The sequence below is a fragment of the Archangium violaceum Cb vi76 genome (assembly GCF_000733295.1).
Lineage (GTDB): Bacteria > Myxococcota > Myxococcia > Myxococcales > Myxococcaceae > Archangium > Archangium violaceum.
In genome coordinates, this window is the sequence record NZ_JPMI01000031.1 from 1 (window position 1) to 56,884 (window position 56,884).

General features: G+C 70.3%; 46 protein-coding genes and 1 other RNA gene (1 of these 47 cut by a window edge). 21 read left to right on the plus strand and 26 right to left on the minus strand.

What is annotated here, in order from left to right; all coding sequences use genetic code 11:
• Positions 1–57 precede the first annotated feature (57 nt).
• The 3 genes from thrS to Q664_RS05615 form a co-directional block, all read right to left on the minus strand.
• Positions 58–1,254: a threonine--tRNA ligase gene (gene thrS / locus Q664_RS05605; protein WP_052517706.1), complete on the minus strand. Its 1,197-nt coding sequence runs from the start codon at positions 1,252–1,254 to the stop codon at positions 58–60.
• 304 nt (positions 1,255–1,558) lie between these two features.
• Entirely contained in the window at positions 1,559–2,098 is a 540-nt protein-coding gene (locus tag Q664_RS05610) for an ankyrin repeat domain-containing protein (RefSeq protein WP_052517707.1), read from the minus strand.
• A gap of 38 nt (positions 2,099–2,136) precedes the next feature.
• The gene (locus Q664_RS05615) at positions 2,137–3,609 is read right to left on the minus strand and encodes a catalase (RefSeq protein WP_043390655.1); all 1,473 of its coding nucleotides are present in this window, start codon (positions 3,607–3,609) and stop codon (positions 2,137–2,139) included.
• 128 nt (positions 3,610–3,737) lie between these two features.
• Between Q664_RS05615 and Q664_RS05620 the strand changes: the two genes are divergently transcribed.
• Positions 3,738–4,664 (plus strand): LysR substrate-binding domain-containing protein, encoded by a 927-nt coding sequence (locus Q664_RS05620; protein ID WP_152621932.1) that lies wholly within the window; start codon positions 3,738–3,740, stop codon positions 4,662–4,664.
• A 210-nt stretch (positions 4,665–4,874) separates the two neighbouring features.
• Here Q664_RS05620 and gspC read toward each other — a convergent pair whose 3' ends face one another.
• From gspC to Q664_RS51605, 3 genes are all read right to left on the minus strand, one after another.
• On the minus strand, positions 4,875–5,765 hold the full coding sequence (gene gspC, locus Q664_RS05625; protein ID WP_043390658.1) for a type II secretion system protein GspC: 891 nt from the start codon (positions 5,763–5,765) through the stop codon (positions 4,875–4,877).
• A 248-nt stretch (positions 5,766–6,013) separates the two neighbouring features.
• A complete protein-coding gene (locus Q664_RS51600; protein WP_052517708.1) occupies positions 6,014–6,469 on the minus strand; it encodes a hypothetical protein in 456 nt (151 codons plus the stop codon).
• Positions 6,470–6,598: 129 nt separating this feature from the next.
• On the minus strand, positions 6,599–7,045 hold the full coding sequence (locus tag Q664_RS51605; protein ID WP_052517709.1) for a hypothetical protein: 447 nt from the start codon (positions 7,043–7,045) through the stop codon (positions 6,599–6,601).
• 364 nt (positions 7,046–7,409) lie between these two features.
• Between Q664_RS51605 and Q664_RS05640 the strand changes: the two genes are divergently transcribed.
• From Q664_RS05640 to Q664_RS05655, 4 genes are read left to right on the plus strand one after another with little or no spacing between them, the layout of a single operon-like run.
• The gene (locus Q664_RS05640) at positions 7,410–8,381 is read left to right on the plus strand and encodes an isopenicillin N synthase family oxygenase (RefSeq protein WP_043390660.1); all 972 of its coding nucleotides are present in this window, start codon (positions 7,410–7,412) and stop codon (positions 8,379–8,381) included.
• Complete coding sequence (locus Q664_RS05645) at positions 8,374–9,081, plus strand: PIG-L deacetylase family protein (RefSeq protein WP_043390662.1); 708 nt, start codon at positions 8,374–8,376, stop codon at positions 9,079–9,081. Before Q664_RS05640 ends, Q664_RS05645 begins: the two co-directional genes overlap by 8 nt.
• Positions 9,078–10,946, plus strand: a complete 1,869-nt coding sequence (locus tag Q664_RS05650) for a glycosyltransferase family protein (RefSeq protein ID WP_043390664.1) — start codon at positions 9,078–9,080, stop codon at positions 10,944–10,946. The genes Q664_RS05645 and Q664_RS05650 overlap by 4 nt, the downstream gene beginning before the upstream one ends.
• 1 nt (position 10,947) lies before the next feature.
• Positions 10,948–12,045, plus strand: a complete 1,098-nt coding sequence (locus tag Q664_RS05655; RefSeq protein ID WP_043390666.1) for a class I SAM-dependent methyltransferase — start codon at positions 10,948–10,950, stop codon at positions 12,043–12,045.
• A 21-nt stretch (positions 12,046–12,066) separates the two neighbouring features.
• Here Q664_RS05655 and Q664_RS51610 read toward each other — a convergent pair whose 3' ends face one another.
• The gene (locus Q664_RS51610) at positions 12,067–12,942 is read right to left on the minus strand and encodes a LysR family transcriptional regulator (protein ID WP_052517710.1); all 876 of its coding nucleotides are present in this window, start codon (positions 12,940–12,942) and stop codon (positions 12,067–12,069) included.
• Between the two features lie 94 nt (positions 12,943–13,036).
• On the opposite strand from Q664_RS51610, the gene Q664_RS05665 reads away from it, so the two are divergent.
• A complete protein-coding gene (locus Q664_RS05665) occupies positions 13,037–13,873 on the plus strand; it encodes an MBL fold metallo-hydrolase (protein ID WP_052517711.1) in 837 nt (278 codons plus the stop codon).
• A 17-nt stretch (positions 13,874–13,890) separates the two neighbouring features.
• On the opposite strand, the gene Q664_RS05670 is transcribed toward Q664_RS05665, so the two are convergent.
• From Q664_RS05670 to Q664_RS05690, 5 genes are all read right to left on the minus strand, one after another.
• Complete coding sequence (locus Q664_RS05670; protein WP_043390668.1) at positions 13,891–14,361, minus strand: OsmC family protein; 471 nt, start codon at positions 14,359–14,361, stop codon at positions 13,891–13,893.
• 402 nt (positions 14,362–14,763) lie between these two features.
• Positions 14,764–15,999, minus strand: a complete 1,236-nt coding sequence (locus tag Q664_RS05675; RefSeq protein WP_160174346.1) for a sulfotransferase family protein — start codon at positions 15,997–15,999, stop codon at positions 14,764–14,766.
• 13 nt (positions 16,000–16,012) lie between these two features.
• Positions 16,013–18,631 carry a MupA/Atu3671 family FMN-dependent luciferase-like monooxygenase gene (locus Q664_RS51615; protein ID WP_052517713.1) on the minus strand — a complete coding sequence of 873 codons (2,619 nt, stop codon included), beginning with the start codon at positions 18,629–18,631 and terminating at the stop codon, positions 16,013–16,015.
• On the minus strand, positions 18,628–22,602 hold the full coding sequence (locus Q664_RS05685; RefSeq protein ID WP_043390669.1) for a non-ribosomal peptide synthetase: 3,975 nt from the start codon (positions 22,600–22,602) through the stop codon (positions 18,628–18,630). Before Q664_RS05685 ends, Q664_RS51615 begins: the two co-directional genes overlap by 4 nt.
• A gap of 24 nt (positions 22,603–22,626) precedes the next feature.
• A complete protein-coding gene (locus Q664_RS05690; protein ID WP_052517714.1) occupies positions 22,627–29,298 on the minus strand; it encodes a type I polyketide synthase in 6,672 nt (2,223 codons plus the stop codon).
• A 125-nt stretch (positions 29,299–29,423) separates the two neighbouring features.
• Here Q664_RS05690 and Q664_RS05695 point away from each other — a divergent pair, with 125 nt between their 5' ends.
• The 4 genes from Q664_RS05695 (at position 29,424) to Q664_RS05710 (ending at position 34,651) form a co-directional block, all read left to right on the plus strand.
• Positions 29,424–30,794, plus strand: a complete 1,371-nt coding sequence (locus Q664_RS05695) for a cytochrome P450 (RefSeq protein ID WP_043390672.1) — start codon at positions 29,424–29,426, stop codon at positions 30,792–30,794.
• Between the two features lie 9 nt (positions 30,795–30,803).
• A complete protein-coding gene (locus Q664_RS05700) occupies positions 30,804–31,652 on the plus strand; it encodes an MBL fold metallo-hydrolase (RefSeq protein ID WP_043390674.1) in 849 nt (282 codons plus the stop codon).
• Positions 31,653–31,913: 261 nt separating this feature from the next.
• A complete protein-coding gene (locus tag Q664_RS05705; protein ID WP_043390676.1) occupies positions 31,914–32,903 on the plus strand; it encodes a D-alanine--D-alanine ligase in 990 nt (329 codons plus the stop codon).
• Positions 32,904–33,133: 230 nt separating this feature from the next.
• Positions 33,134–34,651, plus strand: coding sequence for a cellulose synthase family protein (locus tag Q664_RS05710; protein WP_043390678.1), 1,518 nt, complete (start codon positions 33,134–33,136; stop codon positions 34,649–34,651).
• 58 nt (positions 34,652–34,709) lie between these two features.
• Here Q664_RS05710 and Q664_RS05715 read toward each other — a convergent pair whose 3' ends face one another.
• The gene (locus Q664_RS05715; RefSeq protein ID WP_043390680.1) at positions 34,710–35,279 is read right to left on the minus strand and encodes a hypothetical protein; all 570 of its coding nucleotides are present in this window, start codon (positions 35,277–35,279) and stop codon (positions 34,710–34,712) included.
• A gap of 84 nt (positions 35,280–35,363) precedes the next feature.
• Here Q664_RS05715 and Q664_RS05720 point away from each other — a divergent pair, with 84 nt between their 5' ends.
• Complete coding sequence (locus Q664_RS05720) at positions 35,364–36,362, plus strand: PEGA domain-containing protein (protein WP_043390682.1); 999 nt, start codon at positions 35,364–35,366, stop codon at positions 36,360–36,362.
• 3 nt (positions 36,363–36,365) lie between these two features.
• Here Q664_RS05720 and Q664_RS05725 read toward each other — a convergent pair whose 3' ends face one another.
• Both Q664_RS05725 and Q664_RS05730 read right to left on the minus strand, forming a co-directional pair.
• On the minus strand, positions 36,366–36,650 hold the full coding sequence (locus Q664_RS05725; protein WP_052517715.1) for a DUF4180 domain-containing protein: 285 nt from the start codon (positions 36,648–36,650) through the stop codon (positions 36,366–36,368).
• 89 nt (positions 36,651–36,739) lie between these two features.
• Entirely contained in the window at positions 36,740–37,147 is a 408-nt protein-coding gene (locus Q664_RS05730; protein ID WP_043390684.1) for a hypothetical protein, read from the minus strand.
• Between the two features lie 458 nt (positions 37,148–37,605).
• Here Q664_RS05730 and Q664_RS05735 point away from each other — a divergent pair, with 458 nt between their 5' ends.
• Entirely contained in the window at positions 37,606–39,378 is a 1,773-nt protein-coding gene (locus Q664_RS05735; RefSeq protein WP_043390685.1) for a M1 family aminopeptidase, read from the plus strand.
• A 3-nt stretch (positions 39,379–39,381) separates the two neighbouring features.
• On the opposite strand, the gene ftsY is transcribed toward Q664_RS05735, so the two are convergent.
• Positions 39,382–40,962 carry a signal recognition particle-docking protein FtsY gene (ftsY, locus tag Q664_RS05740; protein WP_043390687.1) on the minus strand — a complete coding sequence of 527 codons (1,581 nt, stop codon included), beginning with the start codon at positions 40,960–40,962 and terminating at the stop codon, positions 39,382–39,384.
• Positions 40,963–41,092: 130 nt separating this feature from the next.
• On the opposite strand from ftsY, the gene Q664_RS05745 reads away from it, so the two are divergent.
• Positions 41,093–41,650 (plus strand): hypothetical protein, encoded by a 558-nt coding sequence (locus Q664_RS05745; RefSeq protein WP_043390689.1) that lies wholly within the window; start codon positions 41,093–41,095, stop codon positions 41,648–41,650.
• A 13-nt stretch (positions 41,651–41,663) separates the two neighbouring features.
• Here the strand turns inward: Q664_RS05745 and rnpB are convergent.
• From rnpB to Q664_RS05755, 3 genes are all read right to left on the minus strand, one after another.
• Positions 41,664–42,055, minus strand: an RNA gene (rnpB, locus tag Q664_RS51640) — RNase P RNA component class A.
• A gap of 59 nt (positions 42,056–42,114) precedes the next feature.
• Entirely contained in the window at positions 42,115–42,750 is a 636-nt protein-coding gene (locus tag Q664_RS51620) for a ribonuclease HI family protein (RefSeq protein WP_052517716.1), read from the minus strand.
• 9 nt (positions 42,751–42,759) lie between these two features.
• Positions 42,760–43,485, minus strand: coding sequence for a zinc ribbon domain-containing protein (locus Q664_RS05755; protein WP_043390691.1), 726 nt, complete (start codon positions 43,483–43,485; stop codon positions 42,760–42,762).
• Between the two features lie 288 nt (positions 43,486–43,773).
• Between Q664_RS05755 and Q664_RS57370 the strand changes: the two genes are divergently transcribed.
• Positions 43,774–43,953 carry a hypothetical protein gene (locus tag Q664_RS57370; RefSeq protein WP_152621934.1) on the plus strand — a complete coding sequence of 60 codons (180 nt, stop codon included), beginning with the start codon at positions 43,774–43,776 and terminating at the stop codon, positions 43,951–43,953.
• Positions 43,954–44,008: 55 nt separating this feature from the next.
• On the opposite strand, the gene Q664_RS05760 is transcribed toward Q664_RS57370, so the two are convergent.
• Complete coding sequence (locus Q664_RS05760; protein ID WP_043390692.1) at positions 44,009–44,299, minus strand: TIGR02300 family protein; 291 nt, start codon at positions 44,297–44,299, stop codon at positions 44,009–44,011.
• Positions 44,300–44,443: 144 nt separating this feature from the next.
• Between Q664_RS05760 and Q664_RS05765 the strand changes: the two genes are divergently transcribed.
• The 3 genes from Q664_RS05765 to Q664_RS51625 all read left to right on the plus strand — a co-directional run bounded on the left by Q664_RS05765 (position 44,444) and on the right by Q664_RS51625 (position 47,449).
• Positions 44,444–46,141, plus strand: coding sequence for an AgmX/PglI C-terminal domain-containing protein (locus tag Q664_RS05765; RefSeq protein WP_043390694.1), 1,698 nt, complete (start codon positions 44,444–44,446; stop codon positions 46,139–46,141).
• 5 nt (positions 46,142–46,146) lie between these two features.
• The gene (locus Q664_RS05770) at positions 46,147–46,722 is read left to right on the plus strand and encodes an MFS transporter (RefSeq protein ID WP_052517717.1); all 576 of its coding nucleotides are present in this window, start codon (positions 46,147–46,149) and stop codon (positions 46,720–46,722) included.
• Between the two features lie 97 nt (positions 46,723–46,819).
• Positions 46,820–47,449: a hypothetical protein gene (locus Q664_RS51625; RefSeq protein WP_052517718.1), complete on the plus strand. Its 630-nt coding sequence runs from the start codon at positions 46,820–46,822 to the stop codon at positions 47,447–47,449.
• 30 nt (positions 47,450–47,479) lie between these two features.
• On the opposite strand, the gene Q664_RS05780 is transcribed toward Q664_RS51625, so the two are convergent.
• Positions 47,480–47,755 carry a DUF3006 domain-containing protein gene (locus tag Q664_RS05780; protein ID WP_052517719.1) on the minus strand — a complete coding sequence of 92 codons (276 nt, stop codon included), beginning with the start codon at positions 47,753–47,755 and terminating at the stop codon, positions 47,480–47,482.
• Positions 47,752–48,939, minus strand: a complete 1,188-nt coding sequence (locus Q664_RS05785; RefSeq protein WP_043390696.1) for a ComEC/Rec2 family competence protein — start codon at positions 48,937–48,939, stop codon at positions 47,752–47,754. The genes Q664_RS05780 and Q664_RS05785 overlap by 4 nt, the downstream gene beginning before the upstream one ends.
• 104 nt (positions 48,940–49,043) lie before the next feature.
• On the opposite strand from Q664_RS05785, the gene deoC reads away from it, so the two are divergent.
• From deoC to Q664_RS05805, 4 genes are all read left to right on the plus strand, one after another.
• Positions 49,044–49,853, plus strand: coding sequence for a deoxyribose-phosphate aldolase (gene deoC / locus Q664_RS05790; protein ID WP_043390698.1), 810 nt, complete (start codon positions 49,044–49,046; stop codon positions 49,851–49,853).
• Positions 49,854–49,874: 21 nt separating this feature from the next.
• Positions 49,875–50,267, plus strand: coding sequence for a TraR/DksA family transcriptional regulator (locus Q664_RS05795; protein ID WP_043390700.1), 393 nt, complete (start codon positions 49,875–49,877; stop codon positions 50,265–50,267).
• 89 nt (positions 50,268–50,356) lie between these two features.
• A complete protein-coding gene (locus Q664_RS05800) occupies positions 50,357–52,093 on the plus strand; it encodes a phospho-sugar mutase (protein ID WP_043390702.1) in 1,737 nt (578 codons plus the stop codon).
• Entirely contained in the window at positions 52,090–52,767 is a 678-nt protein-coding gene (locus Q664_RS05805; protein ID WP_043390704.1) for a hypothetical protein, read from the plus strand. The genes Q664_RS05800 and Q664_RS05805 overlap by 4 nt, the downstream gene beginning before the upstream one ends.
• A 27-nt stretch (positions 52,768–52,794) precedes the next feature.
• Here the strand turns inward: Q664_RS05805 and Q664_RS51630 are convergent, their stop codons facing one another.
• From Q664_RS51630 to Q664_RS05825, 4 genes are all read right to left on the minus strand, one after another.
• A complete protein-coding gene (locus Q664_RS51630; RefSeq protein ID WP_152621935.1) occupies positions 52,795–53,364 on the minus strand; it encodes a histidine kinase in 570 nt (189 codons plus the stop codon).
• Positions 53,365–53,706: 342 nt separating this feature from the next.
• Entirely contained in the window at positions 53,707–54,636 is a 930-nt protein-coding gene (locus Q664_RS05815) for an ABC transporter permease (RefSeq protein WP_043390706.1), read from the minus strand.
• The gene (locus Q664_RS05820) at positions 54,629–55,765 is read right to left on the minus strand and encodes an ABC transporter permease (protein ID WP_043390707.1); all 1,137 of its coding nucleotides are present in this window, start codon (positions 55,763–55,765) and stop codon (positions 54,629–54,631) included. The genes Q664_RS05815 and Q664_RS05820 overlap by 8 nt, the downstream gene beginning before the upstream one ends.
• Positions 55,758–56,884: the 3' portion of an ABC transporter ATP-binding protein gene (locus Q664_RS05825; protein ID WP_075207354.1), read on the minus strand. 340 nt of this gene lie beyond the right edge of the window; only the last 1,127 of its 1,467 coding nucleotides appear in the window; the start codon falls outside the window, past its right edge; its stop codon occupies positions 55,758–55,760. The genes Q664_RS05820 and Q664_RS05825 overlap by 8 nt, the downstream gene beginning before the upstream one ends.

Sequence of the window (56,884 nt, forward strand, 5' to 3'; positions counted from 1 at the left end):
GTAGACCCTCCACCCCGACCCTCCTCCCAGAGGGAGAGGGGGCCCACGGCGCTCACTTCACGCGGGCCGGCACTCGGCGACGAGCGCCGCCACCGCCTCGTTCCACGGCAGGTCGAGTTGCTTGCCGTTGCGCTGCCGCAGCCGGACCGAGTTCCACTCCATCTCCCGGTTGCCCACCACGGCGAGCCACGGCACTCCCGCCTGGTGCGCGTCGACGATCTTCTTGGACAGCGACTCGCCCCGGACATCCACGCTCGCGCGGCAGCCCACCTCCCGCAGCTTCGCGGCGAAGCGCTCGGCGTAACCGGCGGCCGCCTCGCTCACCGCCGCCACCACCACCTGCTCCGGCGCGAGCCACGCGGGCAGCGAGCCCTCGTGGTGCTCCAGCAGGATGCCGAGGAAGCGCTCCAGGCTCCCGAGCATCGCCCGGTGGAGCATCATCGGCCGGCGCTTCTGTCCCGAGGCGTCCACGTAGCTCAGGTCGAACCGCTCCGGCAGCACCAGGTCCAACTGGATGGTGCCGCACTGCCAGGCGCGGCCGAGCCGATCCTTCAGCACGAACTCCAGCTTGGGCCCGTAGAAGGCGCCCTGGCCGGGTTGCATGTGGCACTGGAGGCCTACCTGTTTCGCCGCGTCGAGCAGCAGCGACTCGGCCAGATCCCACACCTCGTCACTGCCCGCGCGCTGGGCGGGACGGCTGGAGAAGGCCACCTCCACGTGCTCGAAGCCGAAGTCCGCGTAGAAGGCCTGGAGCGAGCGGCAGAAGCGGAAGACCTCCTCCCGCATCTGCTCCTCGGAACAGAAGATGTGGCCATCGTCCTGGGTGAACTGGCGCAGGCGGAACAGGCCGTGGAGCGCTCCACCGGGCTCGTTGCGGTGCACCAGCCCGAACTCGCCCAGCCGCACGGGCAGGTCCCGGTAGCTGGGCGCCATGCGGTGCACCAGTTGGATGTGGCCGGGGCAGTTCACCGGCTTCACCGCGAGGTGCCGCTCGCCCTCGTCGGCGAGCTGGAACATGTTCTCGCGGAAGTTGTCCCAATGGCCGCTGCGCTCCCAGATGGGCTGGGCCAGGATTTGAGGGGTTCTCACCTCGCTGTAGCCCTCGCGTTGCATCTGCTGCCGGACGCGGCTCTCGATGAGCCGGTAGAGCAGGTAGCCGCGGGGGTGCCAGAAGACCATGCCGGGCGCCTCTTCCTGCAGGTGGAAGAGGTCCAGGCGCTGGCCGAGGGAACGATGGTCGTGTGCGTCGAGCATGGCGTACTCCGATTCGGGGAAAGAAGCCTTCCGGTCGGAGCACTGAGCGCTTGCACGGACGCCCCGGCCGGTGAAGGCGGGGCAGGGAACCGTGCGTTCGTCAGCTCACTTCACGCACGAGTCCACTCCCGCCGTTTGAGTGGCGGTGGTGGTCGTCGTGGTCGTGGCGCTGAAGAAGCTCACGCGACGCAAAGTGCGCGCGGCTTCATTTTTTGTCAAGCCGGGTCGCCGTGACTGTCCGGCCGCCGTGCACGGGGCGCGGCGGCCGGGAGGACGTGTTGTCAGGCACGGTGCCGCGCGTGCGTCACTCGCGGACCGCGAGCCACTCCGTGAGCAGTTCGGGCGTGCGGCGGGCCCCCATGGCGCGGGCGTAGTCGAGCGCCGTGCGGCCCTCGGCATCCTTGCGCTCCGGCGAGGCGCCGCGCGCGAGCAACAGCTCGAGCACGTCCGCCTGATCGAACATCGCCGCGAACATGAGAGGCGTCTTGCCGTCCGGTCCCGAGCCATCCACCCGGGCGCCGTAGTCCAGCAGCAGCCGGGCCATGGAGGTGCTCCCCTTGAAGGCGACCCCGGCCAGCGGTGTCTGGCCGCGGTCGTTGGTGCGCTCGGGGTCGGCCCCCCGCTCCAGGAGGGCCCGGGCGGCGCCTTCCTGGCCGAGGTAGCTCGCGAGCATCAGCAGGGTGTCCCCCTTCTCGTTGCCGAGGTTGACGGGCAGCCCCGCGTCGATGAGCCACGCCAGGTTGGCCGTCTCTCCCGCCCTCGCGTGCTGGAATGCCGTCCGCGCCAGGGCCATCACCTCGTCGTCCGTCACCGTCGTCTGCGAATCAGGAGTCTGGTTCTTCATGGGAGCGCCTCGAGAAGGGGGAAGGGGGAGAGGAGTGCTCAGCGCGAGCGGCGCTTGTCGTGGACGGCCTTGGCCACGCGCGCGCCGTACTCCTCGTCGGCGTTGCGGAAGTGGGCGATGGCGCGCGTGATGACGTCCTCGCGGCTCACCTGCGACAGGCTGCCCGCGATGTTCTCCACGAGGCGCTGGCGCTCCGGCTCGCTCATCACCCGGTAGAGGTTGCCGGCCTGGACGAAGTCGTTGTCCTCGGCGTGCCGCACCGGGACGTAGGTGCCCGTGAGGCCGGTGACGGAGACGCCGAGTCCGGTGGCGTCGCCCGACTGCGCGGGGCCGTTGTCGCTGTTCGGCTCGTAGTTCTTGTGGCGCCCGCCGTTGCCGTCGAAGGCCATGGCGCCGTCACGGCCGTAGTTGCGCGCGCCGCCCTGGACACCCCTGGGCGAGTTCACCGGCAGCCGGGTGTGGTTGATGCCGAGCCGGTAGCGCTGCGCATCGCCGTAGGCGAAGAGGCGCGCCTGGAGCATGCGGTCCGGTGAGGGGCCGATGCCGGGCACGAAGTTGCTCGGGTCGAGCGCGGCCTGCTCCACGTCCGCGAAGTAGTTGTCCGGGGCCCGGTCGAGCACCAGCTTGCCCACCTCGATGAGGGGGTAGTCCTTGTACGGCCACACCTTGGTGAGGTCGAACGGGTTGAAGCGGTACGTGGGCGCGTCCGCCTCGGGCATCACCTGCACCTTGAGCGTCCACGAGGGGAGCTCACCGCGCTCCAGCGCCGCGTAGAGGTCACGCTGGTGGTGCTGCGGATCCCTTCCGCCAATGGCCGCCGCCTCCTCGCTGGAGAGCGTGCGGATGCCCTGGTCGGTCTTGAAGTGGAACTTCACCCAGAAGCGCTCACCCTTCGCGTTCACCCACTGGAAGGTGTGCGAGCCAAAGCCATCCATGTGCCGCAGCGTGGCGGGGATGCCCCGGTCACCGAAGAGCCAGGTGAACTGGTGCGTGGCCTCGGGTGAGTGGGAGAAGAAATCCCACTGGTTGTCGGGCTCCTGGCAGTTGGTGAACGGGTCGTACTTCTGCGAGTGGATGAAGTCCGGGAACTTGATGCCATCGCGCAGGAAGAAGACGGGGGTGTTGTTGCCCACCACGTCCCAGTTGCCGTCCTCGGTGTAGAAGCGGACCGCGAAGCCACGCGGGTCACGCGCGGTGTCGGGAGCGCCCTTGGAGCCGGCCACGGTGGAGAAGCGCAGGAAGACCTCGGTGCGCTTGCCCTTCGTGTCGAAGAGCTTCATGAGCGTGTAGTTGGAGATGTTCGGGTGGGTGACCTCGAAGTAGCCGTAGGCGCCCGAACCCACCGCGTGCACCACTCGCTCCGGGATGCGCTCACGGTTGAAGCGGGCGAGCTTCTCCAGCAGGTGGTGGTCCTGCAGCAGCACCGGGCCCGCGGCGCCGGCGGTCTGGGAGTGCTGGTTGTCGGCGACCGGAGCTCCGGCCTCGGTGGTCAAGCGGGGACGATGGGACACGCGATTTCTCCTGCGAGTGGCGTCAGTGCGTTTGTGACGTGACGGAAAGTAGAGAGTTCGCGCTGAGTTGCCCAAGACATCGTTCCGATGGGATTGATAGGGTGGGGCTATCAGTTGTTCCAGCGCCCATGCCTTCCCTGAACGACATCTCCCTGAGGCAGTTGGAGTATCTCGTCGCCGTCGCGGACCTGCTCGGCTTCCGGAGAGCGGCCGAGCGGTGCCACGTCTCCCAGCCGGCCTTGAGCGCGCAGATTCAACAGCTCGAGGACGTGTTGGGGGCGAAGCTCTTCGAGCGGGACAAGCGCCGGGTGTTGCTGACGCCCGCCGGAGCGGAACTGGTGGCGCGGGCGCGAAAAGTGCTCACCGAGGCCGGGGACATTCTGTCCGCCGCGTCGCGGTTGTCGGATCCGTTCGCGGGGCCGCTGAACCTGGGGGTCATCCCCACCATCGCGCCCTACGTGCTGCCCGAGGTCATCCCCGCCCTGGTGAAGCAGTACCCCCGGCTCCAGATCCGCCTGCGCGAGGACAAGACGGAGGTGCTCGTGCGCGACCTGGAGGAGGGACGGCTGGACGCGGCCCTGCTGGCGCTCGTGCCCGAGGTGGGGGACGTGGAGCACGCCATCATCTCGGAGGATGCTTTCGTCGTGGCGGCCCCCCCGGGACACCCGCTGGAGAAGAAGAAGCAGGTGCAGTTCCGGGACCTGGACGAGGAGAACGTGCTGCTGCTGGAGGACGGCCACTGCTTCCGGGGACAGGCGCTCGCGCTGTGTACGCGCATCGGAGCGCGCGAGGTGGACTTCCGGGCGACGAGCCTCACCACCCTGGCGCAGATGGTGATGTCGGGCGCGGGGGGCGTCACGCTGCTGCCCGCGCTCTCGGTGCCCATCGAGAACCGGCTGGGCCAGCTCGTGGTGCGGCCCTTCGCGGACCCGTCACCGAGCCGCACCATCGCCCTGGTGTGGCGCCCGGGTTTTCCCCGGGCCGATGCGCTCCGGGCACTCGCGGGCACGCTCCGCTCCGTGTGGCCCGGCAACAAGGCGGCCACGAAGCGCTGATACACCCTCCGAACACCTTCCAGTACACCCTCCGAACACCCTCCAGTACTCCCTCTCCCCCCGGGAGAGGGTTGGGGTGAGGGTGTCCGGACCCGTTCTCCAACCCATGGCCCACAGTGGAGACAGGGGGTTCAACCCGGGTTCACCCGATACCCTCACCCCGTCCCTCTCCCGAGGGGAGAGGGGAAATGGGCTCGAGGGGAAATGGGCTCAGCGCACCGAGTACGTCATGCGCATCGGCTGGCCGTTGCGCTCCACCTCGAGCTCGATGTGCGGAGACTCCCGCAGCTTCTGGAAGGCCTCGAGTCCCCGCTCCGCGCTGGTGATGGAGAGCCCGTTGATGCGCTGCAGGATGTCCCCGTTCTGGAGGCCAATCCGGCCGTAGAGCGAGCCTTGCCGGATGGAGAACAGCTTGAAGCCCTGCGGCTCCCCGTTGCGCATCGCGGGGATGACGCGCGCCTGCATGAGCAGCTCGCTGGGGTTGGCGAGCGCCACGTCCAGATCCTTGCGCGAGACCTCGTAGCTCTGCGGACCCACCTGGCGGACCTCGACGCCGGACTTCGGTTCCGTCGCGGCGGGCGCCGACGCGGCACGCGGCTCCACGGGCGGGGGAAGCGCGTCCGTCGCCGTGGCGCTGACGTACTCCAGCCGCCCCGAGTTCATCAGCAGCACCCGCGTGCGCTCGATGGCCACCACCTCGGCACCCAGGATGTCACCGCCCATCCACACCGAGCGCGTGCGGCGCGTGGTGCCCTCGTACACGGAAGCGAAGGTGTTGGAGGGATTCGCCCCCACCATCGTGCCCAGCAGCTTCAGGCCCAGCGTGTTGGGCATCGCCTCGTCGTTGTCGTCCTCCGGTGCGCGGATGACCTCCTCACGCAGCTTGTCCGGCAGGCCCAGGATGCGGGCGAGTGGTCCCAGCGAGAGCGGGGTCGGCAGCTCCTGCTTCGCGCGGACCTTCTTCGGCGGCTCCTCGAGGGAGGGGCGCGGCTGGAGCCAGGCGTCCACCACCGAGTTCACGCCATGCGCCGCCACCAGGCATGTGCATGCGGCGCAGAGCAGGGTGAGTGCGTGGAACGCGGGACGGACGAGCGTGGACATCGGTGGCCTCCAGAAGGGGAGCGTGGATGCACTCCCCCAAAGCAAGGCCGGGACCAACGGCTCCGTGACGTGCAACTCCAGAGGGCAGAGGGGGCTCTTCCCCGGGTGCCGCACACCCCGCGCGCGACAACCTGTCAGCGGTGGCTCGCGGGGGGGTGACAGCCCGTCCAGCCGCGCACCGGGAGAAAAGGAAAAGGGGCACACGCCCGAGAGCGTGTACCCCTTGGATGCAGCGGATGCGGGCCGAATCAGGCGGCGCGGAGCAGGCTGGCGGCCTTGAACGCCGCGAACTGCGCCAGGTTGTACTTGTCGCCCTGGGCGGCGGGGGTCTCGTTGCCCTTGCGCGAGCTCATCAGGCCCTTGACCAGGTCCAGCACGCCGCCGGTGCTGTTGGCCTGCGAGCCCAGGCCGATGGCGGCGCCGAGGCCCGTCTTGCTCAGCAGCGAGCCGGCCTTACCCAGCAGACCGCCACCGAGGTTGCCCACGAGGCCACCGATGATGCCCTTGAGGCCGCCACCGTTGAGGATGCCGTCGGCCATGCCGACGATCTTCCGGGCGCCCGCGATGAAGGGACCCACGCCCGGGATGAACGAGGCGATCTGCCCCAGGGGACCATTCAGGAGCTTGTTGGCGAAACCAACCGCCTTCTTGGCGAAGTCACCGATCTTGCTGAAAGCCTTGCCGATACCCTTGATGAAACCCATGGCGAAACCTCGTGTTTGGAAGAAGTGGGCGCTGCGTTGAAAGGATTATCGGAGGGGGGGGTTGGAAGTTGCGTGGGCGATTTTCGGGGCGATTTTTTCAAGCCCCCCACACCGGAAAGCTCAATGAAATCAGGGCTTTGACGGGGTGCGGCCCTTCTTGATCGCGTCCTCGAGGTCCGGATCAGCCTTGATTTTCACGGCCTCGCCGCCCTGGGCGGACAGATCCACGCCCTTCTTGCGCGCATCGTCGAAGCCGCTCGGGGACTGGCCGGCCTTGAAGGCCTCGACGCTGGCGCGCACGCTGGCCTCGATGGCCTCGGCGGTGGGCGGCTCGACGCCCATCTTCCGCAGGTTCTCGTCGCTGACGACGAGGAACGCGGGCTCCACGCCCGGGTTGTTCATGTAGTACCCGACGGTGTTGACGAACTCGTCGAGGTCCATCTCGAGCTCCGCGGCCATCTTGGCGATGTTCGGGTCCGCGAGGATCTTCGCGCGCAGCTCGGCGGAAATGGGCGGGGGGGCGTCGAGTTGCTCGATGTCGGTTCCAGCTCCAGCGGCTCCAGCTCCATTGCTCATATGAACCTCGTGGGTAGGGGTTATTGGACTTTCGGCGGGGCAGCTTACGAGGAAAGCCGGATTCCCGTCGAGGGCACCAGGGCTGTCTCCCTCCTTCAACAGCCTGCTACATCCCGCGGACGTTGAATCGCCCGGGGAGGCCCGGAAGCAGAGCCCGGGGTAGCCAGGGCAGGTGCGCCATACCGGCGGCCCTGGCTGGGAAGATGCGGAGCATACAAGACGGAGGTGATGTCTGGCTTTCGCCACACGGCCAGTCGGGGTGACAGGCATTGAGAGGGGGGCCGGGCGTGTCAGATGCGGGCTGTATCTTGTGTTCATCAAGCCTGGTCATGCCATGACACCACGACATCGCACGTCCATCTCCATGCAAAACATTTCTCGCTCCCCGGCGCCCCCGCTGCTTTCCGCGGCCGGGCGTGATGGGCTCATCCGCCGGGAGACTCCCCTTTTCGAGGACATCGAGCCCCTGGAACTGGAGGACTTCCTCACGGGCTCTCCCTCCCGGCGCAAGGGCTTCGCGGAGCGGCTCATCACGCACCTGAACGAGCGCGGGTTCTTCTACCTGGAGCGGCCCTCCTCGCTGCTGGAGCGGCACGGCCTGGCGGGGGACTTCGAGCGCTACGAGGCCATCTACCAACATGCCCTGCTGGCACATCCATACCTGAACGATTTGATGCGCGCGCCCACCGTCTTCCAGACGGGCTACAACTTCACGTGGTTCCCGGAGTCCACCGTGGTGCGGCAGGCCATCGAGGCCTTCATGGCCAAACCCGCCACGTGGAGGAGCTTCCGCAAGCAGTGCGTGCCCGCGCCGGTGCGCGAGCTGCTGGAGGCCTCGGAGGAAGTCTACCGGGCCTGCTACGCCGTCGCGCTCGTGCTGCTGGAGGCGATGGAGCTGGGCTACGGCCTGCGCGAGGGCGGGCTGCTGCGCCTGTTCCGCAAGCACACGGAGGGCGCCGTCCGCTTCGTGAAATACCACGCGCCCAACGCCACACGGCTGCGCCGGCAGCTCATCACGCATGCCTCCGAGCCCCACTCGGACAAGAGCTTCTTCACCTTCAACCTGGGCGAGTCCCGGCCAGGCCTGGTCTGGCTGGGCGGAGACAGGCCATGCCTGCTGCCCAACGGGCAGGGCCACTGGCTCATCACCTCGGGCCGCTACTCCGAGGGGCTGACGCGGCTGTTGAGCCGGCCCGTGAGCCCGTTCCCCCATACCGTGCACAACGATGGGGAGCGTGTCGTCATCCTTGGTTTCGTGACGCCGGAGGGGATGCTGCACGACCTTCCAGTCGAGGAGTGGCCCATGCCCCGGCTCGCATCCTCGTCCCATGGCTGAGCTCTTCTTCTCGCCACACCCGGATGACATCGCGCTGTCGGCCTTCGCGAGCATGCTCCGGGTGCCCCCGGGCGTGCCCCGGGCGGTGATCAGCGTGTTCACCCAGAGCTGTTGGGAGTTCGTCTTCCCGGTGGACCGGACACGGGCGCTCGCGGTGACGTCGCGGCGGCTGGAGGAGGACCTGCGCTTCGCCCGCGCCCGGGGGGCGAGCCTGGTGCACCTGGGCTTTCGCGACACGAGCCTCCGGATGTCTCCGGGCGTGGAGGATCGGCGTCCGTCTTCCTCGGATCCGCTCTTTCCCGCTGTCGAGGCCGCGCTGCGGGACGTGCTGGAGAACGAGGCGCCGGACGTGGTGTGCCACGTGCCGCTGGGCATCTCCGGGCATGTGGACCATCTCATGGTCCGGGACTCCATCCTGGCGCTCCGTGGGGGCGCGCGGGGCGTCGTGTTCTATGAGGACCTGCCGTACTGCGAGCAGCACACGGAAGAGGAGATAGCGGCCTTCGTGCGCGCGCTGGGGCTGGGGCTCGCTCCGCACCTGATGGAGCTGGGAGCGGAATGGCCCGCGAAGGTGGAGGCGATGCGCCTGTACGAGAGCCAGCTCGAGGCGAAGACGATTCCCACCATCGAACGCTACGCCCGCAGGCTCGGGGCGGGGCGGGGGATGGCCGAGCGGGTGTGGAAGGTGGATTCGAGATGAGGACGCGTGACCCGGAATGGGAAGGACCGCTGCTGGTGCATGTCTCCTACGAGGCGACGCGCACGCTGGGAGGCGTGGGCGTGGTCCTGTCTCAATTGCTTGCATCGCCCGCGTTCCGCGAGGGCTGCCGGCGCACGCTGCTGGTCAGTCCGCTGGTGCGGCCCTGCGGCCTGGGCAGCTACGCGCTGAGCGAGTCGCTCGAACGGGACCTGGAGGCCAGCGGGGAGGTGCTCTACAGCGGCCTGCGGCGGCACAACCCGCCGGAGCTGGCGCGGCGTCTGCGGCCCGTGGAGGAGCGGTACGACGTGTCGTTCGTCTATGGGAGGAGGGAGGCGCCGGGGGGCCCCGTGGAGGTGTTGTTGGTGGACCTGACGGACGTGTTGCGCGGCCATCGGGTGCGCCTGGGCACCATGCCGTCGTTCCTGCGGCGCATGCGCACGCGGCTGGGGATCGACATCCAGCTCGACTGCCGGGGGGCGCGCTCGCCGCCCTGGCGGCTGGCGTCCAGGGCCTTGCGGAGCCTCTTCGGTGAGCGGCTGGGCGGCTCCGAACTCGTGAATGGGCTCCACCGGAAAGCGGTGCACCATGGCTTGCGGCACGCCCCGCCGCTGGACCACGACGCGATGATGGGCCTGGTGATGGCCGAGCCCGTCTTCGACGCGGTGGAGGCGCTGAGACCGGAGGATGGTTCGGGCGCCGTCATCCTCGCGCAGGAGCACCTGTCGTTGCCCCTGGCGTACAAGGCCCGGCTGGACGGCGGCGGGTGGTGCCGGACGGTGTTCTACGCGGGCGAGGTGCGCACGCCGCGGGTGGTCGTCGAGTACGGCGCGCGGCCGGGGCAGGTGGCCTCGGACAACCGCTATTACCAGGTGCAGCGCATGGCGCTCGCACAGGGGCGGACGATGGACGAGGTGTTCCCGGTGGGCTCCTGGACCAGCTTCCAGGTCCTCCGGGGCGGCCACCAGTGTGATGCCGTGGGGGCCGTCAGCGAGTCCGTGGCGGACGAGCTGCGCTTCCTGGACCGGGGCTTCCGGGCGCGGCCTCTCACCGTCATTCCCCATGGCCACCGCGCCGTGGAGACGAGCTGGGAGGCGCGCGATGACAGCCGGGTGAAGGTGCTCCGGCACGTGAAGGAGCACTGGGGGATGGACTGCCAGCTCCTCCTCACGCGCATTTCACGCGACGAGGTGTGCAAGGGTTTGTCGCGGGACGTCACCGTCTGCGAATACCTGGCGGAGTTGCTGCCGAAGGAGCGGCTGCCGGCGGTGCTGCTCCTGGTGACGGAGTGGTGGGAGAAAGATCTCTCGCCGAACATCCGTGCGCTGATGGCGCGCGTGGAGGCGTTCAACGCGCGGCGGACGGGCATCCACATCGCGCTCATCAACCAGCCCACCTGGCCCGCCGGGCTGGACTTCACGCGCGATGACCTGCTCCGGGCGACGGACGTGTCGCTGGGGCAGTCGATGTATGAGTCCTTCGGCCTCGCGCAGCTCGAGGCGCTGAGCGGCGGGGCCATCTGCGTCATCTCGGGCGTGAGCGGGGCGCGCCCGACGGTGCGCGCGCTGTGCGAGCGGCTCGGGACTCCCGAGGCGGCGTATCCCAACCTCGTGGTGGCGGACTACGCCGCGGAGGAGACGCGGGTGCCGCCGCGCACCCTCGAGGAGTGGATGGCGCTGTCCGGAGAGGAGCTCCACGCGCTGGAGCGGCGGACGGCGGAGTCCGTGGCGCGGCGGGTAGTGGAGCGGCTTCCCCGTGACGAGCGGGCCGCTCGTGAGTTGTTGGAGACGGGCCGGCGGCTCGCCGGGCAGATGCAGTGGGACCCGCTCATCCGTGAGCAGTTGATTCCCTTCATCACTGGAACCTGACATGAATCCGAATGCACCGGTGGCCACGCTCATCGTGGCCGCTCATCCCGAGGACGTGGCGCGTCTTTTCAGCACGGTCTGCGCCGGGGCGGATGTGGCCGTCGTCGCGGAGGAGGACGGCCTGGGCCGCGAACTGGAGACGGTGGGTCTGGTACTCGGGGCGCGCAGCACGCGAGCGCTGGCGCCCGCTGGACTGGAATCCTGGTGCCGCGAGCATGCCACCCGAGGCGGCGTGCGGGTCTTCACCCACAGCCCCCAGGAGGATGCGCCACGCCACCGCGACGTCTGCCTCGCGGTGAGCCGCGTGTTCGATCGGCTCCAGGTTCCCGCGCTCGGAGCGAGGCCCACCGCGTACCAGGTGCTGGACGACGCGGCCTTCCAGCGCAAGCTGGAGCTGCTGAACGCGCTCTACCGCGAGCGGCCCGGTGGCACGGAGGCGTGCACGCACCCGGTGCGGGATGGGCTGGGAGTGGAGGCGTTCTGCGAGGTCCGTCACCCGGATGTGGTGCGGGCGTTGTCGCTGACGAAGCCGGAGATCTTCGCCGAGCTGGAGGACCCGTGGGGCTTCACCCACTCGACGTACGAGCGTGAGCGCTACGCCCTCACGGCCCGTGTCCTGGGCGCGCTCACCGGACAGGGGAGCCCGCCCCGGAGCGTGGTGGACGTCGGGGCCTGCGAGGGGTTGATGACGGAGCGGCTCCGGTCGCTGTTCCCGGAGGCGGTGGTGCACGCGGTGGAGTCGGACCCCCACTTCGCCGCGCGTCTGCGCGAGCGGTTGGGGGGCGACGAGCGGGTGCGCATCGTGGAGGCGTCCGCGCTGGACGTGCCGCTGGAGGCGGACCTCGTGCTGCTGGCGGAGGTGCTGTACTACCTGCCCGTGGAGGCGGGACGTGCGCTGCTGGCCCGCATTCGTGCCTCGCACCTGTTGACCTCCTACGGTGGGCGGTTCGGTGAGGAAGTGCACGCGGCGCTTCGGGAGCTCGGGTGGCGGCAGGTGGTGTGTGGCGCGTTACCCGCTCGCATCGAGCCCGTGGATGGCGTGGCGAGCCCGCTCCTGGTCCGGCGGGCCGGCACGGACGTGAGACTCTGGAGCCGGTGAAACCCAGGGGAGGACGTCTGTCTATGACGGGCTCGCGTCGCTCATGACGCTTCCGAGCCACCCCATCAATGCCCGCACCTTGGGCACGTGCTGCTTCGAGCGGTGGACGACCATCCAGATGTCGCGCGCGGGGAGCCGGTCGCTGCTCCGGGCTCCCACCCGCCGCGGAGCCACCTCCACGACGCCGTGGAGCCTCGCGGCGAGCCCCCGGGGCAGCAGCGCCACGCCGAGCCCCGCTTCGACCGCGAGCCCGAGGGACTCGAGATCCTCGACGAGCAGGCGTGGGGGGCGGGTGGCGAAGGACTGCTCGGCGTGGCGTTGTTCGGGGATGCCGCCGACCGAGCCCGCCAGCCCCATCCAGGGGGTCTCGGAGTGGAGCTCCAGTGAGGAGGCCGCGAAGAAGGCATAGGAGGCCGTGCCCACCTTCCTCGCGACGAGCTCGCCACGCTCGGGGCGTATCATCCGGAGCGCCACGTCGGCTTCTCCGGCGGCGAGGCTGTTGATCCGGTTGTCCGCCAGGATGCGCAGGCGCAGGTGGGGAAAGGCCCGGTAGAACTCGGGCAGGCGAGGGGTCAGCCTCCAGCGCACCATCTCGCCGATGGTGGTCAGCGTGAGCTCACCGCGAAGCTCCGGTGTGTCTTCCAGCGCGGACCGCGCCGCCAGCGCTGCTTCCACCATGGGTTGCACCGCCGCCAGCAACGAGGACCCGCGCTCCGTCAGCCGCGGCGGCGCTTCGCGCAGCAGCAACGGGGAACCGGCGCTCTCCTCCAGCCGCGCCAGGTGTCTGCTGACGGTCGACTGGCTCACGCCCAGGGCTTTCGCCGCGGCCGTCAGACTCCCGAGGCGCGCGACCGCCTCGAACGTGCGCAACAGCTCCCACTCCATCCGGACCCCCATGCGAAAATGGATGCCTGGCTTCCGAATCTAGCGATTTCCATCCATTCGTGCGGTCTCTAGTTTACGGGTCGATTCCGCCTCACTGGAGCGCTCCATGAAGATTCGCCACCTGCGCAATGCCACCACCCTGCTGATGCTGGGAGAGCACCGTCTGCTGATCGACCCGATGCTCGCCAGGCCGGGCTCGATTCCGGGCTTCAAGTTCTTCGGAGGAGGCCGCCGCCCCAACCCCCTGGTCCCCTTGCCGCCCGACACGTTCTCGTGGCTGGAGGAGGCGACGGGCGTGCTCGTCACCCACCCCCATCCGGATCATCTGGACACGGCGGGCATCCGATGGATCCGCGAGCACGGGTTGCCCGTGTGGACGAGCCGGTTGGATGCGCCGGGCCTCGGGAAGAGGGGACTCACCGTTCACGCGCTGGAGGACGGTGCGCTTGGGATGGGGGTGGAGCGCATCCCGGTCCGGCATGGGCGCGGGCTGCTCGCATGGCTGCTGGGCCGTGTCTCGAGCTACTTCCTGGCGCACCCGGACGAGCCGAGCGTGTACATCACGTCGGACGCGGTGCTCACGGAGGACCTCCTGGAGGCAGTGGAGCGCCTCCAGCCCGACGTCATCATCGCTCCGGCGGGCTCGGCGAACTTCGGAGTGGGCGGCGATATCCTCTTCTCCGTCGACGAGCTCGTGACACTCGTCAGGCGGGCACCCGGACGGGTGGTGCTGAATCACCTGGAGGCGCTCGACCACTGCCCGACCACGCGCGAAGGGCTGCGTGAACGGATGAAGGCCGAGGGACTGCTCGAGAAGGTGTTCATCCCCGCGGACGGAGAGGAGCTGCACTTCGCACGGCCGGAGAGGGCACGCGGGCCGGCGGCACCGGGGCCCGGTGCGACGCCGGAGCGCGAGCGCGCGAGTCTTGCCAGCGGTATGTGAGCACCCAAGGGTCTGCCCTACGTTCCCGCCGCCACCTGCTCGATGCGCGGCTCCATGCGCACGGTGGAGGTGAGGGACAGGCCAATGAAGCAGTACTTGTGGGCCTTCTCGAACATCTCGCGCACCTTGGCCGCGTCAGTCCCGGGGGCCACGCGGATGGTGGGCGCGAGGCGGATTTCGGTGACGCGGGTCACCTTGCCCTCGGTGCCGAGCACCACCTGCACGTCGTCCACGTAGCCGCGCACATCCAGGTGCACCTTCCTGGCGAGCGCCAGGAAGGTGAGCATATGGCAGGTCGCGAGCGAGGCGCCGAGCATGTCCTCGGGATTCCATCGCGTGTCGTCCCCTCCGTAGGGCCCCCCCGCGGCGCTCACCGCGATGTCCGGCTTGCCCGGTGCGGAGGCTACCGCGGCGCGGCTGTGCTCGCCCGCGGTGTAGTCGGTGGTGGTGCCTTCCCAGCGCAGCGAGAGGGGGTAGACGTTGGTCATGCCTCCTTCTACCAGCAGAAGCGGCCGTCCGAACACACTCCGCTGGACGGACAGCAGGAGCCGTTCGAGCAGTAGCCCTGGCAGATGCTCCCGCAGTCCACGTTGCAGGTGTAGCGGGTCTCGTTCGGATCACAGAAACCATCGCCGCACCACGTGCCGCCGCAGTCCTGCGCGCACACCTCATTGGTCTCGCAGATACCGTTGCCGCAGACGGTGGGCGGGTAGCGGTCCGCCTCGGTGGGCGCCGGGCACGCGGCGTTGCACTGGTAGTACAGGCCGTAGCAGATGGTGTTCTTCTGGCAGCTCGGGTGCCGCTGGAGATAGCAGGGGTTCGAAACAACCCGACCTTTGTCGAGTGAACGAGGCCTCCGCCCATGGGTCGCATTCTCCGGAATTTCCGGCTTATTTGAGGACGTTGAAGCGCTCGGTGTAGGCCCGGAAGCGCTCGGCCACCCGCTGGGCATCGAGTCCGTAGTGCTCCAGCGTGTACTGGTGCACGCCGTGCTTGTGGCGCGGGTTCTCCGCGAGCCACGACTGGACCACTCCGGCCGCCGCCTCCTCTCCGCCCAGCCCGGCCCAACGGTGGATGCGCTGCACCTGGCCCGCGGGGTCCGCCATCAGCTCGTCGTAGTGCACGTCGAGGAACTGCTCGGGAGAGGCCTTCGCGCGCACCGCCATGGCCCGGTCCATCGCCTGGCCCCACGTGTCGAGCCACTGCCGCCCCAGCGCCACCGGATCATGGCCACGCGCCGAGACGATGCGCGTGGCCTCGTACAGGCTGCACCCGGAGGCCACCACCTGGCGGGGGTCGCGGTGGGTCTGGATGATGCGCGCGTCGGGGAAGACGCTCAGCAGCGCATCCAGGCTGTAGAGGTGGATGGGGCTCTTGAGCACCAGGTGGTGGGCCCCTGACTTCCACGTGATGAGCTGGAGCACCTCGCGGTAGTAGCGGTATGCCGGCACCACGTCCGTGCTCATCAGCCAGTTCATGTAGCTCGGCAGGTGCGCGCGAGCCTCGGCGGCGAAGTCGATGAAGCTCAGCCCGAGCAGGAAGAGGCACTCCTCGGGCGCGGTGGCCACCAGGGGATGGATGGTCCTCATCGCGGGGACCGCCTTCTGCGCCTGTTCGGTGAAGCGGCGGGCCCGCTCGATGCGCGGATCCGAGGCCTCCGTCGCCGGATCGGGCGGCGGCGAGGGCCATAGCATCTCCCACAGCTTCGGCGCCCGGGCTCCGGGCATCCTCGCGAGCAGGTTGTAGAGCAGCGTCGTGCCCGTCCGCATGAAGCCGAGGATGAACACGGGCCGCTCGATGGGAACCTCGCGGATCTCCGGGTGGCGCGCCAGGTCCTCGGCGATCCGCAGCCGCTGCACCAGCAGCCGCAGCAGTCCACCCCGGATGGAGATCCGCCCCGCCAACGACAGGTTTCCCTCCTGCTCCAGGGCCTGGATGAGTCTGCGCAGGGGCTCGATGAAGCGCTCGTCTCCGAAGTCGTTCAGGCCCGTCTGCTTGCGCGCCTCCGCCATGAGCTGGTCCGCGTTCAGCTCGAAGAGCAACCCGCCCACGCCGCTGCCGAGCTGATTGAGGAGCCGGATGCCCAGCGGGAGCTGCATCGCCGTCGTGGCGTTCTTGCCTTCCATGGTGTCCATCCTCTCAGTGGAGCTCGAATGTAACCGGAGGTTTCCCGGGAAGCCGTTCGTCCAGGTGCTCGGCCAGCACGCGGCGGGTGCGCAGCGCCTCGTCATTGGCCAGCTCCTTCAGCTCCGCCAGGTACGTCAGGCCCTCGATGGCATGGGCCTCGGCGACGCCGAAGTCGATGAAGCACGCCAGCTCGTCCGCCCCGGCCTCCATCAGCCGGTCCACCATCGGCAGGCACGAGGTGGGCGTGCCAATCAGGGCGCTCATCCGGTAGTGCTGCTCGAAGGCGAACGTGGCCAGCGAGTCCAGCCACTTCGGATCGTCGATGTCCATCTGGATGTCCAGGCTCCGCACGCGCATCTGCTGGAGCCGCAGGTGCGTGCGCAGGTAGTGCGTGAGCGGACCTCGGACCCTATCGAGCACCTCGCCGGAGTCCCGCCCCACGAACGTGTGCAGCATCACCGACACCGTGCCCGCCGCCGGGTCATGTCCCGCTCTCGCCCGGGCCGCCCGGTAGAGGGCGATCTTCTCCCGCACCTCGTCCACCGGTTGCGAGGCCAGTGACGTCAGCACGTTCAGGCCCAGCTCGCCCGCCTTCTCGAAGAGCTCGGGGTTGCCGGGGCAGGTGAGCCAGATGGGCAGCTCGGGTTGGACCGGCCGGGGGAAGGTGCGGAGCTGGACCTCGTTGCCCGCTCCGTCTCGCGTGGCCACGGCGCCTCCGCGCCAGAGCTCTCGGACCTGCTCCAGCGAGCGGAACAGCACCTCGCGCTTCCCCTCGAAGTGGTCCGGTGCCAGCGCGAAGTCGTTGGGCATCCAGCCGGACGTCACGGACAGGCCCACCCGGCCCTTCGACAGGTTGTCGATGACCGCCCACTCCTCCGCTACCCGGAAGGGACTGTGCAGCGGCAGCACGACGCTGCCCGAGCGCAGGCCGATGCGCTCGGTGATGGTGCTCAGCGCGGCGCTCAGCACCGAGGGGTTCGGGTAGAGCCCACCGTGCTCGTCGAAGTGACGCTCGGGCGTCCAGATGGCCGTGAAGCCGTTGCGGTCCGCGAACCGTGCTCCGTCGAGGTAGAGGCGGTATTTGTCGCTCGTGCCCGCGCCCTCGTTGGCGAAGAAGAAGAGGCCGAAGCCGGGTTTCTTCCGGGCTCCGGTCGCCGGGCGCATCGGCTCGACACGGACCACGAGTGCGCCGGAGCCGGGCGTGCTCGAATCGGGAACCACGGACACCCGGGCCACCGCCGGGTGCCGCGCGAGCACGGCCTGGACCTCGGCCGCTCCGAAGCGGTTTCCCCCCGTGATGGAGCCCGCGATACGGTTCTCCGGCATCTCCGGTGGCGGCGAGAGCGCGGAAGGCTCCTGCTCGGCCCGGAGCGCCAGTTCCTCCAGGAGCGTCCCGAGGTGCGCGGCGGCGTGGGCCACCGCCGTGGAGGCGAGCTGTCCGGGGTCGTAGTGTAACCGCAGCTCCAACCGAGGTCCCTGCTCGGCGTGGACGACGAGCGGCGCGGGGAGGGCCGTCACCTCATGGGTAGGACCGTGGAAGCCGAGGCTCCGGGCGAGGGGTCCCAGGGCCTCGTCCTCGGTACCGGTGGTGACGATGCTGTCGAAGAGAGGCAGGTTCTCCGGAGGAACCTCGAGCCAGCTCTGGAACTGGGAGGGCGCGAAGTAATCGGAGGCGTGTCGCTCGGCGTATTCGGCCTGGAGACCTCGGAGCCAGCGCAGCAGCGTGCCACGTGGGGGGACCTGGAGCCGGCGGGGAACGAGCGTGGCGAAGCGCCCCACCAGCGTACCGCCGCCGGACAGTGCGGCCGGGAGTCCGTGCGTGAAGGTGCCGAAGAGCAGATCACCCCCCTGACCATACTGCTGGAGCAACACCGCCCAGGCGGCGTGGAGCAGCGTCGAGAGCTCCAGCGAGTGCTGCCGCAGAAACGCCTGCACGTGGGCAGTGGCCGTGGGCTCCAGGAGGAACCGCTGCATCATCCCCTCTCCCTCTGGGAGAGGGTCGGGGTGAGGGTCTTCCCGCCGTGTCACACGCCACGCCTCGGGAATCCGTGAGCACCGTGCGCCCTGGAGTGGCTCACGGGCCCTCCGTTCCGACTCCTGCGCGTCCTGTTGCTCGAACCACGCCATGAAGTCGCGGTGGGGCCGGCTCCTGCCGAGCACTGCCTCATTCCCCTCACGAGCGGCGCGATAGAGCACCATCAGCTCGCGGAGGCACACCTGCGCCGAGTCCTCATCGAGCACGAGCGGGTGGTACGTGAGGACGACCGTGCCCATCTCGGGCGAGTCCCGCAGCACGGTGACGCGGAGCAGGGGGGCGTTCGCGGGATTCATGCTCCGCCGCCGGTCCTCCTCGAGGAACGCCGCGAGTGAGGCCGTCCGCTGCTCCATGCGCGGCTCGACCTTCTCGCGCACCACCTGCACGGGCTCGTTCATGCCCTGGGCGAAGAAGGCGGTGCGCAGGGCGGTGTGTCTGACGAGCAACTGGCGCAAGGCGGACGTGAGGGCCGCCTCGTCGAGCCCCTGGCGGAAGCTCCAGTGAAGCTGGGCGGGACGGGCCTCCGGTGCCGAGGCCCGGGAGAGAAGCTCCCGCTGCACGGGCGAGAGCCGGTAGACATCCTGGACGTTCTTCATGGGAGGACGGCCTGTAGATGGCGGGCGAGCTCGGCCACGAGGGGCTCGGTCATCACGGAGTAGTGGTCTCCCGGCATCTTGACGAGCTGGGGCGGCTGTTGCGTCACGGTGTCCCAGCCTCCCATGGGTCCCGAGGCGGCCGCGAGCGCGCCTTCCTCCGGGCGGATGAGGAGGAGGGGGGCGGGGTGACTCCTGGCGGGCACGTACTCCTGGAAGGCGCGGGCGTGGGCCCGGTAGACGCCGAAGCGGGCACGCAGCACCTCGAGTCCCACGCCGGGAGGCAGCGCGCCCACGCTCCGGGCCCGCTCTCCCAGCAGGGAGAGCCGTGCCTCGGCGTCGAGCGGAGCGAGCTCCTCGGCGGACAGCGTGAGCTCGTGTCCGGCGATGCGTCCCAGCTCCATCGCGAAGCCTGGCAGCAGCGTCGTGTCATCGAGCCGCGCGGGCCCGGCCCCTGGCTGGAGCATGGGCACCCAACTGTCGATCAGCGCGATCCGCTCCACGCGCTGCCCCCGGCGAATCAACTCGCGCGCCATCTCGAAGACGACCAGTCCGCCCATGGACCAGCCCGCGAGGGAGTAGGGGCCCTCGGGCTGCACCCCGCGCAGGACCTCGAGGTAGGCCGACGCCATGGCCTCGAGCGAGGTGAAGGGCTCGCGGTTGCCATCGAGCCCCGGGGCCTCGAGCCCGTAGACGGGTTGCTCCATCCCCAACCGCCGGGACAGTGGCACGTAACAGAGCGCGCTGCCGCCAATGGGGTGCACACAGAACAGGGGCCGCCGCTTGCCCTTCGTCTGGATGGGAACAAGCGGCGTCCAGTCCGCGCTGGCCGAGGGCTCCTGGCGCAGCAGCTCGGCGAGCCGCTCGACGGTGGGGTGCGTGAAGAGCACCGAGAGGGGCAGGGTGCGGCCCAGCCGCTTGGACACCTGGGACAGCAGACTCATCGCGAGGAGCGAGTGCCCACCCAGCGCGAAGAAGCTCTGGTCGATGCCCACCGGCCGCACTTTCAACAGCTCCTCCCAGAGCTCGACGAGCCGCAGCTCCACGGCGTCACGCGGGGCGATGGGAGGCGCCTCGGGAGCGCGGGCACCCGTGGGCGCGGGCAGGGCCTTGCGGTCCACCTTGCCGTTGGGGGACAGCGGCAGGACGTCCAGCACCACCACCGCCGAGGGCACCATGTGTGTGGGCAGCCGCTCCGAGAGGTGGCCATGCAGCACCTCGGGCTCCGGCGTGTGGCCCGCGCCCGGTACCACGTAGGCCACCAGCCGCCGGTCGCCCGGTACGTCCTCGCGAGCCACCACCACCGCTTCCTTCACCGTGGGGTGCTCCAGGAGCCGCGATTCGATCTCCCCCGTCTCGATGCGGAAGCCGCGGATCTTCACCTGGTGGTCGGCGCGCCCGAGGAACTCGATGCGGCCATCCGGCAGGTACCGGGCGATGTCTCCCGTCCGGTACATGCGCTCGCCCGGCTCGCGGCCGAAGGGTTTGGGGAGGAATCGCTCCGCGGTGAGCTCCGGCCGGTGGAGGTAGCCCACCGCGAGCCCGTCGCCGCCGATGTACAGCTCGCCGGGCACGCCCACTGGCACGGGCTGGAGCTGTCCGTCCAGCAGGTACACCTGGGTGTTGGCGATGGGCCGGCCGATGGAGACGGTGCGCTCCACCTGTTCCGGCTCCTTCATCACGTAGCAGGTGGTGAAGGTGGAGCTCTCCGTGGGCCCGTAGCCGTTGATGACCCAGCCCGCGCGCGAGAGCCGCTCCCTCACCCGGCCCGGAGGAATCACGTCACCGCCGGCGAGCACCTGGCGCACGGAGTCCAGCGCCTCGGGGTGGTATGCCACCATCTGGTCGAAGAGGGGCGCCGTCAGCCACAGGGTCGTCACCGCGTAGCGCTTCAGCACCCCGCCCAGCTCCTCGAGCGAGTGCATGTGCGGAGGGCACACGGCCAGCTTCGCGCCGTGCAGCAGGCTGCCGAAGAGCTCGAAGGCCGAGGTGTCGAAGGAGATGGGCGATAGCAGGAGGAAGGTCTCTCGTGGCCCGGTCTCGAAGTAGCCGGTGTCCATGGCCATGCGCATCACGCCGCGGTGGGGCACGCACACGCCCTTGGGCCGTCCCGTCGAGCCCGAGGTGTACATGACATACGCGAGGTCCATGGAGTTGGTGCCCACTGTAGGCGGTGGTTCCTCGCGCGACGCGGCGAGCTTCTCGCGGTCCTCGTCCATGAGCACGCGCCGCTCGCTGCCCGAGGGCAGCAGCTCCGCCAGTGAGCGCTGGGTGACGAGCACGGAGACGCGGGCCTGGTCCAGCATGAAGGCCAGGCGCTCGCGAGGGTAGGCCGGGTCCAGGGGCAGGTACGCCCCGCCCGCCTTGAGGATGCCGAGCACGCCCACCACCGTCTCCGGCGAGCGCTCCAGGCACAGGGCGACGATGGCGCCCCTCCCCACGCCGAGCGAGCGCAGGTGCCACGCGAGCTGGTTGGCGCGACGGTCCAGCTCCCGGTACGTCAGGCGCGCGCCTTCCGCTTCCACCGCCACGGCGTCCGGCGTCCGGGCCACCTGGGCCTCGAAGACCTCGTGCAGGCAGGCGTCGCGCGGGAAGGGCCGCGTGGTGTCGTTCCACTCCACCAGCAACTGGCGCCGCTCCTCCTCCGTCACCAGGGGCAGCTCGCGCAGCCGCCGCTCCGGCCAGGCGACCATGCCCTCCAGGAGGACGCGCAGGTGTCCGAGCAGCCGGTCGACGGTGGCGGTGTCGAAGCGGCCCGTGTCGTGGACGAGCTGCAACTCCAGCGTCTCGGCCAGGTCCGCCATGAGCGTGAGGGGATGGCCCGTCCGGGGGTCCGCGTAGCCGATGCCGTCCAGGGTCACCTTCCCTCCGGCGAAGGGAGGGAGCTTCGGCATCGGGCCGCTGTGGATGGCGATGACGCTCTGGAACAGCGGCTGCCCACGCGGCACCTGTCCGAGCCCCTGCACCTCCACCAGCGAGAGTTGATCATGCCGGCGCGCGGCGACCTGGTCCGCCTGGAGCTGCTTGAGCCACGGGACGAGCCGGGCCTCGGGAGGCACCGCCGTGCGCAGCACCAGCGTGTTGATGACGAGCCCCAGCATCATCTCGGAGCCGGGGAGGGACGGAGAGCGGCTGGAGGTCACGTTGCCGAAGGCCACGTCGCGCTCTCCACTGTAGCGGGAGAGCAGCAGGGCCCAGGCGCCCTGCACGAGCGTGCCCGGTGTGAGCTGGTGCTGACGGGCGAGCGCCGCGAGCCGCTCCAGGGTGGTGGCGGGCAGGCGGATGGAGCGGGCGGCATACGTCGCGTCCGCCTGGATGGGCAGCTCGGCGCCCCGGTCCACCCAGAATGGCGTGGGCGCGGTGAAGCCCTGGAGCGCCTGTCGCCAGTACTGCTCGGACTCGGCGCGGTCTCGCTTCGACTGCCAGGCGATGAAGTCCCGGAAGGGGCGGACCGGCTCCAGCTCCGGCTCGCGTCCCAGGGAGAGCGCGTCGTAGTGCGAGGCGAGCTCCCGCAGGCACAGGGGCAGCGACCACCCGTCGAGCAGCAGGTGGTGGTAGCTCCACAGGCACCGGTACAGCTCCGGTCCGAGCCGCAGCACGGCGAAGCGCATGAGGGGGGCCGCGGTGAGGGTGAAGCCCCGCTGCCGGTCGGTGGCGAGCAGGGCGTTCCATTTCGCCTCCTGCTCACTCTCCGGGAGGTCCTGCCAGTCCTGCTGCTCCCAGGGCACCTTCACCTCGCGGCGCACGGCCTGGATGGGCTCGGCGAGGCCCTCCCAGAAGAAGGCGGTGCGCAGTACGGCATGGCGCTCCACCATCCGTTGCAGCGACTGGCGCAGCAGCGCGGCATCGAGCGGCCCGCGCCACAGCCAGTACACCTGCTCCACGTAGGTGCCTCCCCGGGGCGAGTAGAGGCTGTGGAACAGCATGCCCTGCTGCATCGGCGAGAGCCGGTAGACATCATCGACGTTCTTCATGGCGTCCTCGGGGATGCGGTGCGGTCACTCGTCGGACAGGTCGGCCTGCTCGAGCAGCAGGGCGAGGGTGTCCATCTGCGCCTCGTCCAACCGGGCGAGGGGGAAGTCGGAGGCGGTGAGGGCGGCGCGGGTGTTCTGGTCCCCGGCGCACAGCGCGCGCAGTGCACCGAGTACGTCCGTGGCGAGCCGCTCCACGTCCGAGTCCCGGCATGCGCCCTGAGCATGGATGCAACGCAGGTGGAGCCGGCCGCCGGACAGCGAGCCCTCGAGCACCAGGGCGTGGTCACCCGGTGGGCGTTGACTGGAGAGCCCTTCCGGGAGCTCCTCGCCCGCGCCCGACAACCGCAGTTCCACGTCGGCCCGGGGACGAGCACCGCCCGCGGGGAGCTGGCGCACCTGCTCCTTGATGGCCTTGAGGAGCGAGACCTCATCGGCGCCCTCGGGTGTTTCGAGGCGCAAGGGCCAGCTCACGTCGAAGCAACCCACGGTGCGGGAGCAGTCGATGCCCTCGAACACGCCGCGCCCGTCTCGGGTGAAGTCGACGAGGTGCGCGCGTCCCTTCGTCCAACCCGGGAGCGCCCGGGCCAGTCCCATGAGCAGCGCCTCGCCGAGGTCGGCGCGCCAGTCGCTCGTGAGCTTCTCCCGGAGCGTTCGAGTCTCCTCCACCGTCAGCGACACCGTGTGCTCGCGCAGGGGCCCTCGCGCGGTGCGCTCCACGGGGATGCGCGTGAGGTTCTCCCATGACGGGGCTTCGGTGCTCCGGGACGCGGTGGTCTCGGCCAGACGCTCCGCCCAGTGCTTGAACGAGGCTGTCTTCGGGCGTGGGCTCTCGCCGTCCTTGCGCCGCAGGGCTTCCTTCAGGTCCTCGGCGAGGATGCGCCACGAGGCCGCGTCGAGCACGAGCGCGTGGCCGGCCAGCAGGAGGCGGTCCTCCCGTCCCGGGCGATGCACGAGCGTCGCCACGAGCAGCGAGCCCTGGTGCGGGTCGAGCTTCGTCTGGAGGTTCGTCTCGTCAGCCCCCATCAGGAGCGGCACGGCCGTGCTCGGAGGCATGCCCTCCTGCTTCCAGCCCGTGTCCTCGCGGACGAAGCGGTGACGGAGCGCATCGTGCTGAGTGAGCACCTCTCCGAGTGCCTTCTCCAAGCGGGGAAGCTCGAAGGTCCCGGGGAGGTTCAGCCCCAGCACCCGGCTCGCCCCGGTGGGAGGAGGAGGGCTCTCTCCGAGGAAGCGGTGCTGTTCGGGCGTGAGGGGCACGGGCCCCACCACCGGACCCTGGAGCGTCAGCAGCCCCTCCAGCACGCGGGCGAGCTGCGCGATGGTCGAGCTCTGGAAGAACTGCTCCGGGTTGAGCTGGAGTCCCTGACGGCTTCCCCTGGCCATGATCTGGATGGCCATGACGGAATCGCCGCCGAGCTCGAAGAAGTCGTCGTGGACGCCGATGCCCTCGATGCCCAGCACCTCCTGCCAGGCCGCGGCGAGCTTCTGCTCCAGCTCGTTGCGAGGCGCCACGTAGGCCGTCTTGAGGCCCGGCCGGGGCTGGAGCCCGCTGCTCTCCGTGCGTGAACCGCCCACCGCCTCCGCGATGCGCTCACGGACGACCTCGTCGGTGCGCTCCTGGGTGGCGCGCAGATCCCTCACCGAGACCACTACCTGCGGCATCACCCGCGCCGCCAGCAGCCGCTCGAGCGCGGCCACGCCTTCGTGCGGGAGGATCTCCTGCCGCTCGGCCTCGGGCCGGCCGGTGCCGGACTCCGGCTCCTGCTGCGAGGCGGCCAGTGCACGGAGCTCGGCGGCGGGGTCGTTCACCCGCTTCTGGGTCAGCCGCTCCACCTCGGCGACCACCCGGCCTTGCTCGTCCATGAGCACGGCCTCGAAGACGAGCGTTTCGCCATCGGAGCCGGCCTGCTCCGGGAAGCGCGCGAGGGCATGGATGCGTCGCGGAATGGGCCCGAGGAAGCGCAGGCGCCCGTAGCCGAACGGCAGGTAGAAGCCGTGCTCGGCGAGGAAGCTCTTCGCCATGCCGGAGGTCCGGTCCATGAGCGAGGGGTGGAAGTGCATCCGCTCGAAGTCCGCGGAGAACTCCGGCTGGAGCTCCAGGGTGACGAGCAGCTCGCCCTGGCCCACGTGGAGCTGGCGGACGCTGCGCCACCGGGGCCCGAGGTCCTCCTCGTACTCGGCCTCGAAGGAGGCGGGCGTGTGGCCGCACCGGCGGCGGATGGCGTCGACGTCGAGCACCCGCGGCTCCGGAGCACGGATGAACCGGGCGTGGCCAGTGGCATGCGCGGTGGCCTTGCCCGTGCCGTCCTTCGGTTGCGAGCGCACCACCCAGCGGTAGTCCTCGCCCTCCTTGTCGATGACGAGCCGGATCTCGCGTGTCTCGCCGTCCGGCACGCGCAGCGGGAAGAGGAAGAAGGTGTCCACCAGCTCGAGCGTCCTGCCCTGGGCGCGGCCGGCGAGCGCGGCCCGGACCAGCTCGAACCAGGCGACGCCGGGGACGGTGGGGACGCCAACGATGCGGTGCTCGTCCACCACCCAGCGCGAGGGGCCATTGCCGATGTCGCTGGCGAAGACGAGGCGCTCCGGCGTGTCCACGAGGCAGCGGTGGAGGAGGGGATGGTCGAGCACGCGGACCGGCTCCTCCTCACGGGAGCCCTTGCGCGCCGCCATGCCGACTTCATCCCAGGCGCCCCAGTTCACCGCCACGGCGTGGATGCCGGTGCGCGCGTGCCAGGAGCGCAGGAAGGCATCCAGGAAGGTATTGGCCGCCGTGTAGTCCACCTGCCCGAGCCGGCCGACGACGGAGGACAGCGACGAGCAGGCCACGAGGAAGTCGGGTTGGGAGCCCTCGAGCGCGGCCGCGAGCACCTGGGTCCCCTTCACCTTGGGGGCCAGCACGGCGGCGGCGGCCTCGGGCGTCTTGAGCTGGATGAGACCGCCGCCCGGAACACCCGCCGCGTGGATGACGCCATGGAGCGCACCGAAACGCTCCCGGGCCGCGGTCACGGCTCCGCGCATCGCCTCGAGCCCGGTGACATCCGCGCGGCACACGAGCACCTCCGCGCCCAGCTCCTCGAGCCGCTGGACGGCGCGGATCCTCCGGCGTGTCTCCTCCTGGCCGGGAGCCTCCAGGAGCCGGGGCCACTCCTCGCGAGCAGGCAGCCCGGTGCGGCTGGTGAGCACGAGCCGGGCCTTCACCCGGGTGGCGAGCGCCTCGGCGAGCGAGAGCCCCATGCCGCCGAAGCCACCGGTGATGAGGTAGACGCCACGCTCGCGCAGGGGCGGCGTGCCCTCCTCGATGCGGAGAGACTCGAAGTCCTGAACCCACCGCCGGTTGTTGCGGTATGCGACGACGGGCTCCTCGGAGTTGGAGGAAGCCTCCGCCGCCAGCAACCCGGCGAGCCGCTCGAAGTGGAGGCTGTCCGCGGGAGGCAGCGAGACGTCCACGCTCCGGCAGCGGAGGCTGGGGTACTCACGGGGAATGACGCGGACCGGGCCGAGCACCGTGGCCTGCTCGGGCCACACGAGGTCTCCGCCGGTGACCTCCTGCATGCCGTTGGTCACGGTCATCAAATGCACCGGGCGCTCCAGGCCCTGGCTCCCGAGCGCCTGTGCCAGCATCAGCAGGTCGTGGAAGGAGCGGGAGAGGACGTCCTCGGAGGAGACACCGGTGGTCTCGGGCGTGAGGCCGAAGAGATAGAGGATGCGCTCCGGGGCGCGCCCCTCTGTGCGCAGCTCCGAGAGCAGGGAGGCATGGGCCTCGCGGGTGGGGGCCAGCTCGAAGGTGTCCGCGCCCGTGCGCCGGAAGGCGCGTCCCAGCCGGGCCTCGACCACCTCCGCGCCCTGTTTCCGGAGTTGCTCCGCGATGCGCGCACCGAGCCCCGCCCCATCCGTGAGCAACAGCCAGGCCGTGGGCTTCGCACCCGCCGTGGGCTTCGGCACGGAGGGAGGCACCGACTCCTTCCAGACCGGCAGGTAGAACCAGCTCGACAGGTCCGTGTGCTTCTCGAGCGAGCCCACCGGCGCGGAGGGGGCGGCACGGAGCTCGACCCAGTGGCGCTGGCGCTCGAAGGGGTAGGTGGGCAGTGGCACCCGCTGGCGCTTCTCCGAGGAGAAGAGACCCGGGGCGGCCACGCCGTGCAGCCAGAGCTGGCCCACGGTGCGCAGCAGGTGCTCCACGTCCGAGGTGCGCTGCTCATCGGGCGCTGGCAGGCAGCTCAGCACCGCCGTGTCCGGCTTCTTGCGCGGGTGCCACCGCGCGAGCGTGCGCAGGGCACGTCCCGGACCCACCTCGAGCAGGAGGGCCTTGTCCTCCTTCAGCAGCTCATCCAGTCCGTCGGCGAAGCGCACGGGACGGCGCAGGTGCTCGGCCCAGTAGCCCGGGTCCATGGCCTGCTCGGCGGACAGCCACGTGCCCGTGGTGCCGGACAGGAAGCGGCGCGTGGGCGGGTGGCGCTTCACCCGTGCCACGGCCTCGCGGAAGGGGGCCACCGCGGAGTCCACCCGCGCGCAGTGGAAGGCATGGGACGTGTGCAGCCGCCGGTACGTCACCGCGCGCTCCGAGAGCCGCCGCTCCAGCGCTTCAACGGCCTCGCTGGAGCCCGCGGCGACACATGAGGACGGGCCATTCACCGCGGCGAGCTCCAACCCGGCGCCGAGCAGTGGAAACAGCTCGCGCTCGGAGAGCTGGACGGAGAGCATCGCGCCCGGGGGACACGCTTGCAGCAGGCGGCCCCGGAGCGCGACGAGGTCCAGCGCGTCCTCCAGCGAGAACACGCCCGCGAGGCACGCGGCGACGAACTCGCCCACGCTGTGTCCGATCATCGCGTCCGGCCGGAGACCCCAGGCCTCGAGCAGCTTCGCCAGCGCGTACTCGACGGCGAAGAGGGCCGGCTGCGCGAGGGCGGTCTGCTCCAACCGCTTCGCCGCGTGGGCGTCGTTCCGGTCGGCGGGGAAGAGGACCGGGCGCAGGTCCAGGTCATGGCGCCGGCGCAGGGATTCGAGGCATCGGTCCAGTTCCTCGCGGAAGACGGGCTCGGAAGCGTGGAGGTCCGCGGCCATCCCCAGATGCTGGGAGCCCTGGCCGGGGAACATGAACACCAGCGAGCGGCGGACGGGCTCCTGCACGCGGGAGACCACCTGTCCCGGATGGAGGCTCTCGAGCGCCGCGATGGCATCCGACGCGTCACGGCACACCACGAACCGGCGGTGGTCGAAGGTCCGCCGGCCCACGGCGAGCGTGTACGCCACGTCCGGGAGTGGCAGGCCGGGGTTCTGCTTCAGGTGTTGGGCGAGCCGGGCCGTCATGGCCTCCAGGGCCGCGTCCGAGCGGGCCGACAACGGGAGGAGCTGGAAGGGGCGCGAGGCAGCCGGGCCCGTGTGCTCCGGTGCCTCCTCGAGGACCACGTGCGCGTTGGTGCCGCCGAGGCCGAAGGCGCTCACGCCCGCGCGCCGGGGGGCGGGACCGTCCCAGTCGCGCAGGCGCGCGTTGACGTAGAAAGGGCTGGAGTCGAGGCCGAGCTCCGGGTTGGGAGACTCGAAGTGGAGGCTGGGCGGGAGGCGCCGGTGCTGGAGCGCGAGCGTCGTCTTGATGAGCCCGGCGACACCGGCCGCGGTGTCCAGGTGGCCGAGGTTGGTCTTCACCGAGCCGAGCGCGCAGAAGCCCTGGCGCCGCGTGTGGCGGCGGAAGACCTGGGTGAGCGCCTGGACCTCGATGGGGTCGCCAATCGGCGTGCCCGTACCATGGGCCTCGACGTAGGAGATCGAGTCGGGAGACACGCCCGCGAGGGCCTGGGCCATGGAGATGACCTCGGCCTGGCCCTCGACGCTCGGGGCGGTGTAGCCGACCTTCGAGGCGCCATCGTTGTTGAGTGCGCCACCTCGGATGACGGCGTGGAGGGTGTCACCATCGGCGAGCGCATCCGCGAGCCGCTTGAGCAGCACCACGCCCGCGCCGCTGCTGGGGACGGTGCCCTGGGCCCTGGCGTCGAAGGCGCGGCAGTGGCCGTCCGGCGAGCCGATGCCGCGCTCGTTGTAGAGGTAGCCGGTGCGCTGGGGGAGGGGGAGGGAGACGCCGCCGGCCAGCGCCATGTCGCACTGGTGGCTGAGGAGCGACTGGCAGGCGAGCACCACGGAGACGAGCGAGGTGGAGCACGCGGTCTGCACGGAGATGCCCGGTCCCTTGAGGTCGAGCTTGTACGCGGTGCGCGTGGCCAGGTGATCGTTCTTGTTGTGGAGGATGGCCTGGAACGCGTTCGCCGTGCCCACCAGCCGTCCGGCGGGGGCGAGGTGGTGGAGCAGATAGCCGTTGGCTCCCGCGCCCGCGTAGACGCCGATGGGGCCCGCGTAGGCCGCGGGGTCATATCCGGCGCGCTCGAAGGCCTCCCAGGCACACTCCAGGAACACGCGCTGCTGCGGGTCCGTGAGCTCGGCCTCACGCGGGGAGAATCCGAAGAAGCGCGCGTCGAAGAGTTCGATGCCCTCGAGGACACCCCGCGCCTTGACGTACCGTGCGTCGCCCAGCTCCGCCGGATCGATGGCCGCGCGCTCCAGCTCCGCGTCGGAGAAGAAGGAGATGGACTCGATGCCTTCCTGGAGGTTGTGCCAGAACTGCTCCACGGTGGGGGCGCCAGGGAATCGGCAGGCCATGCCGATGATGGCGATTCCTTCCACATCCAGGGGCTGCTGCTCGATGCTCATGCGGTTCCTTGTAGCATCCGCTTATCGGGGAACTCCCGTGTAAATGAACATGACATCAAGTTCAACTTGGGATGGCGCAGCGTGTTGAATCGCGCGGCCTTCGAGCGGAGTAGGATGAGCGCGTGATGACGGCAACGCGAGAGGCCCCGGGGCCGAAGGGCCACTGGTTCTGGGGGAGTCTGCGTGAGCGGCGCCGTGAGTCACTCGGGTTCCTCGTGCGGATGCACCGCGAGTACGGCGACGTGGTGCAGTGGCGGATGGGGCCCGTGAACCGGGTGCTGTCGCTGGTGAACCCGGAGCACGTGCGGCACGTGCTGGTGGAGAACGTGGGCCGGTACTCGAAGGGCTCGGGGGCGCAGCGGTTGAGCACCATGCTGGGCAATGGCCTGCTGACGAGCGAGGGCCCGTTCTGGATGAGGCAGCGGCGGCTCGCGCAGCCCGCCTTCCATCGCGAGCGGCTGATGCGGATGGTGGGGATGATGGGGGAAGAGGTGGAACGGATGGTGGAGCGGTGGAAGGCGCGCTCCGACACCTCCGCTCCGGTGGAGATGGCGGACGAGATGGCGCGCACGACGCTCTCCATCGCGAGCCGGGCGCTCTTCTCCACGCAGGTGCTGGGCGAGGCGGACCGTGTCCTGCCCTCGCTGACGGTGGGGCAGCAGGTGGTGAACGAGCGGGTGCTCTCGCTGTTTCCGTTGCCGCTCTCCCTGCCCACGCCAGGCAACCGCGCGTTCCTCCGGGCGCGCCAGACGCTCGACTCGGTCGTCTTCGACATCATCGCGCGCCGCCGCCGGGGAGAGACGCAGGGGCAGGACCTGCTGGCGATGTTGATGGAGGCGCAGGACGCGGAGACGGGCGAGCGGATGACGGACGCGCAATTGCGCGACGAGCTGATGACGCTCTTCATCGCCGGCTATGAGACGACGGCCAACGCGCTGACGTGGGCGTGGTACCTGCTGTCCCAGCACCCGGAGGTGGAGCAGCGGGCACGGAGCGAGGTGGCCGAGGTGCTCGGGGAGCGTGCGGCCGGGCCCGAGGACATTCCGAAGCTGCGCTACCTCGCGCAGGTGCTCGAGGAGAGCATGCGCCTGTATCCACCGGCCTGGGTCATGGTGCGGCAGGCGCGGGAGGAGGATGTGCTCGATGGCATCCGCATTCCGGCGGATCCGCGCCTCATCGTGGCCGTGTCGCCCTATGTGATTCACCGCCAGCCCCGGTTCTGGCCGGAGCCAGAGCGGTTCGACCCGGAGCGCTTCTCACCCGAGCGCGCGGCGGAGCGGCCGAAGTGGGTGTACCTGCCGTTCGGTGCGGGCCAGCGCCACTGCATCGGCAGCCACTTCGCGATGATGGAGATGGTGCTGGTGCTCGCGGGGGTGCTGCGGCGCTTCCGGCCGCGGCTCGTGCCCGGGCGGACGGTCGAACTGGAGCCGCTGGTGGCACTCCGGCCCAGGGGCGGTCTGCCCATGTTGCTGGAGCCCGTGCGGGCCACCGGTTAGCCTCCCGGGATGCTCACCGAGGTCAGCGCGGGGCCCTATACGATTCGAGGCATCTCGGTCGGCGGCGTGTACACGTCGCTGCAAGTGCCGGAGCTCGGCGTGGTGCTCGATGCCGGAGTGCCCATCCGCTCCTTCGCTGGGACGGACCGCATCTTCCTGAGCCACGGCCACTCCGACCACGCGAGCGCGCTCGGGTCTCTGCTCGGCATCCGCACGCTCATCGGCAAGCCACCTCCGCAGGTGTTCCTGCCCGCGGAGATCGAAGCGCCCGTGCGCGAGGCCCTCGCGGTTCAGGGGAGGTTGCATCGGACCGAGACCGACATCGAGACCGTGCCGATGCACCCGGGGGACACGCATCACCTCGGGCACGGGCTGTGGGTGCGCGCCTTCCGCACGCACCACAAGGTGCCTTCGCTCTGCTACCAGTTCTTCCGCCGCGTCTCGAAGCTCAAGCCCGAGTTCCAGAGCCTGCCCCCCTCGGAGATCGGCCGGCGGCGCCAGGCGGGTGAGCCCCTCTTCGATGAAATGGATCGGCTGGAGCTGGCCTATGCCACCGACACGCTCTCGCACGTGCTGGAGACCGCTCCATCGCTGCTCGACTGCCGGGTGCTCATCATGGAGTGCACGTTCATCGACTCCAAGCGCACGGTGCAGGATGCGCAGGAGCGCCTGCACATCCATCTGGATGAGATCCTCGCGCGGGCCGAGAGCTTCCAGAACGAGGCCCTGGTGCTGATGCACTTCAGCCAGGCCTACAGCCCTGATGAAGTACACGCCGTGATTCAGGCGCGTGCCCCCGAGAGTCTGCGCGAGAAGCTCCGTATTTTTGCTCCCACCTCGGGACGCTGGTTCGGGTGAACAGCGGGGAGGACGGGCCCGGATACCCTCACCCCGTCCCTCTCCCGGGGGGAGAGGGGATGGCGCGCGGGGTGGTTCGGCGTGGTCCGAGGGCCACGCCGTGGTCTTCCGGACACGCTCGCTCCGTGTGGGTCCCCGCTCTCCGTGTCTCGAAGTGCCCGGGAAGACGGCACTTTCGAGCAGCCGGGCGAGCACGCGTGCACTCACGCCCCGTTGGCATCCCGCGTGCTCTAGCCCCCTGGCAAGGAGGAATCCAAAGTCATGGGCAAGCGCGTCGGTGTTCTGATGGGGGGTTGGGGCGAGGAGCGGGAGATTTCGTTGAAGACGGGTGAGGCGGTGGTGGCGGCCCTCGAGTCTCGCGGCCACACGGTGAGCCGCATCTTCGCCGGCCCCGGGCTGGACCGCGCCCTGCGCTCGGCCGAGCTCGACGTGGCCTTCCTCGCCCTCCACGGCCGCATGGGCGAGGACGGCAAGGTGCAGGGCCTGCTGGAGCTCATGGGGCTGCCTTATACGGGCTCGGGCGTGCTGGCCTCCGCGCTGGCCATGAACAAGCCCATGGCCAAGAAGCTCTTCCGCCTGCACAACCTCCCCACCCCCATGGGCTACCGCCTCGGCCGCGCCGACGTCCCGCGCTCCCTGGAGCTCCACGGTGACCTCGGCTTCCCCTGCGTGGTGAAGCCCGCGTGTGGCGGCTCCTCCCTGGGCCTCTCCGTGGTGCGTGAGCCCGAGGCGCTCGCCGCCGCCGTGGCCCAGGCCTGCCGCTTCGGCGGCGAGGCCCTCGTGGAGCGCATGGCGCGCGGCCGCGAGGTGACCGTGGGCATCCTCGGCGAGGAGGTGCTCGGCACCTGTGAGATCGCCACCCCTCGCGAGGGCTTCGACTACGATGCCAAGTACAAGGGCGGCTCGCGCTACTTCCTCCCCGCGCGCCTGTCCCCCACGCGCGTGGCCAACGTGGAGTCGCTCGCGCTCGCTGCCTGGCGCGCCCTGGGCTGCCGCGGCTACGGCCGGGTGGATCTCATCTGCTCGGAGGATGAGAACGACGTCATCCTCGAGGTGAACACGCTGCCCGGCATGACTCCCGTGAGCCTGCTGCCGAAGATTGCGGCCCAAAAGGGGCTCGATTTCCCCGCGCTCGTGGAGCACATCCTGTCGCTCGCCACGCGCGACGAGGTGGACGTGACCGAGGCGCCGCTCGCCCCGGAACCGCCCGCCGCCGTGCCCGTCGCGGTGGCCCAGCGCGCCGCGAGTTGAGGTCGCACCGCGGGTGCGGCGCCAGACAACCATTTGACAGGCTCTTGACGCGTCCCTATTGTCCGGCGCTCGTTGTGAACCGGTAAAGACAAAACCTTGTCTTTCCGGGCACATACGTGGCGGGGGGCCCCGAGGGACCGAGTGCGGCGGTCCGCGCGGGTCGGTGTTTCAAACTCCGCCGAGCAGCGTAAGGACCGCGGCGACTTCACCCGCGGGAGGGGCCAGGTCAGATGACCACCGTCGAGATCATCTTCTTGGGCGTGTACTTCAGCGTCCTGTGCGTGCTCGCGGTCTACGGATCGCACCGCTACCGGATGGCGTATCTGTACTACCGCCACAAGTTCAGGCTGCCCACGCCCAAGGGCGTGCTTCCGGCGTTGCCTCGGGTCACCATCCAACTGCCCATCTTCAACGAGATGTACGTGGTGGAGCGCCTGGTGGAGTCGGTGTGCCGCATCGACTACCCGCGCGAGCTGCTGGAGATCCAGGTGCTGGACGACTCCACGGACGAGACGTGCGGCATCGCCCGCGCCTGCGTGGAGCGCCACCGGCAGAAGGGCCACGACATCGTCTACATCCACCGCGAGAACCGCTCGGGCTTCAAGGCGGGCGCGCTGGAGAACGGCCTGAAGACGGCCACCGGCGAGTACATCGCCGTGTTCGACGCGGACTTCGTGCCCAGCCCGGACTTCCTGCTGCGCACGGTGCCCTTCTTCGCCGACTCCAAGGTGGGCATGGTGCAGGTGCGCTGGGGCCACCTCAACCGTGAGTTCTCCATCCTCACCGAGGCCCAGAGCATCTTCCTGGACGGCCACTTCATCATCGAGCACACCGCGCGCAACCGCGCCGGCTGCTTCTTCAACTTCAACGGCACCGCCGGCATCTGGCGCCGCATCACCATCTCCGACGCGGGCGGCTGGCAGCACGACACGCTCACCGAGGACCTGGACCTGAGCTACCGCGCCCAGGTGAAGGGCTGGCAGTTCATCTTCCTGCCCGAGGTCATCTCCCCGGCCGAGCTGCCGGTGGACATGAACGCCTTCAAGAGCCAGCAGCACCGCTGGGCCAAGGGCTCCATCCAGACGGCGCGCAAGCTGCTGCCGATGATCCTCAAGAGCGACCTGCCCTTCGCCGTCAAGCGCGAGGCCTTCTTCCACCTCACCAACAACATGGCCTACCTGTTGATGGTGCTGCTCAGCGCGCTCATGCCGCTGTCCATGGTGGTGCGCTTCCAGCACGGCCTGTACGGCACGCTCTTCCTGGACCTGCCCTTCTTCATCAGCGCCACCGCCAGCGTCTGCGTCTTCTACGTGGCCGCCCAGCGCGAGCAGGGCGCCAAGGGTTGGGATCGCTTCAAGTACCTGCCCTTCCTCATGAGCCTGGGCATCGGCATGGCCATCAGCAACGCCAAGGCCGTCATCGAGGCGCTGCTGGGCCAGCAGTCCGCCTTCGCCCGCACCCCGAAGACCGGTGCCGAGGGCAAGAAGATCACCGCCATCAAGAAGAGCTACCGCGGCAGCAAGACCCTGCTGCCCCTCATCGAGCTCGGCTTCGCCACCTACTTCCTGGGCGCGCTCTGGTTCGCCATCGACAAGCGCATCTGGGGCTCGGTGCCCTTCATCTTCCTGTTCCTCGCCGGCTTCGCCTACGTCGGCCTCTCCAGCCTCCTGGAGGGCCGCCTGAAGGTCTCCGAGTCCGCTCCCGCTCCCATGCCGGTGTCCGAGGAGCAGACCCGCCGCGCCGCGTAGTGGGAACCGGGGTGGGGAAGACCCTCACCCCGACCCTCTCCCAGGGGGAGAGGGAGTTTCAGGTGCCGCCGTCTCCGGCCGTGGGCGTGGTCCCCGCATCCGGGACGCCCGCGTCCGGAGTCCCCGCGTCGGGTGTGGCCCTCAGCAGCCGCTGGTCCTTCCACACCGGCTGCGGACCGCTGGGCGCCGGGCGGCAGTCCTCGTCGATGGCCGTGGAGGCGATCGAACGCAGCGTCAGGCCCTTGTCGTCACACACCACCGCCCGCGTCGGGAAGCGCATCGGGCAGGCCGCGCCCCCGGTGGTGAACGTGGTGGAGCGCGTCTCGCCCACGAAGCCGTCCGACGTGCGGTTCAGCACGATGCTCACCGTGGAGCCCCCATCCGCCTGGGCTTCCAGGCCCTGCCGGGTGCGCGCCAGCGTCAACGTCAGCGTGCCCCCGTCATCCTCGCCCACGTAGCGGAACGCGGGGTTCTCCGTGTGGTGGTACTCGCCTGCCTGGTTCTTCTCGCACCCGGGGGGCACCTGGATGGGGGGCGGCGCCGGGGGCTGGCCAGGGGTCCGGGCCGGGCAGGCCGTGAGGGCGGCCGCGAGGCCACCCGCTGCGATCCACATGATCTTTCGGGACATGGGAGGGGATCTTCCCTCAACCCGCCTCCGAGGTGGGCTCCTGTTTGACCCCTTTCTCGTGACTCTCTAACCTTTGTACCCGCCATGCTCCTGCGCCGCGCCTCCCTGATCGCGTTGCTCCTGTGCCTCGCCGCGCCGTCCTCCTACGCGCAGGGGATGGATGATCTCCTCGCGCCCCTGGCGCCCTCCTCGTCCGCGAAGAAGGGCAAGGGGAAGACGACCCAGCGCCGCACACCCAAGGACACGAAGAAGAAGGCCCCGAAGGCCGCCAAGGGGGCCAAGGGCAAGAAGGGCAAGGGCGCCAAGGCCGTGGAGCCGGAGGAGCAGGCGGACGCGCAGGCCGAGGGGTCCGATCTCCTCGCGCCCCTCGTCAAGAAGACCGAGCTGCTCGTGAAGCTGGGCGGCACCTCCGCCCGCGGGGCGCGCTTCTTCCTGAATGAGCAGGAACTGGGGGCGATGCCCAAGGGCCCCATCGAGGTGGACCCCGGTGACCATGTCGTCGCCGTGCGCAAGTCCGGCTACCGCGACTTCTCCCGCCGTATCACCGCCAAGGAGGGTGAGCTCACCGAGGTGACCGCGCTGCTCGAGCCCACCTCGGGCTTCGTCTCCGTGAAGGCCGATGTCGAGGGCGCCCGCGTCCTCATCAACGGCGATGACAAGGGCGTGGCCCCGCTCGACAGCCTCATGCTCCCGGCCGGCTCCTACGAGATCGTCGTCCAGCGTGAAGGCTTCCGTTCCGAGTCGCAGCGCATCGCCGTTCGCGCCGGCAAGGAGTACACCGTCTCCGTCAACCTGCGTCCCGAGGCCCTCGCGCAGTCCGACAAGCCGAAGGCCGCGAATCTCACGCCGTCCCTCTCGGACCCCTCGCCGCTCACCCCGCAGCCGACTCCGGCCGTCGCCTCGGCGAGCCCGCTCACCAGCCGCTGGTACTTCTGGGCCGGCGTGGGCGCCGTGGTCACCGCCGCCGCCGTCGGCACGGTGATGGCCACCTCGCAGCAGCCCCTGGACCCCAACAAGGTCTGCGGTACCACCTGCGATGGCGTCATCAACCGCCCCTCTGGGGGCGGGTTGTTCCAGTTCTGAGGTTCACGCGTCAGGCGCGGAGCCAGGCTTCGCCTTCTTGAAGCGCTCTCCGTGGGCTTCCGGGTGGGGCACGACGAGCGCCACGCGCAGCCGGTAGTTCACGAACTTCTGTAGGAACTCGCCCGCCAACCCGGTGCGAAGGTTGAAGAACTCCGGAGCGAGCTCCTCCTCGGTGAAGAGGATTCCCTCCGCCCCGAAGCATGCGCCGATGGCATCGGCCACGTCCCGGACGGAACGGATGGAGAGGCCCGCTTCGGAGGCTACGAGGACGCCGCGTTCTTCACCCATGTCATCCAAGGCTACGTCATCGCGGCCGGGACGGGCTACCAGGGTGCTCGAGAGGTCAGCTCCGGCTGCCCGTGAGCCGCTGAAGCAGCTCAGGGCTCGTAGGCGCGCAGCTGGTGGTCCAGTTGCCGCGCCAGCTCGGGGTCGAGGTTCCGGGCCGTGCGCACGGCTTCCCGCAGCGCGCGGACCTGCGCGGCCGAGGGACTGGCGGAGAAGCTCCGGAAGGACGCGTCCAGCCAGCTCCTGAGGCGCGCTCGGACCCGCGCCCGCGCCAGGTCGTCCGGGTAGTCCGTCTCGTAGAAGCTGACCTGGCGCAGCGCCTCGTCCAGGCCGCGCACGTCCTCCGGGCCCAGGTGGGAGAGGAGGTGGTGCAGCGCGATGGCGAGCGAGCGGGCCTTGTCTTCCGAAGCGGAGAACAGCTTCCGGAAGAGGGGAGCACCAGGGTCGGCTCGTTCTGGGCGCCGAGTGTTGGCAGCAGGGGCTCGTGGTGGGGTCCCCACGCGGACAGTGCCTCCATCAGCGCCCGGGCACGGGTCGAGAGGTTTGTCATGGTGACTCCAGGACGTGCACGGCGTGGCCGCGCTGACGCGGGGGAGGAACGCACCCCGGGGAGCACCGGGATAGGCTCGTCACGTGCTCACTTTCTACCATGTGCAGCTCGATGGATTTCCGGACAGGACGGGCATCTCTGGGAGCCCGAGGCGTTCTCCCTGCTGCGGGAGCGGCTCGAGGAAGACGGCCGCCGGGCGCTGGGGTTGCCGCGGATGGAGTCCCCCTCGGACTCGAGCCGGCTGGAGCGGCGCAAGCGCCGGGGGAAGTTGAAGCGCGTGAAGCCGTGAGGGCCACGGGTGAGAAACAGGGGCCCGGAGTGTTCACGGGTGGAGCACTGTGACAGGCACCCTCACCCCGGCCCTCTCCCGAGGGGAGAGGGAGGGCTGGGCGGTGTAACATCCGTTTCATGCTCGCCTACCTGCGTCGCTGGCCGCTGCTGGCTCTGCTGCTCGTGCCCGGGGTTGCTCCCGCCGAGGGCTTCGTCCCGCCCGAGGTGCAGTTCTCCCTCCAGCACCTCAAGTCCGAGGAGAAGGCCCGCGCCGCACAGGCGCTCGGACCCCTGGAGAACCTGCCCCGCTACCAGGTCCAGCTCGAGGTGGATCCCAAGACGCGCAAGGTGAAGGGACATCTGCGCGTGGAGTTGTTCGTGCGCAACCGTCCGCTGGACGCCGTCCACCTGCGCGTCACCCCCAATGCCTTCGAGCCGCGCGTGGAGCTCTCCGAGGTGAAGGTGGACGGGAAGCCGGTGATGCCGGAGCGTCCCGAGGACGGTCTCTACCGCCTGCCTCTGGCCAGCCCCGTGGCTCCGGGCGGCTCGGTGGTGGTGGACCTGGACCTGGAGGCACGCGTGCCGCGTGCTCAGCCCGGCTCCACGTCTCTGCTGGGTTCGCTCGGCTCGTCGGAGGGGGGAGGGGACTACGGCGCCTTCGCCGCCATGGACGACTTCATGAGCCTGGTGGGCGTGGTGCCCCTGGTGCCTCCCCTCGACACGAGCGGCAATCCCTGGGCCGGTCCCTCGGGCGTGGGCGACCTCGCGCTGTACGAACCCTCGAACGTGCTCGCCAACGTCACCGTTCCCTCGGGCTGGAAGGTGTTCGCCACGGGCGTCCCCATGGGCGAGCTGCCCCAGAAGGATGGCCGCATCCGCTACACCTTCGCGGCGGGCGCGGTGCGGGACTTCCCCGTGTTCGCCTCGCGCGGCTATCAGAGCGCCACCACCACGGTGAATGGGGTCACCGTGGAGAGCCACTTCGCCGCCCGTGACGCCGCGGTGGGCAAGCGCGTGCTGAAGTACACCCGTGACGTGCTCACCGAGTTCGAGCGCCGCCTCGGGCCGCTGCCGTTCAAGTACTTCCGCGTGGTGGAGGCCCCGCTGGCCGGTGGCGCGGGCGGCATGGAGTTCCCCGGCCTCGTCACCGTGGGCACGGCCCTCTACCGGGGGGCGGCGGATCCGAACAGCGTGCTCCAGGGCGTGCCGGGCATGGGGCAGATGCAGCAGCTGCTGGAGGCCATGGGCGGGGACACGGCACCGCTCGCGCAGCTGGGCCAGTCGCTGGAGCGCACGCTCGAGTTCACCGTGGCCCACGAGGTGGCGCACCAGTACTTCGCCGCGCTGGTGGGCTCGGATCCCATCCACATGCCGGTGGTGGATGAGACGCTCGCCCAGTACGCGGCGCTGCTCTACATGGAGTGGAAGCACGGGCGCGCGGTGGCGGAGCGGATGCGCGAGGAGACGCTCGTGGGCTCCTACCACCTGTACCGGCTCTCGGGCGGCAAGGACGGCCCGGCGGACCGGCCCACCTCCGAGTTCGACGACTCCATGCAGTACGGCGCGCTGGTGTACGGCAAGGCGCCCCTGCTGCACCACGCCTCACGCAAGCTCGTGGGGGACGAGGCCTTCTTCAAGGCCCTGCGCTCCTACGTGGACGCGTACCGCTTCAAGTGGACGTGCGGCGACTGCTTCACCCGCGAGCTGGCCAAGGCGAGCCCCTCGAAGGCCCAGGCGCTCGAGCAGTTGCGCGTGCGCTGGTGGCAGGAGGCCCACGGAGACGAGGACCTCGGCAATCCCAACATGGGCGCCATGCTCGGCGCCGGCATGAATGGGGAGGCGCTGGACCCGGAGACGCTCAAGCTCATGGAGGAGCTGCTTCCGGGCCTGATGAAGGGACAGGAGGAGTAGGCGTTAGTCGAACAGCGCCTGGACGAACTCCTTGGGCTCGAAGCGGCGCAGGTCGGCGACCTTCTCGCCGACGCCCACCCACACCACGGGCAGCTTCAGCTCGTCGGCGATGCCGATGATGACGCCGCCCTTGGCCGTGCCGTCCAGCTTCGTCAGCGCGATGGCCGTCACACCCACCGCCTCGTGGAACTGCCTGGCCTGCTGAATGGCGTTCTGCCCGTTGGTGGAGTCCAGCACCAGCAGCACCTCGTGGGGAGCCCCGGGAAGCGCCTTGTCGATGACGCGCTTCACCTTCTTCAGCTCGTCCATCAGGCTCACCTTGGTGTGGAGCCGGCCCGCCGTGTCCGCGATGACCACGTCGGCGCCCGTCTCCCGCCCCTTCTTGATGGCCTCGAACACCACCGAGCTGGGATCCGCGCCCTCCACCCCCTTCACCAGCTCCGCCTTGGCCCGGTCCGCCCACACGTCGAGCTGCTCGGTGGCCGCCGCGCGGAACGTGTCGCCCGCCGCCAGCAGCACCTTCTTGCCCTGGCCCGTCAGCTTCGCCGACAGCTTGCCGATCGTCGTCGTCTTCCCCGCGCCGTTGACGCCCACCACCATCACCACGTGCGGCGGGCCTCCACCCTCCAGCGTGCGCGGCACCGGCAGGTCCACGATGCGCGTCACCTCCTCGCGGATGAGGTCCTTGATGCGGTTGGCGTCGCTCAGCTCGTTGCGCTTGAGCTTGTCTCGCGCCACCTCCACCAGGCTGGACGCGGTGCGCACGCCGATGTCCGCCGTGAAGAGGATCTCCTCCATCTCCGCCAGCACCGACTCGTCCACCTTGCGGTTGGAGCCGAACAGGCCGTTGAGCCGCGCCATGAAGCCCTGGTTGCGCGTCTTGTCCAGGCCCTGCGCCAGCGTCTGGCCCGCCTCGGCCTCGATCTTCGCCCGTGCCGCCGCCTCCGCCGCGCGCCGTGCCTCCTCGGCCGCCGCCTCCTCCCGGGCCTTCTGCTCGGCCACCAGGCGCTCGGCCTCCTCGCGCTCGCGCTTGCGCCGCTCCTTCGCCTCGTCCTCCGCCGCCTTCTTCGCGCGGTACTCGGCGCGCTTCTCCTCCTCCTCACGCTCCTTGAGGGCCCGGACCTCGGCCTCCAGGCGGGCGCGCTCGGTGGCATCCGTGGCGGCCTTCGCGGCGCGCGTGGCCTCCTCGCGCTGACGGGCGAGGGTCTCGGCACGGGCGTGGATCTCCTCCGCCTCACGCAGCCTCGCGAGCTCCGCCTCGCCAGGCGGCAGCTCCACGCGCAGTTGCGGAGTCTCCGCGGGGAGCTCGGGCTTCTCCTCCGCGGACGGCGGCACCGGCTTGCGGCCGGGCTCCTCGGGGCGCTTCTTGAAGAAGAGCTTGCGCGCCGCGGCCACCATCAGGGCCACGAGCAGCACGGTGATGCCCACGCCCACCACCGTGTCCACGGTGCCGCCCTGGGGCGGCGGGGGCGTGCCCGTCTCCGGTACCCCGGGCTGCATCGGAGGGGGGTCCTGGGGCAGCGGAGCGGGCTGCGGAGACGGCGCCTGCGCGAGGAGGAAGGGTAGGGCGGTGGGCGTCTTCATGGCGCGCTCCGCATACCTCAAGATGCCTCCGCGAGTCCCCCCCATCTTCAGCCCCCGCCACACGGCCAACACGTCCCCGGACCACGGGCCGGTGGATGCCGTGCCGGGAAGCCGCTAGAAACAGGGGGCCATGCGCCGTCCCACTCTCCTCGCCCTCCTCGGTTCCGCCACCCTCCTCAGCGCCTGCATCGTCGAGGCCCCTGGCGGCGCCAGCCCCAACGAGCGGCGCCAGGCCGTGGTGTCGCAGGTGCCGCCGCTCTCGGTGCGCAACGGCGCCAACTTCGAGGACAAGGTGGAATTGGTGGCCGCCACCGTGCAGCCCGGCCGCCTCGCTCCCGGCGAGGGCGCCCGCGTCACCGCCTACTTCAAGGTCCTCAAGCCCCTGGAGGAGGACTACATGATCTTCGTCCACGTGGAGGACGCCGAGGGCCGCGCGGAGCGTCTCAACATCGACCACAAGCCGGCCGGTGGCCTCTACCCCACCACCCAGTGGAAGCCCGGTGAGACGGTGAAGGACGAGTTCAACCTCGTGCTCCCTCCCGGCTCCGCCGCCCGCGCCCTCAACATCTGGCTGGGCTTCTGGGACCCGAAGACGGACGCGCGCCTGCAGCTCAAGAATCCGGACGCGGTGCGCAACGACGGGCGCAGCCGCATCCTGCTCGCGCAGGTGCCCGTGGCGCAGCCGTAGGTACAGGGAAAAAAACCGGAGTGGCCCTGTAAGCCGAGTCTTGTCCCCACCCCTTTCGGGATGGGCGGTGAACATTCATCTAGGGCCCTGGTTGCCCAGGGGCCTCATCAGCGAGCAACCCGAACGCATGGGGCGGGCAACCCCTGTCCCCTCGCGGGGACGCGCTCCTATTGGCTCTTGCTCCAGGTGGGGTTTTCCGTGCCGCTCGAGTCACCCCGAGCGCGGTGCGCTCTTACCGCACCGTTTCACCCTTACCGGCCCCTCGCGGAACCGGCGGTTTGTTTTCTGTGGCACTGTCCTGCGAGTCGCCTCGACTGGCCGTTAGCCAGCACCCTGCCCTCTGGAGCTCGGACTTTCCTCCCGTCACCCGTTCCCGCGGTGACCAGCGTTCACCCGGACCACTCCGGCACACGCCTCATACAACACAGGGGGGCCCGAGGTCACTCCGGCAGGAGGCTCCCGGCTCACATCCGCTCGTCGATGGCCCGGTTGCTCATCTCGTCGGCCGCCTTGTTCTTCTCGCGCGGCACGTGGGTGAGCTTCACCCGGGAGAACTGCTCGAGCAGCTCCGAGGCCTCCTCATAGAGGGGGCGGAGCGTGGGACTCTTCACCTGGTAGCGCCCCTGGAGCTGGCGGATGAGCAGCTCGCTGTCGGCGAGCACCTCCAGCTCCTTCACGCCCAGGCTCCGGGCGTGCTTCAGGCCGAGCAGCAGGCCCATGTACTCGGCGTAGTTGTTCGTCTGGGTGCCCAGGAACCTGCCGAGCCGGGCCACCACCCGTCCCTCGGCGTCCATGAGCACCGCGCCAGCTCCGGCGGGACCCGGGTTGCCCCGCGCGGCCCCGTCCGAGAAGAGCTTCAGGCTCGAGGGGACGGCTCCTGGAGCGGGTGACTCCTGGGGCAGGGGCGGGACCGTACGGGAGGGGCGACGCGGCTCGGTGGCCGGAGGTTCGGGCGCACGCGTCGCGAGCTGGGTGGCCGCTGCTTCCAGGAGGCGGCCCAGATCCTCGCGGGTGAGGCCGGGAAAAGCCCGCACCGTTCCCGAGAGCGGCTCCTCACGTCCGATGTGGCGGAGGATGTCGGCCAGGTCCGGTGGGGCCATCGCGCGGGGCTACTTCGCCGCCGGCGTTTCGAGCGCCTCGACGGCGTAGATGATGCGGTTGCAGGACGGGCAGATGTCCGTGCCCAGCGACACGCGCAGGTTGTTGTAGAGCTGCGGGGGCACGTTCATGTTGCAGCCCTGGCAGGTCCCGGCCACCACGCCCACCATCGCTGGAAGCTTCTTCTTGCGGATGGTCTCGTAGCGGCGCAGCAGCGTGGCGTCCACGCCCGCGGCCACCGTGGAGCGCTTGCCCTCGAGCGTCTTCACTTGACCCTCGGCCTGGCTCTGCTTGCCGCGCAGCTCGTTCATCCGCGAGGACAACTGCTCCTGGCGGGTGGCGAACTCGGCCTCCTTGGCCTTCACCGCCTCGCGCGCCGCGCCGAGCGTCTTGGTGAGCTCCACCAGCTCGTCGGACATCGTCTGGTTCGCCTTCTTGGCGATGTCGATCTCCCGGGCCAGGGCGGAGTATTCGCGGGTGGAGCGCTGCTCGGCGAGCCGCGCCTCCCACTTCTTCACCTTGTCCTTCTCGTCCGAGATGTTCTGCTCGAGCGTCGTCTTCTGCCGCTCGATGTCGGCCACCCGGGTGCGCTCCGCCTCGATGGCGCTGCGCGCCGCGCCCAGCTCGCGCTCCAGCTCCGCCAACTGCCGGGGATGCACGTCCGCGGCCTTCCGGAGCGAGGCGACCTCGAGGTCCACCTTCTGCAGCTCCGCCAGCGCCTTCAGTTTCTCCCGCAAAATCGCTGCCTCCATGGGGGGCCCTACCGCGGGGCCCGCGTCCTTCTACCAACAAGGATCTGCACGGTCCAACGCACAAATCGTCTCAGTGTCATCCCTCGTGTTGCGACCAAGCAGGCCGGGTACATGCCGCCGCCGCTCCCGGTGGCCGGGCGCACGCCCGTATGGCCGCTCCAAGGGGCCTTCCCTCCACCTTCCTCCTCCGTCGGTGGAGGGAATGTGGCGAAAAGTTTCCGTCCCGGTGGAAACCTGCTACATGTCTGGTCGATGAAATCAGGGGGACGACCCATGCAGCCGAAGAAACGACCGAGCCCGAGGACGGGAGCAGCCCCTACCCTGTGGGACAAGGGGCAGGCACCCCGGCGGCCGGTAGGCGTGCAGGCGCTGGGCCCGGTGCGCTACGAGCAGCTGCGCCAGGTGCTCCACCAACTCTCCACCCGTCCGAGCGGAACAGCGAAGTCGCGCTGAGCCTGAAAAGCCGAAGGGGGCACCGCCGGGTGGCGGAGCCCCCCTCGTACCGGGCTCAGATCTCCTCGTCCTCCTCGCCGGGAGCCGCTTCGGCGTCCTCGTCTTCGAATTCGGCCAGCTCTTCCTCCTCGCTCTCCGCCGCCGGCTCCTCGGGCTCGATGGGCTCGATGACCTTGGGGATGGAGGACAGACGGCCGCGCCGCCCCTCGGAGGCGGGCTTGAGCGCCGGGCTCTCCCGTTGATCCGCGCCGCACTTCGGGCACAGGGGGTCCGGCTTCTTCATGTCATAGAACTTCGTGCTGCATTTGAAGCAGACGTACTTGTTCCCGAGGTCCTTCGCGGGCATGCGCCACCTTCTGTGTCAAGAGGGTAGGGGGAGGCGGCTCTTAGTTGGGCCGGCAGGCAGAGTCAACCCGATGGTTTGCACTCTACGGCATAGGCGCTAGCATCGCAGATGCTCGCCCTTGTGTGCGCGCGCCGGACAGCCCCCTTGAACTTCTCCTGCAACAAGTGTCAGCGGCGGTACTCCATCGCGGACGACAAGGTCCGCGGCAAGACCGTCAAGGTCCGCTGTAAGAACTGCCAGAACGTCATCTCCGTGGAGGGCCCTCCCGCCGAGACCGAGGAGAGCACGCGCGTCGTGTCCCTGGCGGACGTGGAGCGCCTGCGGGAGCAGGACCGCTCCCTCGCCGAGGAAGAGTCGGCCGCGGCCGTGGCCCAGCCGGCCCCCGCGGCGGCGAACATGTCCTGGGAGGACGAGCCCACCCGGACCATGCCGCTGCGCGACGCGAGCTCTCCCTGGTTCGTGATGGTGAAGAGCAAGCAGGAGGGCCCCCTGGACGAGGGCGCCCTGAGTGAGCTCGTGGCCTCGGGCGCCGTCACGGCGCGCAGCTACTTCTGGCAGCAGGGCATGCCGGACTGGAAGCGGGGGCAGGACATCCCCGAGCTGGCCGGCTTCTTCGCGCCCGCGGCCCCGCCGCCCGCGCCGCCGCCGCCCCCCGCGCGGGCCGCGCCGCCTCCTCCTGTCATGGCGCCGGAGCCCGATCCCTTTCCGGTCGAGCAGTCGGCCACCTCGTGGCAGCCGGACCCGCCCGCGCCCTCGCAGACGACCTGGAACGCCGAACCCGCGCCGCGCCGCGCGGCCTCCGCCCGGCAGGACTCCACCCCGTGGGAGCAGGACCCGGACGCCGCCGTCGCCGCCGGTCCCGACACGGGCTCCGTCGGCTCCGACATGAACGGCGCGCCCCTGGGCGAGCTGTTCTCCGACCTGGACCTCCCCCAGTCCGAGCAGGGCGATGGGGGTGAGCTGGGCATGGACTCGCTGGCGGGCTCCTCGCGGGAGGACCCCCTCGCCGCCCTGGGCAAGGAGCCGGAGCAGCCGCGCAAGCCGGCGGAGAACACCCAGTACTTCGTGAAGAAGGCGGGGATGCACCGGCGCAATCCGGCCTGGAAGATCGCCCTCTTCGTCGTGCTGTTGGTGGCGCTGCCGGTGGGCGTGCTGTACGCGCTCACGGAGATGCAGGTGGTGCCGCTGCGCGTCACCCGCGTGGATTCCAAGGGGCAGGTGGTGCAGCAACCCGTGTCCGTCTTCTCGCCCGAGGGCATCGGCGAGCTGAGGGACCTGATGCTCGGCCGCACCAGGCCGCCGCCGCCCGCGCCTCCGCCCGCCCCGAAGACCGAGGCGAAGCCGGAGAAGAAGGCCGAGGCGAAGCCGGCTCCCACCGAGGAGGCCGCGAAGCCGGCGGAGACGCCGCAGGACCCGGCCGCCCAGCCGCCCGAGGGCGAGGAGCAGAAGGCCGTGGCCGCCCTCTACGGCGAGGGCGAGAAGAAGGACGTGGGCCCCGAGGTGCGCGAGAACACCGAGGTGGCTCCCACCGACTCGGCCGCGCAGTCCGGCCCGCCCCCGGAGGCGCTCGACCGCGTGGTGAAGCAGTCGCAGACGGCCTTCAAGTCCTGCATCGACCAGGCGCTGCGCAAGAACCCGAAGCTGCGCGACGGCAAGCTGCTGCTCACCGCCACCGTGGGCAGCTCCGGCACGGTGAAGAAGGTGTCCTTCGACCGCGACGACATCAACGGCTCGGCCATGGGCAACTGCATCAAGGCCCGCGCCCGCCGCATGGTGTTCCCCTCCTTCGAGGGGGATGACGTCGAGGTCGAGATTCCGCTCGTCCTCAGCAAGTCCATGTAGCGCGAGTGGCCACTCCTCGCGGGGAGACGGGCCGCCTGCCGAGCACCGTGGTGGTGCTCGGCGTGGTGAGCCTGCTGACGGACATCAGCAGCGACATGAGCTTCCCGCTGCTGCCGGCCTTCCTCGCCGCGAGGCTGCCGGCGCAGGCGCCCGTCCTGTTGGGCCTCATGGAGGGCGTGGCGGACCTGATCTCCGCCCTCATCAAGTACCAGTCCGGCGTGTGGGCGGACCGGGCACGCCGCCTCAAGCCGATGGTGCTGCTGGGCTACGGGCTGTCCAGCCTCATGCGCCCGCTGATGGCCTTCGTCACCCTGGCGTGGCATCCCGTCGTCATCCGCGCGTTGGATAGGGTGGGCAAGGGCCTGCGCTCCAGTCCGCGCGACGCGCTCATCGCCCACTCCGTCTCCCCGGACGCCCGTGGCCAGGCCTTCGGCTTCCACCGGGGCATGGACCACGCGGGCGCCGCCGTGGGCTCGCTCGCCGCGATGGCGTTGGTGGCCGTGGGCCTGCGCGTGGAGCAGGTGTTCTTCGTCGCCGCCGTGCCCGGGTTGCCTCGCGCGCGTCCTCCGGCCGACCTCTGAGCGCCTCCAGCGCGGGATGCCGAACGTGCATTTCCATGAATTCTCGTTTACAGTGCAGGGCGCTTTTTCCAGGGATTTCCTCCCCAGGGAGTTCACCATGCAACACCGTTCGTTTCGCGCCCCCCTCTGTTCTCTGCTGTCCGCCCTGCTGCTGGTGGCCTGTGGTGGCACCGACGTCGCCTCCACCCCCGCCGAGGAAGCCCTGGGCACCCAGGAGGCGGCGCTGTGCTCCGGCGTGAGCGTCTCCGCCTCCATCTCGGGCGCCAGCCTCTATCAGGGCGAGCTGGCCGGGAGCGGCTCCTGGACGGTGTCCACGGGCGCCAACGCCGTGCGGCTCGAGTACTACGTCAACAACACGCTCTACACCTCCGAGGAGCGTACCGGCACCTCGGGCACCTGGTACTTCAGCTACGCGGGCTTCTCGTGCGGCACGTACAGCTTCCAGGTGAAGGCCTATCCCATGGTCATCGACAGCAATGGGAACCGCAGCACCTGCTGGGCTTCTCCCAACACGGCCTCGCAGAGCGTCTCCCAGGCCTGCCCCGGAGGCGTCTGGGTGCTCACGGGCGCCGAGAACTGCTACGACCTGATCATGGCGTCCTGCTACACGCGCTCCTGGACGCCGAGCTGCCCGACGAGTCCGGCCGGCAAGTCCTGCCCGAGCGTGGGGGCCTCCTGCTGGCAGGTGGCGAGCGCCAGCGTCCTCCGGGAGTACACCTGCCAGTAGCGGAGCGCCAGGTCCCGCCCGGGGCCGCGGCTACAGGTCGAAGTCCCCGGGCGGCGGCGTCTTGTCCTTCATGGCCCGCTCCCGGGCCTCACGCACTTCGGTGCGCAGGCGCTCGGTGGCCTCCGCGTCCACCGTCAGCGTCTCCAGGTCCAGCACGTCGCCCTCGCGCACGCCGGGCGGCAACTCCTCGCGGCGCCGCGTCTGCTCGCGGCCCTCCACGATGAGCACGGCGAGCCCGTCCTCGAACCGGTCCACGCTGGCCAGCGTCCGGGGGCGCTGCGGTTTCCGCGGCTTCTTCTTCGTCATGGGTCGCAGTCCTTGGCGGGGCGGCGCTCCCGCATGGCGGAGGCGCGGTCCTTGTACACGGTGCGCTCCTTCGTCTTCGCCCGCTCGAGCGCGCGGCAGTCCTCGCTGTGGAACACCTCGGTGCCCTTGAGGCTCACGTAGCGCATCCCCTGGGTGCTGGACGCCGGGAGCTTTCCGCTGGCGGGCACGACCTTGCCGCCGGTGGCGCCCACCGAGCCCGAGGTCCCCGACGGCATGGGCCCCTTGGCCACCGGGCCGGCCGTCTGTCCGGTGAAGACGACGGGGGCGCTCCGGCCCTTCTGGGGGGTGAGCGTGACGGTGGTGCCGTTGCTCACCGCGAGCACCTCGCCCTGGCGGTCGGTGCGGAAGATGCGCGCGCCCGTCTTGCCGAGCCGCTCGAGGGCCTCGGGGGTGGGGTGCCCGTAGTCGTTGCCCGCGCCGCAGGAGATGACGGCCGCCTGGGGCTTCACCGCCGCGAGGAAGGGCGCGGTGGACGAGTGCTTGCCCCCGTGGTGCGCCACCTTCAGCACCGTGGAGGTGAAGTCGATGGGCCGGGTCAGCAGGAACGCCTCGGTCTGTGGCTCGGCGTCTCCCGTGAAGAGGAACGCCGTCTTGCCGTACGTCAGCTTGGCCACGATGGAGTTGGCGTTGACGTCCGAGCGCGTGTCGTCGAGGAACGCATCGCGCGGGGGGCGCGGCCAGAGGACGGTGAGCGTCACGCCCTCGCCCAGGCCCACGGTGAGCAGCGTCTCCGGCGAACTCGGGTTGGGCGTGGGCGTCATCACCTGGCCCACCTTCTGGCCCACCACCTCCAGCAGCTTGCGGTAGGCCTCGCTCGGGTGCTCGAAGCCCGGGTCCATGAAGCGTTTCGCGCCCACTCCCTGGATGATCTTCGCCAGGCCGCCCAGGTGGTCCAGGTGTGGGTGGGTCATGATGACCAGATCGATGGGCTCCCGGAGCAGTTGGCGCAGGCGGGGCACCAGGGCCTCGTCGGCCTCGGGAGGGCCGCCGTCGATGAGCACCGTCTTGCCCGTGGGCGAGACGATGAGCGCCGCGTCTCCCTGGCCCACGTCGAAGAAGTAGACGGTGAGCGGCCTGGCCGGAGGCGTGGGGGCCGGGGCCGCGCGGCCCGGAAGGGCGGTGAGCAGGGCGAAGAGGACGAGGAAGAGCCGCGCGAGAGCCATGAGCGGGGGGACTCTACAGCACGGGCCGGGGTCCGTTGCGTGTCGGGCAAGGGGCCGTCTCGGTGCTTCCCGAGCGGGCTGGAGTGGGCTACATCCCGCTCCCTATGTCCGAGGCCCAAGACATCCAGAGGGTCGTCGAGGAGATCGCCGACCACGTCCGCCGCAGCATGCCCGGTCTCCGGGCGGGCAACCCACTGCCCCCGTCTCCCGTGCGGACCGCGTCCATCGCGCCCGGGTCCATCCGCGACAACGCGGACCTGGCGCCCTACATCGACCACACCCTGCTCAAGCCCGAGGCCACGCGCGAGGACGTCGCCCGGGTGGCCCGCGAGGCCGTGGAGCACGGCTTCGCCACCGTGTGCGTGAACTCGAGCCACGTGGCCACCGTGGCGGGCATCCTGGCGGGCTCCCGCTCGGTGCCCATCGCCGTGGTGGGCTTCCCCCTGGGCGCGGCCCTCACGAGCGCCAAGGCCTTCGAGGCCCGCGAGGCCATCCACGCCGGTGCCCGGGAGATCGACATGGTCATCCATGTCGGGGCCCTCAAGGCGCGCGACTACGCGCTGGTGCTCTCCGACATCGCCCAGGTGGTGGAGGCCAGCCGGCCCTGGCCGGTGAAGGTCATCCTCGAGACGAGCCTGCTCTCCCAGGACGAGAAGATCGCCGGCTGTGTGTTGTCCAAGGCGGCGGGGGCGGCGTTCGTGAAGACGTCCACCGGCTTCAGCACCGGCGGCGCCACCGTGGAGGACATCTCGCTCATGCGCCGGGTGGTGGGCGAGGACGTGGGCGTGAAGGCCTCGGGAGGCATCCGCTCGGCCGAGGACGCCCTGAAGATGATTCAGGCGGGCGCCAACCGCCTGGGAGCCTCGGCGTCGGTGGCCATCGTCACCGGCCAGAGGTCCACCGCGAAGTACTAGCCACCCGGTGGGGAGAGGCCCGTGACCGAGGCACAGCGCGAGAAGTACAGGCAGAAGTTGCTGGCGCTCCACGCGGAGCTGACCGGCAAGGCCCCCTTGAAGATCGAGCCCAACCGCACCGATGAGGCGCGCGTGGGCGGCGACGAGGACGAGCAGCCGCTCAACGAGATGATGCAGGCCATCGCCTCCAAGCGGAACCGGAACACGGACGGCGTGCTCCAGCTCGTGGTGAAGGCGCTGGGCAAGCTGCGCGACGACCCGGACTCCTTCGGCGAGTGCGAGGAGTGCGGCGACGAGATTGCGCCCGGCCGGCTCGAGGCCATGCCCTACGTGGGCTACTGCGTGAACTGCCAGGGTCAGAAGGACGCTCCCAAGGGCGGCCCGACCCGGCGCAAACTCACCGACTACACCTGAGCCCCGGCTCGGGTCTGATCATCGCTGAACAGACGGGGAGGACGGACGCGGCCCCACCGCCGCACCGGCCTTAAGGAGAGGGGAAGCACATGGACGCGACTGGATTGAAGCAGAAGGCGGAGGCGTGGCTCCAGGCGGACCCGGACGCGGCCACCGTGGAGGAGCTGCGGGACGTGCTCGCGCGGGGAGACCTGGCGGACCTGGCGGACCGTTTCGCGGGGGACCTGGAGTTCGGCACCGCGGGCCTGCGGGGCGTGCTGGGCGCGGGGCCCAACCGGATGAACCGCGCCGTGGTGCGCCGGACCACCGCCGGCCTGGCGCGCTACCTCAAGGCCACCGTCCCGGACGTCACCACCCGCGGCGTGGTGGTGTGCCGCGATGGCCGCCGGCTCAGCGCCGAGCTCGCCGAGGACACCGCCTGCGTGTTCGCCGCCGAGGGCATTCCGGCGCACGTCTTCCCCTCGCTGGCGCCCACGCCGCTCGCCGCCTTCGCCACCCTGCACCTCAACGCCGCCGCGGGCGTGATGGTGACGGCCAGCCACAACCCGCCCGAGTACAACGGCTACAAGGTCTACTGGGGCAACGGCGCTCAAATCATCCCGCCCCATGACAAGGGCATCGCCGACTTCATCTCCCGCGTGGAGCCCGCCAACCAGGTGGAGCTGCTCACCCCCACCGAGGCGCACGCCCGCGGCCTGTGGCGCGACGTGCCGGACTCGCTCGGCGAGGCGTACCTGGATGCCATCCTCAAGCTGCGCGTGCACGGGCGTGGCTCGGAGTCGCTCTCCATCGTCTATACCGCCATGCACGGCGTGGGCGGCGTGTGGATGGAGCGGGCCCTGGAGCGCGCGGGCTTCCGCAACGTCCACCCCGTGGCCGAGCAGCACCAGCCAGACGGCACCTTCCCCACCGTGCGCTTCCCCAACCCCGAGGAGCCCGGGGCCATGGACCTGTCGCTCGCCACCGCCGAGCGCGTGAAGGCGGACCTGGTGCTCGCGAACGATCCGGACGCGGACCGGCTGGCCGCCATGGTGCGCGATGGCTCCGGCAAGCTGCGCATGCTCACCGGCAACGAGGTGGGCGTGCTGCTGGGCCACTACGTGCTGGTGCAGGGGCCCACCCGGCGCGGGAAGCCGCACGTCGTCACCACCATCGTGTCCTCCACGCAGCTGGGCGACATCGCCCGCGAGCTGGGCGTCGCCTATGACGAGGTGCTCACCGGCTTCAAGTGGATCGCCAACCGCGCCGTCGAGCGTGAGAAGCAGGAGGGCACCCAGTTCGTCTTCGGTTACGAGGAGGCGCTCGGCTACTGCGTGGGCTCCGTGACGCGGGACAAGGACGGCGTGGGCGCGGCGCTGGTGTTCGCGGACCTCGCCGCCTGGTGCGAGTCGCGCGGCCAGACGGTGCTCGGCTACCTGGAGGAGATCCAGCGCCGCTTCGGCCTCTACGTGAGCGCGCAGCGCAACTTCACCTTCCCGGGCGCCGAGGGCGCTCAGGTGATTGCCCGCATCATGGACGGCTTCCGCCGCTCGGGCCCCTCGCGCGTGGGCGAGCTGCCCGTGCGCAACGTGCTGGACTACAAGAAGGGAGAGCGGCTGCCTCCCTCCAACGTCCTCGCCTACGAGCTGGAGGGCGGAGGGCGGGTGACGGCGCGGCCGTCCGGCACGGAGCCGAAAATCAAATACTACTTCGAGCTGAAGGAGACGCTGGCCGCCGGCGAGCCGGTGCAAGCCGCGCGCGCCCGGGGAGAGGCCCGGCTCCAGAAGCTCATCGACGCCTTCATCGCGCTGGCGCGCGAGCGGGGGCAACCGGAGGTGGGTGCGTGAAGCGCTGTGTCTCGAGTTGGGTACTGATGGGAGTCCTCCTCGTCTCGGGCGCCGCCCTGGCGCAGGAGGAGGGGGCGACGTACAGCCGCGGCCAGGGCTGGTCCGTGCTGTCGGGCCAGACGCTGGGTTCGGGGACCGCGGTGACGGGCCAGGTGGGCTGGCCGGGCCTGTCGCTGGGCCTGCTGCACGGGGCCACGTCGCGCTTCGACATCGGCGGCAAGTTCACCTTCAACTACGGCCACGAGGGCATCATCACCAGCGTGGTGCCGGGGCTGAAGCTGCAGGGGTGGATGCGGCTGATGCTGCTGCAGACGTCGCGGGTGAACGTCGGGCTGACGTTCGCCCCCGGGCCCTTCTTCTACTTCTACGAGCGCTACACCGAGGTGGGCCTGACGCTGCCCATCGCCCTCACCGTGGGCATTCCCGTGGGCAGCGCCCTCATGCTCAACGTGGGCCTGGACATCCCCTTCTACGTCGTCTTCGGCACGGGCGGCGGCGTGGTGGTGCCCGTCCTGCTGGGCGGCGGGCTGGAGTACTTCCTCGACCGCAACCTCGCCGTGAACTTCAACGTGCGGATGGGTCCGTCCGTGGGCTCCTACTCGGGCTTCTTCGAGGACCGGACCCGCGCCCGCTTCACGCTCGAGGCGCTGCTGGGCATCGCCTACAAGTTCTGACCGGAGCGGCCACCGGGCCCGCGAGCACTACCAGCTCGCGGTGCCCTGGTCCTCCAGCTCCACGGAGACGGTGATGGTGCTGCTCGTCAGCCCGTGGTTCTTCACCGCGAGGCTTCCGCCCAGCGACTCCACCAGCTCGCGCGCCGCCGCCAGGCCCGTCTGGGGAGCGCTCTCGCGCGCCGCGTAGCGCACCTGGAAGCGCGGGCCGTAATCCCCGAAGTCGTCCTGGGGCTCCACCGCCAACCGCACGGTGCGCGCCGGCAGCTCCGCGTTCCGGTGGGCCTGCACCGCGTCGCTGAGCAGGTGCAGCATCACCTGCTCCATCCGCCGCCGGCTCACCCGCGCGAACACCGGCTCGTCCGGCAGCTCCAGCCCCACCTCGCCGTTCTCCACGTGCCCCGTGGCGTGGAGCAGGGCCAGTGCGTGCTTCGCCAGCGCACACAGGTCCAGGTTCTGCACGTCGGTGCCGTCCAGCGCGCCCACGGCGCTCAGGTGGCCGCGGCTCTCCCCGCTCGCCACCGCCGTCTGCCTCGGCCAGTAAGCCATCGCCACCGCGCTCATCGCGTCACCTCGTGCCTTGGATGTGTCTGATTTCACGTCGGCTCCCCCCCCACGACATGTTCCGGACGCCGACCTCCCTCCTCCCGTCCCCCACCCCGCGGCCCGCACCGTCAGCTCACTTCTCCACTGCCTCGCGGCCCGCTCGCGTGCCACCCATTCCATGCGATGCGCATGCCGATTGCGCGCCGCTCCGTCCGCCAGTGTACGGTACGGAACAGTCTATCCTTTCTTCCTTGAGTTACAGAGCTTTGCTTGGTTGCGCGGATGATGGCCCACTCATGCCTTGCTTGGAGTACATGAGAATACGTGGGTCAAGAGTGATTCCCGGTCGGCCGTGACCCGGGTTCAGGAGGACCCGGGCCCCGGTGGCGCGCCGCGTCAGCGCGATTCCTGCTCGTAGGGGGTGCCGAGGGCGGCGGGCGCGTGGGTGCGCTGGCCCTGGAAGGCGAGCACCGCGAGCGTCAGGACGTAGGGCAGGGCGAGGAGGAAGCCCTGGGGCACCACTTCCAGGAGGCCGGGGGCGCTGGAGGCCAGGCCGATGCGCAGCGCGCCGCCGAAGGCGAAGAAGAGGGCGGCGAGGAAGGCCCCCAGCGGCGTCCAGCGGCCGAACACCATGGCGGCCAGGGCCATGAAGCCGAGGCCGGCCGGGGTGTGCTGCTCGAAGCGGTCCAACACGGCGGTGGAGAGGGTGGCCCCGCCCAGGCCCGCGAGCATGCCGCTGCCCAGCACGGCGAGCCAGCGCAGCCCCGTCACGGACAGGCCCAGGGTGGCCACGGCGTGGGGCTTCTCGCCCACCGCGCGCAGCCGCAGGCCCAGGGGCGTGCGGTAGAGCAGCCCGTGGAAGGCGAAGGGCAGCACCAGGGCGAGCCACGTGAGGGCCGAGTGCCCGGAGAGGACGCGCAGCAGGGGCACCTCGGACAGGCCGGGCAGGTGCCAGCGGGTGAGCTGGTGGATGGGGGGCGTGCCGTTGGGCCCGTAGAGGGACTCGAGGAGGTAGGTGCCCCCGGCGAGCGCCACGAGGTTGATGGCCATGCCGGACACCACCTGGTCCGAGCGCCAGCGGATGCACAGGTAGCCATGGATGGCGGCCATGCCGGCACCGGCGAGCATGCCCACCAGCACGCCCACGGGCGTGGGGAAGGTGATGGCCGCCACGGCCGCGCAGAAGGCGCCCGCGCGCATCATCCCTTCCACGCCCACGTTCACCACGCCGGAGCGCTCGGACAGCGTGGCCCCCAGCGCGGCGAAGAGCAGCGCGGGGAAGTACTCCAGCGTGGAGGACAGGAGGGCCTCGATGATTTCAAGCACGGGGCACCTCCGGGCTGGTTTCCGGCTGCCGGGTGGGTACCACGGGGGCCACCTTCCTCGGGCGCAGCAGCGCGAGCCACACCAGCCGGCCCGCCACGAAGAGCAGGGCGAGGCCCTGGATGAGCTCCGGGTAGCTCTTGTGCACGCCGAGCAGCTGCATGCGCGTGCCGCCCGCGCGCAGCGCTCCGAAGAAGAGGGCGGACAGCGCCACGCCCAACGGGTGGTTGCCGCCGATGAGCGAGATGGCGATGCCGTCGAAGCCGTAGGGCGCGCCCAGTCCACCCGGGTACCGGTACTCGGTGCCCAGCACGAGCACGGCGCCGGCCATGCCCGCGAGCGCTCCGGCGAGTCCCATGGCCTGGGCGGTGCGCCGCACCACCGGAATGCCCGCGGCCCGGGCGGCCTCGGAGCCCAGGCCCACCGCGCGCGTCTCGAAGCCCGAGCGCAGCCGAGAGAGCCACACCCAGATGGCCAGCGCCACCGCGAGCGCCAGCGGGAAGCCGAGGTGCAGGCGGGACATCTCCCCGAGCAGCCGGGGCAGTTGCGCGCTGGTGGCGATCTCCGCGGTGCCCGTGATGGAGAGGTGGGTGCCGGCACCGGCCCTCAGTGGGCCCACCGACAGCCAGTTGTCCACCAGGCTCACCGCCACCCAGTTGAGCATGATGGTGGAGATGACCTCGTGGACGCCCCGGGCGAGCTTGAGGCCCGCGGCGATGAGCGCCCACAGGCCTCCGGTCACGCAGGCGGCGAGGATGGCCACCGGGATGTGCAGCACGGCGGGCAGTTGAAGCTGGGCTCCCGCCACGGCGGCGGCGAGCGCCCCCACCAGCATCTGCCCCTGGGCGCCGATGTTGAAGAGGCCCACCTTGAAGGCCACCGTCACCGACAGCCCGGTGAGCAGCAGCAGGGCGGCCTTGATGGCGGCCTCGCCGAGGGGCCGGGTGAGCACGGTGAGGCGCTCGCTCTCGAAATACTGGGCCCAGTCGCCCAGGCCGCCGCGGAGCATCTGGAGATAGGCCCCGGTGGCCGTCTCCGCGTCGCGCGTGAGGGCGATGAACACCCAGCACACGGCGAGCGCCAGGAACACGGAGAAGACGGAGGGGAGTACCGCGCGCAGCCGCTCACCCATGGGCCACCTCCTCCCCGTGGGTGCCGAGCATCCGGCGGCCGATCTCCCGCTCGTCGAACTCGGGCCGGGTGAAGGTGCCGGTGACGCGGCCCTCGAAGAAGACGTAGATGCGATCGGCCAGGGCCAGGACTTCCTCCAGGTCCAACGAGACGAGCAACACACCGGCTCCCTTGTCGCGCGCCTCGCGCAGCTTCGCCTGCACCTGCGCCACCGCGCCGATGTCCAGGCCGCGCGTGGGCTGCACCACCACCAGCAGCTTCGGCCCCGCGTCCAGCTCGCGCGCCACCACCACCTTCTGCTGGTTGCCGCCGGAGAGCGCCTGCAGGGGCACCTCGGGGTCCGGCGGCCGTACCTCGTAGGCCTTCAGCAGTGCCGCGGTGCGCTCGCGCCGGCCCGCGAAGTCCACCTGGAGCCCCCGGGCGAAGGGCGCCTGCGTCTGCCGCCCCAGCGCCACGTTCTCCTCCACCGTCATGGCCTTCACCACCGCGCGCCACAGCCGGTCCTCGGGCACGTGCCCCACGCCCCGGCGCCGGGCCTCGGCGGGCGTCAGCCCCGTGAGCGGCCCGCCCAGCAGATTGCCTCCGCCTCCCTCCAGCGTCCGCAGGCCCGTGAGCACCTCGGCGAGCTCGCGCTGACCGTTGCCGTCCACTCCGGCGATGCCGACGATCTCTCCCGCGTGCACCTCCAGGGAGATGCCCTGGAGCGCGGGCCGGCCGTCCTCGCCCCGGGCCCGGAGCTCCTTCGCCTCCAGCAGCTTCTCGCCCCCGGGGGGGTGGTACGTCTGGGCCTCGGCGAGCGGGACGCGGGACTCGCCCACCATGAGCGCGGCCAGCTCCTCGGGCCGGGTGTTGGCGGCGCGCACCTCGGCCACCAGCCGGCCCCGGCGCATCACCGCCACCCGCTCGGCCACGCTGAGCACCTCGCGCAGCTTGTGGCTGATGAAGACGACGGTGCGTCCACCGGCCGCCAGCCCCCGCGCCACCCGGAAGAGGTCATCCGACTCCTGGGGGGTGAGCACCGCGGTGGGCTCGTCGAGGATGAGCACCTGGGCGCCCCGGTGCAGCGCCTTGACGATCTCCACCTTCTGCTGCGAGCCCACGGAGAGGGTGTCCACCCGGG

Excerpts from the sequence above, each read along its gene's own strand:
- thrS (WP_052517706.1), bottom strand. The coding sequence starts at position 1,254 with ATGCTCGACGCACACGACCATCGTTCCCTCGGCCAGCGCCTGGACCTC.
- Q664_RS05610 (WP_052517707.1), bottom strand. The coding sequence starts at position 2,098 with ATGAAGAACCAGACTCCTGATTCGCAGACGACGGTGACGGACGACGAG.
- Q664_RS05620 (WP_152621932.1), top strand. The coding sequence starts at position 3,738 with ATGCCTTCCCTGAACGACATCTCCCTGAGGCAGTTGGAGTATCTCGTC.
- gspC (WP_043390658.1), bottom strand. The coding sequence starts at position 5,765 with ATGTCCACGCTCGTCCGTCCCGCGTTCCACGCACTCACCCTGCTCTGC.
- Q664_RS51600 (WP_052517708.1), bottom strand. The coding sequence starts at position 6,469 with ATGGGTTTCATCAAGGGTATCGGCAAGGCTTTCAGCAAGATCGGTGAC.
- Q664_RS51605 (WP_052517709.1), bottom strand. The coding sequence starts at position 7,045 with ATGAGCAATGGAGCTGGAGCCGCTGGAGCTGGAACCGACATCGAGCAA.
- Q664_RS05640 (WP_043390660.1), top strand. The coding sequence starts at position 7,410 with ATGCAAAACATTTCTCGCTCCCCGGCGCCCCCGCTGCTTTCCGCGGCC.
- Q664_RS05645 (WP_043390662.1), top strand. The coding sequence starts at position 8,374 with ATGGCTGAGCTCTTCTTCTCGCCACACCCGGATGACATCGCGCTGTCG.
- Q664_RS05650 (WP_043390664.1), top strand. The coding sequence starts at position 9,078 with ATGAGGACGCGTGACCCGGAATGGGAAGGACCGCTGCTGGTGCATGTC.
- Q664_RS05655 (WP_043390666.1), top strand. The coding sequence starts at position 10,948 with ATGAATCCGAATGCACCGGTGGCCACGCTCATCGTGGCCGCTCATCCC.
- Q664_RS51610 (WP_052517710.1), bottom strand. The coding sequence starts at position 12,942 with ATGGGGGTCCGGATGGAGTGGGAGCTGTTGCGCACGTTCGAGGCGGTC.
- Q664_RS05665 (WP_052517711.1), top strand. The coding sequence starts at position 13,037 with ATGAAGATTCGCCACCTGCGCAATGCCACCACCCTGCTGATGCTGGGA.
- Q664_RS05670 (WP_043390668.1), bottom strand. The coding sequence starts at position 14,361 with ATGACCAACGTCTACCCCCTCTCGCTGCGCTGGGAAGGCACCACCACC.
- Q664_RS05675 (WP_160174346.1), bottom strand. The coding sequence starts at position 15,999 with ATGGAAGGCAAGAACGCCACGACGGCGATGCAGCTCCCGCTGGGCATC.
- Q664_RS51615 (WP_052517713.1), bottom strand. The coding sequence starts at position 18,631 with ATGAAGAACGTCCAGGATGTCTACCGGCTCTCGCCCGTGCAGCGGGAG.
- Q664_RS05685 (WP_043390669.1), bottom strand. The coding sequence starts at position 22,602 with ATGAAGAACGTCGATGATGTCTACCGGCTCTCGCCGATGCAGCAGGGC.
- Q664_RS05690 (WP_052517714.1), bottom strand. The coding sequence starts at position 29,298 with ATGAGCATCGAGCAGCAGCCCCTGGATGTGGAAGGAATCGCCATCATC.
- Q664_RS05695 (WP_043390672.1), top strand. The coding sequence starts at position 29,424 with ATGACGGCAACGCGAGAGGCCCCGGGGCCGAAGGGCCACTGGTTCTGG.
- Q664_RS05700 (WP_043390674.1), top strand. The coding sequence starts at position 30,804 with ATGCTCACCGAGGTCAGCGCGGGGCCCTATACGATTCGAGGCATCTCG.
- Q664_RS05705 (WP_043390676.1), top strand. The coding sequence starts at position 31,914 with ATGGGCAAGCGCGTCGGTGTTCTGATGGGGGGTTGGGGCGAGGAGCGG.
- Q664_RS05710 (WP_043390678.1), top strand. The coding sequence starts at position 33,134 with ATGACCACCGTCGAGATCATCTTCTTGGGCGTGTACTTCAGCGTCCTG.
- Q664_RS05715 (WP_043390680.1), bottom strand. The coding sequence starts at position 35,279 with ATGTCCCGAAAGATCATGTGGATCGCAGCGGGTGGCCTCGCGGCCGCC.
- Q664_RS05720 (WP_043390682.1), top strand. The coding sequence starts at position 35,364 with ATGCTCCTGCGCCGCGCCTCCCTGATCGCGTTGCTCCTGTGCCTCGCC.
- Q664_RS05725 (WP_052517715.1), bottom strand. The coding sequence starts at position 36,650 with ATGGGTGAAGAACGCGGCGTCCTCGTAGCCTCCGAAGCGGGCCTCTCC.
- Q664_RS05735 (WP_043390685.1), top strand. The coding sequence starts at position 37,606 with ATGCTCGCCTACCTGCGTCGCTGGCCGCTGCTGGCTCTGCTGCTCGTG.
- ftsY (WP_043390687.1), bottom strand. The coding sequence starts at position 40,962 with ATGAAGACGCCCACCGCCCTACCCTTCCTCCTCGCGCAGGCGCCGTCT.
- Q664_RS05745 (WP_043390689.1), top strand. The coding sequence starts at position 41,093 with ATGCGCCGTCCCACTCTCCTCGCCCTCCTCGGTTCCGCCACCCTCCTC.
- Q664_RS51620 (WP_052517716.1), bottom strand. The coding sequence starts at position 42,750 with ATGGCCCCACCGGACCTGGCCGACATCCTCCGCCACATCGGACGTGAG.
- Q664_RS57370 (WP_152621934.1), top strand. The coding sequence starts at position 43,774 with ATGCAGCCGAAGAAACGACCGAGCCCGAGGACGGGAGCAGCCCCTACC.
- Q664_RS05760 (WP_043390692.1), bottom strand. The coding sequence starts at position 44,299 with ATGCCCGCGAAGGACCTCGGGAACAAGTACGTCTGCTTCAAATGCAGC.
- Q664_RS51625 (WP_052517718.1), top strand. The coding sequence starts at position 46,820 with ATGCAACACCGTTCGTTTCGCGCCCCCCTCTGTTCTCTGCTGTCCGCC.
- Q664_RS05780 (WP_052517719.1), bottom strand. The coding sequence starts at position 47,755 with ATGACGAAGAAGAAGCCGCGGAAACCGCAGCGCCCCCGGACGCTGGCC.
- Q664_RS05785 (WP_043390696.1), bottom strand. The coding sequence starts at position 48,939 with ATGGCTCTCGCGCGGCTCTTCCTCGTCCTCTTCGCCCTGCTCACCGCC.
- deoC (WP_043390698.1), top strand. The coding sequence starts at position 49,044 with ATGTCCGAGGCCCAAGACATCCAGAGGGTCGTCGAGGAGATCGCCGAC.
- Q664_RS05800 (WP_043390702.1), top strand. The coding sequence starts at position 50,357 with ATGGACGCGACTGGATTGAAGCAGAAGGCGGAGGCGTGGCTCCAGGCG.
- Q664_RS05820 (WP_043390707.1), bottom strand. The coding sequence starts at position 55,765 with ATGGGTGAGCGGCTGCGCGCGGTACTCCCCTCCGTCTTCTCCGTGTTC.